Origin of the sequence: Reinekea sp. G2M2-21, assembly GCF_015687175.1 — a bacterium.
Lineage (GTDB): Bacteria > Pseudomonadota > Gammaproteobacteria > Pseudomonadales > Natronospirillaceae > Reinekea.
Map to the genome: position 1 here is coordinate 57672 of NZ_JADPQG010000002.1, position 57671 is coordinate 115342.

General features: G+C 49.2%; 54 protein-coding genes (2 of these 54 cut by a window edge). 12 read left to right on the forward strand and 42 right to left on the reverse strand.

The window, feature by feature from the left end; genetic code table 11:
• The 11 genes from aroE to hemB form a co-directional block, all read right to left on the reverse strand.
• Nucleotides 1–249 carry the start of a shikimate dehydrogenase gene (gene aroE / locus IYN85_RS09085; RefSeq protein WP_196158585.1) on the reverse strand. 564 nt of this gene lie to the left of the window's left edge, so 249 of the gene's 813 nt are visible here — the first part of the coding sequence; its start codon is at nucleotides 247–249; its stop codon lies beyond the left edge, outside the window.
• Between the two features lie 303 nt (nucleotides 250–552).
• Nucleotides 553–2211 (reverse strand): bifunctional diguanylate cyclase/phosphodiesterase, encoded by a 1659-nt coding sequence (locus IYN85_RS09090; RefSeq protein WP_196158586.1) that lies wholly within the window; start codon nucleotides 2209–2211, stop codon nucleotides 553–555.
• A gap of 264 nt (nucleotides 2212–2475) precedes the next feature.
• Entirely contained in the window at nucleotides 2476–3246 is a 771-nt protein-coding gene (tatC, locus tag IYN85_RS09095; RefSeq protein ID WP_230390654.1) for a twin-arginine translocase subunit TatC, read from the reverse strand.
• Nucleotides 3227–3592: a Sec-independent protein translocase protein TatB gene (gene tatB / locus IYN85_RS09100; RefSeq protein WP_196158587.1), complete on the reverse strand. Its 366-nt coding sequence runs from the start codon at nucleotides 3590–3592 to the stop codon at nucleotides 3227–3229. Before tatB ends, tatC begins: the two co-directional genes overlap by 20 nt.
• 42 nt (nucleotides 3593–3634) lie before the next feature.
• Nucleotides 3635–3865 (reverse strand): Sec-independent protein translocase subunit TatA, encoded by a 231-nt coding sequence (gene tatA, locus IYN85_RS09105; protein WP_196158588.1) that lies wholly within the window; start codon nucleotides 3863–3865, stop codon nucleotides 3635–3637.
• Between the two features lie 18 nt (nucleotides 3866–3883).
• Nucleotides 3884–4240 (reverse strand): histidine triad nucleotide-binding protein, encoded by a 357-nt coding sequence (locus IYN85_RS09110; protein WP_196158589.1) that lies wholly within the window; start codon nucleotides 4238–4240, stop codon nucleotides 3884–3886.
• A gap of 8 nt (nucleotides 4241–4248) precedes the next feature.
• Nucleotides 4249–4584, reverse strand: a complete 336-nt coding sequence (locus IYN85_RS09115) for a phosphoribosyl-ATP diphosphatase (protein ID WP_196158590.1) — start codon at nucleotides 4582–4584, stop codon at nucleotides 4249–4251.
• A gap of 32 nt (nucleotides 4585–4616) precedes the next feature.
• Nucleotides 4617–6242, reverse strand: a complete 1626-nt coding sequence (gene ubiB / locus IYN85_RS09120; RefSeq protein ID WP_196158591.1) for a ubiquinone biosynthesis regulatory protein kinase UbiB — start codon at nucleotides 6240–6242, stop codon at nucleotides 4617–4619.
• Nucleotides 6242–6868 (reverse strand): SCP2 domain-containing protein, encoded by a 627-nt coding sequence (locus IYN85_RS09125; protein WP_196158592.1) that lies wholly within the window; start codon nucleotides 6866–6868, stop codon nucleotides 6242–6244. The genes ubiB and IYN85_RS09125 overlap by 1 nt, the downstream gene beginning before the upstream one ends.
• Nucleotides 6865–7635 (reverse strand): bifunctional demethylmenaquinone methyltransferase/2-methoxy-6-polyprenyl-1,4-benzoquinol methylase UbiE, encoded by a 771-nt coding sequence (ubiE, locus tag IYN85_RS09130; protein ID WP_196158593.1) that lies wholly within the window; start codon nucleotides 7633–7635, stop codon nucleotides 6865–6867. Before ubiE ends, IYN85_RS09125 begins: the two co-directional genes overlap by 4 nt.
• Before the next feature lie 128 nt (nucleotides 7636–7763).
• A complete protein-coding gene (hemB, locus tag IYN85_RS09135) occupies nucleotides 7764–8750 on the reverse strand; it encodes a porphobilinogen synthase (RefSeq protein WP_196158594.1) in 987 nt (328 codons plus the stop codon).
• Between the two features lie 242 nt (nucleotides 8751–8992).
• On the opposite strand from hemB, the gene trxA reads away from it, so the two are divergent.
• From trxA to IYN85_RS09165, 6 genes are all read left to right on the forward strand, one after another.
• Nucleotides 8993–9319, forward strand: coding sequence for a thioredoxin TrxA (gene trxA / locus IYN85_RS09140; RefSeq protein ID WP_196158595.1), 327 nt, complete (start codon nucleotides 8993–8995; stop codon nucleotides 9317–9319).
• A 163-nt stretch (nucleotides 9320–9482) separates the two neighbouring features.
• The gene (rho, locus tag IYN85_RS09145; RefSeq protein ID WP_196158596.1) at nucleotides 9483–10739 is read left to right on the forward strand and encodes a transcription termination factor Rho; all 1257 of its coding nucleotides are present in this window, start codon (nucleotides 9483–9485) and stop codon (nucleotides 10737–10739) included.
• Nucleotides 10740–11029: 290 nt separating this feature from the next.
• The gene (locus IYN85_RS09150; protein ID WP_196158597.1) at nucleotides 11030–11833 is read left to right on the forward strand and encodes an ABC transporter substrate-binding protein; all 804 of its coding nucleotides are present in this window, start codon (nucleotides 11030–11032) and stop codon (nucleotides 11831–11833) included.
• Nucleotides 11834–12002: 169 nt separating this feature from the next.
• A complete protein-coding gene (locus IYN85_RS09155) occupies nucleotides 12003–13643 on the forward strand; it encodes an NAD(P)-binding protein (RefSeq protein WP_196158598.1) in 1641 nt (546 codons plus the stop codon).
• Nucleotides 13640–17221 carry a pyruvate:ferredoxin (flavodoxin) oxidoreductase gene (nifJ, locus tag IYN85_RS09160; RefSeq protein WP_230390655.1) on the forward strand — a complete coding sequence of 1194 codons (3582 nt, stop codon included), beginning with the start codon at nucleotides 13640–13642 and terminating at the stop codon, nucleotides 17219–17221. Before IYN85_RS09155 ends, nifJ begins: the two co-directional genes overlap by 4 nt.
• A gap of 437 nt (nucleotides 17222–17658) precedes the next feature.
• Nucleotides 17659–21438, forward strand: coding sequence for a S8 family serine peptidase (locus IYN85_RS09165; RefSeq protein WP_196158599.1), 3780 nt, complete (start codon nucleotides 17659–17661; stop codon nucleotides 21436–21438).
• 37 nt (nucleotides 21439–21475) lie between these two features.
• Here IYN85_RS09165 and IYN85_RS09170 read toward each other — a convergent pair whose 3' ends face one another.
• Nucleotides 21476–22126 (reverse strand): NADPH-dependent F420 reductase, encoded by a 651-nt coding sequence (locus tag IYN85_RS09170; protein WP_196158600.1) that lies wholly within the window; start codon nucleotides 22124–22126, stop codon nucleotides 21476–21478.
• Between the two features lie 138 nt (nucleotides 22127–22264).
• Between IYN85_RS09170 and IYN85_RS09175 the strand changes: the two genes are divergently transcribed.
• Entirely contained in the window at nucleotides 22265–23170 is a 906-nt protein-coding gene (locus IYN85_RS09175) for a LysR family transcriptional regulator (RefSeq protein WP_196158601.1), read from the forward strand.
• Nucleotides 23171–23176: 6 nt separating this feature from the next.
• On the opposite strand, the gene IYN85_RS09180 is transcribed toward IYN85_RS09175, so the two are convergent.
• Entirely contained in the window at nucleotides 23177–24415 is a 1239-nt protein-coding gene (locus IYN85_RS09180; protein WP_196158602.1) for an MFS transporter, read from the reverse strand.
• 176 nt (nucleotides 24416–24591) lie between these two features.
• Here IYN85_RS09180 and IYN85_RS09185 point away from each other — a divergent pair, with 176 nt between their 5' ends.
• Both IYN85_RS09185 and IYN85_RS09190 read left to right on the forward strand, forming a co-directional pair.
• Nucleotides 24592–25248, forward strand: coding sequence for a metalloregulator ArsR/SmtB family transcription factor (locus tag IYN85_RS09185; RefSeq protein ID WP_196158603.1), 657 nt, complete (start codon nucleotides 24592–24594; stop codon nucleotides 25246–25248).
• Nucleotides 25249–25661: 413 nt separating this feature from the next.
• Complete coding sequence (locus tag IYN85_RS09190; RefSeq protein WP_230390656.1) at nucleotides 25662–27764, forward strand: di-heme-cytochrome C peroxidase; 2103 nt, start codon at nucleotides 25662–25664, stop codon at nucleotides 27762–27764.
• A gap of 87 nt (nucleotides 27765–27851) precedes the next feature.
• Here IYN85_RS09190 and IYN85_RS09195 read toward each other — a convergent pair whose 3' ends face one another.
• The 3 genes from IYN85_RS09195 to IYN85_RS09205 form a co-directional block, all read right to left on the reverse strand.
• Complete coding sequence (locus IYN85_RS09195) at nucleotides 27852–28604, reverse strand: hypothetical protein (protein WP_196158604.1); 753 nt, start codon at nucleotides 28602–28604, stop codon at nucleotides 27852–27854.
• 381 nt (nucleotides 28605–28985) lie between these two features.
• Nucleotides 28986–29975 carry an aldo/keto reductase gene (locus tag IYN85_RS09200; RefSeq protein WP_196158605.1) on the reverse strand — a complete coding sequence of 330 codons (990 nt, stop codon included), beginning with the start codon at nucleotides 29973–29975 and terminating at the stop codon, nucleotides 28986–28988.
• Between the two features lie 20 nt (nucleotides 29976–29995).
• Nucleotides 29996–30985, reverse strand: a complete 990-nt coding sequence (locus tag IYN85_RS09205; RefSeq protein WP_196158606.1) for an aldo/keto reductase — start codon at nucleotides 30983–30985, stop codon at nucleotides 29996–29998.
• 117 nt (nucleotides 30986–31102) lie between these two features.
• Between IYN85_RS09205 and IYN85_RS09210 the strand changes: the two genes are divergently transcribed.
• Both IYN85_RS09210 and IYN85_RS09215 read left to right on the forward strand, forming a co-directional pair.
• The gene (locus IYN85_RS09210; RefSeq protein ID WP_196158607.1) at nucleotides 31103–31990 is read left to right on the forward strand and encodes a LysR family transcriptional regulator; all 888 of its coding nucleotides are present in this window, start codon (nucleotides 31103–31105) and stop codon (nucleotides 31988–31990) included.
• A gap of 142 nt (nucleotides 31991–32132) precedes the next feature.
• Nucleotides 32133–33239 carry a GGDEF domain-containing protein gene (locus IYN85_RS09215; RefSeq protein WP_196158608.1) on the forward strand — a complete coding sequence of 369 codons (1107 nt, stop codon included), beginning with the start codon at nucleotides 32133–32135 and terminating at the stop codon, nucleotides 33237–33239.
• Nucleotides 33240–33253: 14 nt separating this feature from the next.
• On the opposite strand, the gene IYN85_RS09220 is transcribed toward IYN85_RS09215, so the two are convergent.
• The 26 genes from IYN85_RS09220 to IYN85_RS09345 form a co-directional block, all read right to left on the reverse strand.
• Nucleotides 33254–33724, reverse strand: a complete 471-nt coding sequence (locus IYN85_RS09220; protein WP_196158609.1) for a group 1 truncated hemoglobin — start codon at nucleotides 33722–33724, stop codon at nucleotides 33254–33256.
• 10 nt (nucleotides 33725–33734) lie between these two features.
• A complete protein-coding gene (locus tag IYN85_RS09225) occupies nucleotides 33735–34592 on the reverse strand; it encodes a DUF3034 family protein (protein WP_196158610.1) in 858 nt (285 codons plus the stop codon).
• A complete protein-coding gene (locus IYN85_RS09230; protein WP_196158611.1) occupies nucleotides 34585–36924 on the reverse strand; it encodes an EAL domain-containing protein in 2340 nt (779 codons plus the stop codon). Before IYN85_RS09230 ends, IYN85_RS09225 begins: the two co-directional genes overlap by 8 nt.
• Complete coding sequence (locus IYN85_RS09235; protein ID WP_196158612.1) at nucleotides 36914–37600, reverse strand: methylamine utilization protein; 687 nt, start codon at nucleotides 37598–37600, stop codon at nucleotides 36914–36916. Before IYN85_RS09235 ends, IYN85_RS09230 begins: the two co-directional genes overlap by 11 nt.
• A 304-nt stretch (nucleotides 37601–37904) precedes the next feature.
• Nucleotides 37905–38801, reverse strand: a complete 897-nt coding sequence (locus IYN85_RS09240) for a hypothetical protein (RefSeq protein WP_196158613.1) — start codon at nucleotides 38799–38801, stop codon at nucleotides 37905–37907.
• 66 nt (nucleotides 38802–38867) lie between these two features.
• Nucleotides 38868–39725, reverse strand: a complete 858-nt coding sequence (locus IYN85_RS09245; RefSeq protein WP_196158614.1) for a hypothetical protein — start codon at nucleotides 39723–39725, stop codon at nucleotides 38868–38870.
• 106 nt (nucleotides 39726–39831) lie between these two features.
• Nucleotides 39832–40236 carry a hypothetical protein gene (locus IYN85_RS09250; RefSeq protein ID WP_196158615.1) on the reverse strand — a complete coding sequence of 135 codons (405 nt, stop codon included), beginning with the start codon at nucleotides 40234–40236 and terminating at the stop codon, nucleotides 39832–39834.
• A 54-nt stretch (nucleotides 40237–40290) separates the two neighbouring features.
• Nucleotides 40291–40668 carry a hypothetical protein gene (locus IYN85_RS09255; protein ID WP_196158616.1) on the reverse strand — a complete coding sequence of 126 codons (378 nt, stop codon included), beginning with the start codon at nucleotides 40666–40668 and terminating at the stop codon, nucleotides 40291–40293.
• Between the two features lie 2005 nt (nucleotides 40669–42673).
• A complete protein-coding gene (locus IYN85_RS09260) occupies nucleotides 42674–42979 on the reverse strand; it encodes a hypothetical protein (protein ID WP_196158617.1) in 306 nt (101 codons plus the stop codon).
• A gap of 106 nt (nucleotides 42980–43085) precedes the next feature.
• Nucleotides 43086–43541: a hypothetical protein gene (locus tag IYN85_RS09265; protein ID WP_196158618.1), complete on the reverse strand. Its 456-nt coding sequence runs from the start codon at nucleotides 43539–43541 to the stop codon at nucleotides 43086–43088.
• Nucleotides 43542–43627: 86 nt separating this feature from the next.
• Nucleotides 43628–44083, reverse strand: a complete 456-nt coding sequence (locus tag IYN85_RS09270; RefSeq protein WP_196158619.1) for a hypothetical protein — start codon at nucleotides 44081–44083, stop codon at nucleotides 43628–43630.
• Nucleotides 44084–44589: 506 nt separating this feature from the next.
• On the reverse strand, nucleotides 44590–45351 hold the full coding sequence (locus tag IYN85_RS09275) for a hypothetical protein (protein WP_196158620.1): 762 nt from the start codon (nucleotides 45349–45351) through the stop codon (nucleotides 44590–44592).
• 503 nt (nucleotides 45352–45854) lie between these two features.
• Complete coding sequence (locus IYN85_RS09280) at nucleotides 45855–46238, reverse strand: ankyrin repeat domain-containing protein (RefSeq protein ID WP_196158621.1); 384 nt, start codon at nucleotides 46236–46238, stop codon at nucleotides 45855–45857.
• 58 nt (nucleotides 46239–46296) lie between these two features.
• Entirely contained in the window at nucleotides 46297–46662 is a 366-nt protein-coding gene (locus IYN85_RS09285; protein ID WP_196158622.1) for a hypothetical protein, read from the reverse strand.
• 101 nt (nucleotides 46663–46763) lie between these two features.
• Nucleotides 46764–46937, reverse strand: coding sequence for a hypothetical protein (locus tag IYN85_RS09290; protein WP_196158623.1), 174 nt, complete (start codon nucleotides 46935–46937; stop codon nucleotides 46764–46766).
• 396 nt (nucleotides 46938–47333) lie between these two features.
• Nucleotides 47334–47825: a hypothetical protein gene (locus IYN85_RS09295; protein ID WP_196158624.1), complete on the reverse strand. Its 492-nt coding sequence runs from the start codon at nucleotides 47823–47825 to the stop codon at nucleotides 47334–47336.
• Nucleotides 47826–47954: 129 nt separating this feature from the next.
• Nucleotides 47955–48359 (reverse strand): hypothetical protein, encoded by a 405-nt coding sequence (locus IYN85_RS09300; protein WP_196158625.1) that lies wholly within the window; start codon nucleotides 48357–48359, stop codon nucleotides 47955–47957.
• 139 nt (nucleotides 48360–48498) lie between these two features.
• Complete coding sequence (locus tag IYN85_RS09305) at nucleotides 48499–48852, reverse strand: DUF6228 family protein (protein ID WP_196158626.1); 354 nt, start codon at nucleotides 48850–48852, stop codon at nucleotides 48499–48501.
• A 98-nt stretch (nucleotides 48853–48950) separates the two neighbouring features.
• Nucleotides 48951–49259 (reverse strand): hypothetical protein, encoded by a 309-nt coding sequence (locus tag IYN85_RS09310; RefSeq protein WP_196158627.1) that lies wholly within the window; start codon nucleotides 49257–49259, stop codon nucleotides 48951–48953.
• A 558-nt stretch (nucleotides 49260–49817) separates the two neighbouring features.
• Nucleotides 49818–50294, reverse strand: a complete 477-nt coding sequence (locus tag IYN85_RS09315) for a JAB domain-containing protein (protein WP_196158628.1) — start codon at nucleotides 50292–50294, stop codon at nucleotides 49818–49820.
• 116 nt (nucleotides 50295–50410) lie between these two features.
• A complete protein-coding gene (locus IYN85_RS09320; RefSeq protein WP_196158629.1) occupies nucleotides 50411–50761 on the reverse strand; it encodes a hypothetical protein in 351 nt (116 codons plus the stop codon).
• Nucleotides 50762–50987: 226 nt separating this feature from the next.
• Nucleotides 50988–53087: a bifunctional diguanylate cyclase/phosphodiesterase gene (locus IYN85_RS09325; RefSeq protein ID WP_196158630.1), complete on the reverse strand. Its 2100-nt coding sequence runs from the start codon at nucleotides 53085–53087 to the stop codon at nucleotides 50988–50990.
• 258 nt (nucleotides 53088–53345) lie between these two features.
• The gene (locus tag IYN85_RS09330) at nucleotides 53346–53783 is read right to left on the reverse strand and encodes a helix-turn-helix domain-containing protein (RefSeq protein ID WP_196159179.1); all 438 of its coding nucleotides are present in this window, start codon (nucleotides 53781–53783) and stop codon (nucleotides 53346–53348) included.
• 154 nt (nucleotides 53784–53937) lie between these two features.
• On the reverse strand, nucleotides 53938–55290 hold the full coding sequence (locus IYN85_RS09335; RefSeq protein WP_196158631.1) for a Do family serine endopeptidase: 1353 nt from the start codon (nucleotides 55288–55290) through the stop codon (nucleotides 53938–53940).
• A gap of 62 nt (nucleotides 55291–55352) precedes the next feature.
• Nucleotides 55353–55952, reverse strand: a complete 600-nt coding sequence (locus IYN85_RS09340) for an Hsp20/alpha crystallin family protein (protein ID WP_196158632.1) — start codon at nucleotides 55950–55952, stop codon at nucleotides 55353–55355.
• A gap of 72 nt (nucleotides 55953–56024) precedes the next feature.
• Nucleotides 56025–56504 (reverse strand): Hsp20 family protein, encoded by a 480-nt coding sequence (locus tag IYN85_RS09345; RefSeq protein ID WP_370592181.1) that lies wholly within the window; start codon nucleotides 56502–56504, stop codon nucleotides 56025–56027.
• A gap of 396 nt (nucleotides 56505–56900) precedes the next feature.
• Here IYN85_RS09345 and IYN85_RS09350 point away from each other — a divergent pair, with 396 nt between their 5' ends.
• On the forward strand, nucleotides 56901–57671 hold the 5' portion of the coding sequence (locus IYN85_RS09350) for an OmpA family protein (RefSeq protein ID WP_196158633.1). Its footprint extends 744 nt past the window's final position; 771 of the gene's 1515 nt are visible here — the first part of the coding sequence; it begins with the start codon at nucleotides 56901–56903; its stop codon lies off the right edge, out of view.

A 57671-nucleotide genomic window follows, 5' to 3' on the forward strand; every position in this document is an offset into this window, starting at 1 on the left:
TCTCGCCCGCTTCGCACGCTCGGTCATTTCATCGACAAAATCAAATGCATCGCCCTTAAACGGCACAGTAACATTGAAACCACGAAAGCCCTCTTTGAACAGTTGCCAGACCCGTGTCTCGAAACTGGTAATAGGCAGCTCTATCCCTTCATATTGCAACGACTGTTTGGTTTGCGCGGCAAACAGAGTGTGAATCTGAGGTGACAGACTGTGAGTAATCGGGTGACCAATAACAGCGTAACGATCCATTAAACAACCTTTTCAATAGCGGATAGTGAAAACGATAAAGAGCTTCGTGACATTTGTCTATGCCCTTTCGAATTTCGACAGATTAATCTGGACACTATTCAGCGCCTTTTTTAGGTACATTGAAAAGTATAGACACTCTCAGCAATAATATTTGATCAATTCTCAAATCCGATGACAATCACTTGTCAAAACGAGCAATACCCGAGGCCCTAGCGATAGTTAGAAAAATGATTTTGTACTGGCCGGAACGAAGACAAAAAGGAACGGGAAAGGCAAACAGCGAAGACGCTACAGGTCAGCACCTTACTCTGACAAAGAGCGAACTATTTTAATACGATTTGACTTAGACGCATAATCAACAAACGCAGGCAGGGGCAAGGCTTTGGCAAAATAGTACCCCTGCCCTTGTTCACAGCCCATTTCACGAAGCTGTTCAAGTTGTTCGAGCTGCTCAATACCTTCACCCACCACTTCCAGTTTTAACCGGTGCGCAAAGCTGACAATGGACTCAACAATGGTTTTAGCTGAGCGGTCCAAGTTCATCCGTTGCACAAAGCTTTTATCAATTTTAACAATGGAGATAGGAAATTCCTGCACATGAACTAAGGCGGAATAACCGGTCCCGAAATCATCGAGTGATATTTTCACCCCCAGATTGTTAATTTCGGTGAGCGTTTTCTTAACCAGTTCTGGGTTGCTGAGCACCGCCGTTTCAGTCAGTTCAAATTCCAGTTGCGAGCGTGAGCTTTTCCAGGCACGAATTCGCTTGGGTAAATTCTCACAGAACGTCGGATCCTGCAGCTGTTTAAAACTGAGATTAATCGCAATGTTAAGCCCGGTTAACCCCATCCGTTCCATCAACAGGATGTCTCGTTCAGCCTGCGATAAAATCCAATTACCCAAGGGTAAAATCATGCCGCTGTTTTCTGCGACATAAATAAAATCGGACGGCGGAATAGACCCATAGCGTGGATGATCCCAGCGAATTAATGCTTCCATCCCAACAACCTTGTTGGTTATCAGGTCAACGCGGGGCTGATAGTGCAGTTGGAACTCATTTTCGCGCAGTGCCCTGCGTATTTCTGCGGACATATCCATTTGAAACCACGGTGTTGCCGTACGGTCATACAGAAAGACCTGTTGCTTATATCGTTTCCCGGTTTTCATCGCTTCGTGTGCCTGGGCAATTAATTCTTCGGCGCTGCCAATCGTTTCCGGATACAAAACTGCGCCAATAAACGCGACGACGTCAATTCGCTTACCAAACAATTCAAACCGATGTGTAAAGGATGACCTGACCATATCCAGAGCTTGGCTGAGCTCCTCTTTATCCGACAGAGATTCGACCAATAATAAAAATTCGTCGCCGCCAAGCCGACCAACGCAAAAGCGACCACCCATAATCAGAGCCAAGCGCTGTGCCACCATGCACAACACCTGGTTGGCAAATCCATAGCCATGAATTTCATTCACTTTCTGGAAATCAGCCAGATCCACAGAGCAAACACCAAAGGGACGGCCCGTCGATGACATGTCTTTGATGGCCTGCTCAACCCGAGCGGTAAATCCTTCCGCGTTGTAACACCCCGTCAGTGAGTCATGTGTTGACATACGTTGTATGACTTCGCGGCGGTGAAAAGCGCGCAACAAAACCTGACTGACAGCTTTATAGCTCAACTCGTCCAGCAACAGAACATCATGAATACCCAGTTCCAACAGTGCGCTGAAACGGGGCTCAAGAAACTGAGGTTCTAACGCGACCCAGACCGCTTCATTTTGATTTAGAAGAAAAGAATCTAAGTGAGATTCATCAGCATAAAACATGACAACATCAATATTGTCTGTGTCATTGAAATAGTTGATTTTGGATACACGATGGCCTTGCGATTCCAGCAAGGTTGGTAAATCCGCTACAAAGTCAGATTCTGACAGGAACAGACCAATATGAAGTTTCTCCTGCATATCGACTACTCTGATGATCTCAATGATTATTTATAGTCGGCGAAGAGAAGTTGGATGTAATAATTTGTAAGAAGGATGTGATCAAGTTGGCAAAAAGCGTGAGACACTGACTGAAAGAAAAAGAAATTCAGGAAGATGTCGAACTTCCTATAATTATTCGTTATAAATATTGCCCAGCACATTCGCAGAGCAGATAGGTTTCAGGCTATTGGAGAGGCGCAGAAAATACCCCTTATGAGGTATTTGATTTATTGACCAACGCGGTCAGTCGACCTTCTCCCCGTTGCTTTCCTCTGCAACCGCTTTTGGTAAAAACCGGCTCATCAACAGGCCCAATTCGAACAAAGCATACATAGGCACCGCAAGAATTGATTGTGATATGACATCAGGGGGTGTCAGGAGCATGCCAATAACAAAGCAGCTGACAAAAATGTACGGTCGCTTTTCGGCCAGCGACTGCGCTGAAACCATCCCTGCACGCACCAACAAAAAGGTAGCGATTGGTATTTCAAACGCAAGACCAAAGGAAAAAAACATCTTCAGGCAGAAATCCAACACATTGGAAATGTCGGGCATGATATTGATGCCTTCAGGTCCTGCACCGGTAAAAAAGCCAAACACCAAAGGCAATACCACAAAGTACACAAAGGCGACGCCGGAATAAAAGAGGATAACACTGGTGATAAACAACGGAACCGCTAACTTCCGCTCATGCTTATACAAAGCCGGGGCAATAAAGCCCCAGACCTGATGCAGGATATAGGGCATGGCCAACAACGCCGACATTACAAACGCCAGTTTCAATGGCACCAGAAACGGCGAGGCCACGCCGGTTGCGATAAGCGCGCCGTTTTCTTTATCAGGCAACAACGCATTCAGTGGTTCCACCAGGATCATGTACATTTCGCCGGAAAAAAAATACAGGCCGATAAAGATGATCAGCACGGCAACAACGCTGCGTAGCAAACGATCCCGTAATTCGCGCAGGTGCTCGACCAATGGCATCGAAAATTGATTAGGATCGGTCGGTGTCATTCGTTTTCTCTACTGTGTTATCACTTGCTTGAGTTGCAGCCGGAGGCTCCGGTAAATCATTGGAGGTTGGCGCAATAGAGGGCACCTCCGCATCTTCGTTTTGATGAGAGTGCGGTTGGTTTTTGGCAGTGAAATCCATGTCCTTAGTTTCGGCCATGATTTTCTTATTCAGCTCATCCAGCTTAATTTCCTGTTCAATCTGATTTTGCAATCCGGTCATAAAGCGACGCGCTTGGCCCATGGTTTTACCCACAGTACGCACCACACCCGGCAACCGTTCCGGTCCGACGACGACCATTGCGATCACCGCCAGCACGACGAGTTCTGAGAATCCTATATCAAACATGTATTGCCTCAACCAACGCTATTATCAGACGAATACCACCTATTACTTGGTTTTTTCTTCGTCTTTCACTTCAGAAAAATTCGCATCAGCGGCATCTTTTTTCTCCAATGATTCAGGTTCTTTTTTGTCATCTTCATTCATGGCGTTTTTAAAGCTTTTTATTGCACCACCAACATCGCCACCGAGGTTTTTCAGTCGCTTGGTTCCGAAGATTAAAATGACGATGGCCAATACGATTAATAATTGCCAAATTGAAATACCACCAAAACCCATTGAACTACCCTCTTTTAATTAATCGATGACCGGAAAACCGGTCCAGGTTGATTTGCGGACGTCGCCCAGAATATGAAAATGTACGTGGTCGACTTCCTGACCACCACCGGCACCGGTATTTACCACCAAGCGGAAGCCTTCTTCAAGACCCATGTCTCGGGCGATAGCCGGTGCTTTACCTATCATCGCCTGAATCACGGCCTGATTACTATCATCCATATGATTTAGACTGGCTACATGCAGCTTCGGAATCAACAACACATGGACCGGGGCTTTGGGCGCAATATCCCAAAATGCCAAGTATTGATCGTCTTCGTAAACTTTTTTCGACGGTATGTCACCGGCGATTATTTTGCAAAACAAACAGTCTGTCATGATGCACCCTATTTTTTGCTGCGATTGGCTTTTTCTTCCAACCCGGACAAGCCTTCGCGACGCGCCAGCTCCGCCAGTATGGCTTCGGGCCGGATATTTAACTTGGCTAACATGACCAACGTGTGAAACCACAGATCGGCTGTTTCATAAACGACCTTATCCTGTTGATCTACGTTGATCTCTGCGTTTTTGGCGGCCAGAACCGTCTCAAATGCCTCTTCTCCGACCTTTTCCAGGATTTTGTCGAGTCCTTTGCTGTACAGGGAGGCCACATAGGAGCTGTCTGCTGCCGCATCTTTGCGACTTTCAAGAGTGTCAGCCAGTTTCGTCAGGATATCAATCATATCGTTTCCCGTTTACAAAGCATTGTATTTAATCAAGGCCAAAGGATAAAACCCAGGGCTACAAGACCCGCCAGCCACTGCCCCGCGCTTAAATTTGCCAGGGTATCTTGCAATGGCGCTTGCCACATCAGGGCGATCAGCACTCCAACAGCAAAGATCCTGCGCAGCACACGGCGATTTGCCCGATGCTCCTGTTGTTTCAGCAGTAATAACTCGCTTCGCAAGCGCTCATCAGCGGTCCCCAGTTTGCGCATTTGCAACAGAGTTTCGTGAATAAGATCCGGCATCTGCGGCGCTTTCGCCAACCAGCTGGGACCGTGTTGCACCAGCGCCTGCACAAAACGTTTCGGACCCACCTGCTCTTTTACCCAATTTTCCAAAAATGGTTTCGCCGTTTTCCATAGGTCCAATTGAGGGTAAAGCTGACGGCCCAAACCTTCAATATTCAGCAGTGTTTTCTGCAGCAAAACCAGCTGTGGCTGTACGCTCATATCGAAGCGACGCGCTGTCTGAAACAGGCGGATTAACAATAAACCAAAGGAGATTTCACTGATCGGTTTTTCAAAGATGGGTTCACACACACTGCGAATGGCAGCTTCGAATTCATTGACGCGGGTATTGGCCGGCACCCAACCGGACTCAACATGAAGTTCGGCCACACGGTAGTAATCCCGATTAAAGAACGCCAACAGGTTCTGTGCCAGATAACTCTGGTCTTCCCGTGACAGCGAACCGACAATGCCACAGTCGATTCCAATGTATTTAGGGATATCCGGATTGCTGATATCGACGAAAACATTACCTGGGTGCATGTCTGCGTGGAAAAAAGAATCGCGGAACACCTGTGAAAAGAATATCTCCACTCCGCGTTCGGCGAGCACCTTAAAATTGGTGTTGCTGGCCTTCAGTGTCTCAATATCGCTGACCGGCACGCCATAAATGCGTTCCAATACCAACACCTGTTTCCGGGTGTACTCCCAATAAACGACAGGCACATAGAGTTTGCCATCATCAATGGTATTGCGCCGTAACGTGGCGGCGTTCGCCCCTTCGCGCAGCAAATCAAGTTCATCCAGAATGGTTCGCTCAAATTCTTCCACGACTTCCAGTGGGCGCAGACGCTTGCCATCGGGAATCAGGTTCATCAGACCGGCCATCATTTTCATCAACCGAACGTCTTTGCGTATCACCTTCTCGATGCCCGGGCGAATGACTTTTACAACCACCTTGTCGCCATTGGATAAAGTCGCCGTGTGCACCTGTGCAATAGACGCAGAAGCCAGCGGCTGCAGATCGAACTCGGCAAACAATTCAGCAATGGGTTTGCCCAGTTGCTGCTCCACTATCCGTTGCGCCACTTCTCCGGCGAAAGGCGCCACCCGATCCTGCAGATAGGCCAGTTCATCCGCCATTTCCTCAGGCAGCAGGTCTCGTCGGGTAGACAGTATTTGACCGAATTTGATAAAGACAGGACCCAAACGCTCCAGCGCCAAGCGCAGGCGACGCCCCTCATTGTCTTTGGCGCGGAACACCCAGCGCAGCGGAAACAGCCAGAACAAAAAGGAAATAAACCAGGGCAGGGCTTGATGTTGCAGCAGGGTATCAAGCCGGTATCGACCAACTACCCAAATAATCCTGAGCGCGCGAAGAAAGTTCATTATTCGCGCTCCGACTGTTTAGCCTGCCATTGTTGTTCGAGGCGCCGTATTTTAGCGGCAATACGGTCGACATCTTGTCGCGCGGTCTGCACGGCTTGGGTGTGAGTCCGCCAAACACTGCTCTGAACAAACCAGCCGCTTTCCTCGCGCAGAAAGTTGCGACTGGTGCGCGAAAAGGAGGCCAGGTGATTTTTTGCAATCGAACCGAAAAAACGCAGACCGTCGGCAACAACATGAGCCGCTAGATCCCCGATTTTATCAGCCAGGGCCATTTCCCAATCGATATCCAATTGAGCGAGCACATCCTGAATGGAAAAAAAGGTTCGGGTATCACCCTGAATATGAATTTCATGCGCCATCATAGCGGCGGTCCGATCCTGGGCACGCATGACCGCAAACAGGTCTTTAGCTTTACCGGATACTCGCGCATCAAAAGCGTCAATGGTGCCTGATTGAAGAAACACAAAACCATTGGCTTCAATGGTCATACTCATGCTCAGCGCCGGTTCAGATACATCAAGCACGAGGGTTTTTCCAGCCATCGCCGCGAGCTTCTGTTCGGCAGCGAGGTCATACCGCAACGCATCATTGATCAGCGTCTGCAGTGGCATCAGCCATTCGCTCATGCCTTCACGCCCCGGTGCAACGCAACAATACCTCCGGTGAGGTTGTGGTATGTCGCGCGGGCAAAACCCGCTTCCAGCATCATATCCTTCAGGGTTTCCTGATCAGGATGTTTGCGGATCGATTCCGCCAGGTACTGATAACTTTCGGCGTCTTGTGTCACCAACTTGCCCATTATGGGCAATGCTTTAAAAGAATAAGCGTCGTAGGCCTTACTCAACATTTCATTATTGGGTTTGGAGAATTCCAGCACCAACAGCCGACCACCCGGTTTCAGAACCCGGTGCATTTCTTTCAAAGCGACCTCTTTATGCGTCACATTGCGCAAACCAAAAGCAATGGTCACGACATCAAATTCATTGTCTTCGAACGGCAGAAATTCAGCATTGGCTTGAACCACTTCCAAATTACCGGCGATACCGCGGTCCGCCAACCGATCGCGACCAACTTTCAGCATAGAGGCATTGATGTCAGCCAGAACAACTTTGCCCTGCGCGCCGACCCGCTTGGAAAACGCGTAGGTCAGGTCACCGGTACCACCAGCAATATCCAACACCTTGTTGCCCTGACGCACGCCAGACATTTCGATGGTGTAGCGCTTCCACAACCGGTGCACACCGAAAGACATCAGGTCATTCATCAGATCGTATTTACCGGCGACAGAGTGAAAAACGTTAGCGACCAGCTTTTCCTTGTCTTCTTCCCGGACTGTTTTAAAACCAAAATGGGTTGTTTTCTGTTCCGTCTGCGGGTTGTTTTGCTCGTTCATGGTGGGCTCGAATAGGTTAACTGAGGGCATTGTAACGGGTTCAGGAGTTCAGCAACAGGTTGGCTACGACACCAACCTGTTTTGGGCTCCGCTGAATACTGGCTGACTCCTTCACCGATTGCAGAATTTTACAGCCAATCGGCCAACTGCTCTGCATAATAAGTGATGATCAGATCCACACCAGCCCGCTTAAAGGCCGTCATGGTTTCCAGAACAATCGCCTTTTCATCAATAACACCAGCAGAGGCCGCGGCTTTGATCATCGCGTATTCACCGCTGACGTGATACACAGCAAGTGGCCGCTCACTGTGTCGGCGAATATCGGCAATCACATCCAGGTACGCGGTACCGGGCTTAACCATCAGGATATCGGCCCCTTCATCTTCATCAGCCAAAGATTCCGCCAGTGCTTCCCGACCATTGGCCGGATCCATCTGATAGGTCTCACGCGTGCCTTTAAAGGTACTGTCTACCGCATCACGGAACGGTCCGTAAAAAGCCGACGCAAATTTTGTGGAATAGCTCATCACCGGAATATGACTGAAGCCCGCTTCATCCAAACCTGATCGAATGGCGCTGATCATCCCATCCATCATGCCGGAAGGCGCAATCATGTCGGCTCCGGCACGGGCTGCAACCACCGCCTGACGTGCCAGATTAACCAAGGTAGCGTCGTTATCCACATCGTCATCGGCAATTACGCCACAATGACCGTGTTCGGTGTATTCACAGAAGCAATTGTCGGAAATCACCGTAATCTCGGGTGCCGCCCGCTTAGCGACACGGCACATCCGGGCCAGCAACCCATCTTCATTCCAGGTATCGGACCCGCACTCATCTTTGTGGTGCGACACGCCGAACAGGATCACCGCTTTTATACCTTTGCCTGAAGCTCGCTTAACGATATCCGCCAGCTGGCTTTCGGGGTATCGGTAAACACCGGGCATGGAGGCAATCGCGACCGGCTCGGTGATTCCTTCCTCGATAAAGATCGGCAATATCAGATCATCAACCGTCACCTGGGTTTCACGCACCATTGCCCGTAACGCCGCAGTACGGCGCAGCCGGCGAAAACGGAACTGCGGCAAAGGGGTATAAGAAGCATCATTCGCCATTTCAAGGCTCCAACAAATTGTGAGTTGGCGGGCATTTTGCGACCCGCTCCACCAGACTTCAAGCCAAATACCCGGATTTTCCACAACTTCGACATTTGCCCAACGGCGGCCTGCAAGCGCCTACCCAGGGCCATTATCTCAAATATGGAACAATCGGTTGCTCACTTTTTGCCGCGAAAGAATGGACACCGACAAATCTGTCGGTAAACTCAGCCTCTCAATTCTTAACGAATCTAAGAGCAATGAGCGAAAATATTCTTAATGTAACTGACGACAGCTTTGAAAGTGATGTCTTGCGCAACGAACACCCTGTCCTGGTTGATTATTGGGCAGAATGGTGTGGTCCATGCAAAATGATTGCCCCAGTTCTGGAAGAAGTTGCAGATGAATACGCCGGTAAAATGGTGGTAGCGAAACTGAATATCGACGATAACCCGAACACACCGCCTAAATACGGTATTCGTGGTATCCCAACTTTGATGATTTTCAAAGGTGGCGAAGTCGCCGCGACCAAAGTGGGCGCGCTGTCAAAGTCACAATTGCTGGAATTTATACAAAGCAATAGCTAAAACCCGCAATCTGCCTTAAATTGAGCGCCAATGGCGCTCATTGTCCAATTTTTTCTGGACAGTGACGTTTTACACGCCTATATTGTTTGCAAATCGAACAATAACTCTATATCAAACCAACCCTTGAGCCTTAGCGCTCGTCCCACTTCAAGCCAAAAAATCTATGAATCTTAGTGACTTAAAAACCAAAGCCGTGTCCGAACTTTTGGAAATTGCCAAAGAGATGGGCCTCGAAAATGTTAACCGTACTCGTAAACAAGACCTTATTTTCACCATACTAAAGCGTCACGCAAAAAGTGGTGAAGACATTTACGGCGACGGTGTACTTGAAATCCTGCAAGATGGTTTCGGCTTCCTGCGTTCAGCGTCTGCCTCTTACCTGGCTGGTCCGGATGACATCTATGTATCGCCAAGCCAGATCCGTCGTTTCAATCTGCGAACCGGTGACACCATCGCCGGAAAAATTCGCCCACCAAAAGACGGTGAACGATATTTTGCATTGTTGAAGGTTGATACCATCAACTTTGCGCCGCTGGAAAACGCAAAAAACAAAATTTTGTTCGAAAACCTGACACCGTTGTTTCCGGATGAACGTCTCGTTCTTGAAGCCGGTAACGGATCTACCGAAGACATGGCCGGTCGTATTCTTGATCTCGCCTCGCCTATTGGTAAAGGCCAGCGTGGCTTGATCGTTTCGCCGCCAAAAGCCGGCAAAACCATCATGTTGCAGAATGTCGCTCAAGCGATTACCCGCGATGCACCCGATGCGCATCTGATGGTATTGCTGATCGACGAACGTCCAGAAGAAGTAACCGAAATGCAGCGTTCCGTGCGCGGCGAAGTGATCGCGTCGACCTTCGACGAACCACCCGCTCGCCACGTTCAGGTTGCTGAAATGGTTATCGAAAAAGCCAAGCGACTGGTTGAACACAAAAAAGATGTCATCATCTTACTCGACTCCATTACTCGTTTGGCTCGTGCTTACAACACCATTGTACCGAGCTCTGGTAAGGTACTGACCGGTGGTGTTGACGCCAACGCACTGGAGCGACCTAAACGTTTCTTTGGTGCCGCACGTAACATCGAAGAAGGCGGTTCTTTAACGATCATCGCAACCGCATTGGTCGACACCGGCTCGAAGATGGATGAAGTCATTTACGAAGAGTTCAAAGGCACAGGTAACATGGAAGTGCATTTGGATCGTAAGATTGCTGAAAAACGCATATTCCCTGCGATTAACATTCGTCGATCCGGTACTCGCCGTGAAGACCGTTTGACCAGCGAAGCCGAACTGCAACGTATGTGGATTCTGCGTAAGTTGCTGGCGGAAATGGAAGATGTTGCCGCGATTGAATTCTTAATCGGCAAACTCAAGCTGACCAAATCCAACGACGAATTCTTCAAAAGCATGAAAGGCTAAAATGCTTTTGAGCTTCGCTCAAAAAAAGGCTCCTTAACGGAGCCTTTTTCGCATTTTAGGACCGCACACTAACAAGTAATCTAAAATGATTTGATCCATCTTTATCATCGTTTACTTCAGTAAAGTATCACCAGCCCAAACAAAGCATTTCAAATAGAAAACGTCATGACATGATATCTTAAACCTGCTTGATACAGTGGGGGTATCACTTGAATAATTCTGAATGCAGGCTAATTTTGTTGGTCTGGAATGCTTTTTTTAGTGTGATGTTGAATTGAGGCAAACGAATCATGAGTAGTCTTTTGAACAAGCTTGTCCGATATTGGCGTCAATTTGCCCACATTACGATTTCCGCATTTTTTGCTTCCTTATTGGCAAATGCCAATGCCGCTTCACTCTCCATTTTGACGGAGATTGATCCGCCCGCACAGTTTTTTAACAAAGACGGAGAGTTAACTGGATTTACTATAGAGCTTGTACAAGCGATTCAGAAGATAGTAGGCAACCAGGACCCCATAACGCCCGTTCCTTGGGCCCGTGCTTATCGGATGATTGAAACTCAGCCGAATGTAGTTTTGTTCTTAATGGTACGAGACAAAAATCGCGCCCCACTTTTTCAGTGGATTGGACCGGTTCTGGAGTTCACCACTGGTCTGTACGGCTTGTCGGATTCAGAACTGGTTCTATCCTCGCTCACCGACGCGAAAAAATTACCCGCGATTGGAGTCTATAAAAATGATATTCGAGATCAAACATTAACAAACCTAGGTTTTGGGAATCTAGAACGTGTGACGAATAAAACCCAAAACATCAGAATGCTGATGGCTGGTCGTATCGATGCTTATGCCGCTTCTTCCATCTCCTTTGGCGCGGATGCGATTGAAGCAGGCTTTAGGCCTGACGATCTGAAATTGATCTTTCCGATAAATAATGTGCAAGCGTTCATTGCGATGTCAAAGCAAACCCCGATAGAAATTGTTGATGAATGGCGCAATGCTCTAGCTAAGCTCATTGATGACGGTACTCTGTCAATTCTGCTCAATAAATACTATCCCGGTGCACCTATGCCCAGCAGAGTCTCGGAGACATTTTGACTGGTTAAAACGCGCTACTGCCATTTTTTACTGTTTTCTTTATAGCCGTCATTCTTATTCCTAATAAATCTGTCAACTTTGCAGCAAGTTGATACAACGCAACTGTGCAGCCTTACATTTAGTTAAGAAAGTCCTAATATGGTTAGACAATAACCAGAAGAGGTCCGCCATGAAACACTCCGATCTCACACTACCACCCGAGCAACAGCATGTTCAGGGTACCGGCCCGATTTCCCGCTTTCGCCCGCGCTATCAAAACCTATTGCCGCCATGCAACCACGCCTGCCCTGCGGGAGAAAATATCCAGAGTTGGCTGTCGTTAGTGCAGAACAATGAACTGGAGCAGGCCTGGCGTGCCCTAACCGATGTCAACCCGATGCCGGCTATTCATGGTCGGGTTTGTTATCACCCCTGTGAAAGCGGCTGCAATCGGGCAGAAGTGGATTCGCCGGTAAAAATTCACGCAACTGAGCGTTTCCTTGGCGATCTGGCGATTGAGAACAATTGGCAGTTTGAGGTTAAGCGCGGACCAACCGGCAAACGCATCCTGATAGTCGGTTCAGGTCCGGCGGGGTTGTCAGCCGCCTATCACCTGGCCCGCCAGGGCCACAGCGTTGAGATTTTCGAAGCGAGCGACAAACCCGGCGGTATGATGCGTTTTGGCATTCCCGCCTATCGCTTGCCAAGGGCGATCCTGGATGCCGAAATCGGCCGTATCGAGCAGCTGGGCGTGAAAATACATCTGAACCGGAAAGTGCAGAATGTTCAGGAAGAAAAACGTCGTGGTTTTTTTGATGCGGTATTCATCGCCGTGGGTGCCAACATTGCGACACAGGTTGATATTCCTGCCCGCGACGCCTCCAAAGTATTAGATGCCGTGACCTATCTGAAAGGCGTCGAATCCGGCAACGTGCCGGTGTTGGGGCGACGGGTCGCCGTCTATGGTGGTGGCAATACCGCAATGGATGCAGCACGCACGGCCAAGCGGCTCGGCGCCAGCGAAACCATGATTATTTACCGTCGTGATCGGGCGCACATGCCCGCCCACGATTTCGAAGCCCAGGAAGCGATTGAAGAAGGCATTACGATCAATTGGTTAAGCACGGTGAAGGAAGTCGACAGCGACAGCATCCAGATTGAAAAAATGACGTTGGACGATCAGGGCCGACCACAACCCACCGGCGAATTTGAAACACTGGGCGCCGACTCGCTGATTCTGGCGCTGGGTCAACAGGTTGAGGCCGACCTGTTCAGTGATATCGAATGTGTCCAGATTGAAGACGGCGTGTTAGTGGTCGATGAACACTTCATGACCGGTTGTGCAGGCATATTTGCCGGCGGTGACATGACACCAGGCACTCGCTCGGTTACCTTCGCAACCGGCCACGGTCGCAAGGCTGCCGCGCACATCAATGCTTGGCTCGTCGACCAACAATGGACCAAACCACCGAGCCCGGAAGTCGTGGATTACCAGAAACTTCACCTGTGGTACCACACCGAAGCCGAAAGCGGAGAGCAGGCTGAACTGCCGGTCGCACAACGATTGTCCGGTTTTGATGAAATCCTCCAAGGGTTTACGGAACAGCAAGCACGCTATGAAGCCAGTCGCTGCTATTCCTGCGGCAACTGCTTTGAATGCGACGGTTGTTACGGCGCGTGTCCGGAAAACGCCATAGAGCGGCTCGGCAAAGGACGTGGTTACCGCATCGATTACAGCAAGTGCACCGGCTGCGGCGCTTGTGTTCTGCAATGTCCCACCTACGCGATTTCGTTAATACCCGTTGCGCAAGTTTCGGAGGCACAGTCATGAATAATCACACACAGAACATGCCCATCATGAAAGTGATGGATGGCAATGAGGCGGCGGCCGATGTTGCCTTTCGACTGTCCGAAGTGTGCGCCATTTATCCGATCACGCCATCGTCAACAATGGCCGAACTGGCAGACCAATGGAAAAACGAAGGTCGCAAAAACCTCTGGGGTGATTCCCCCTGCATCATGGAAATGCAAAGTGAAGGCGGAGCGGCGGGGGCACTGCATGGTGCTCTGCAGTCCGGGTCGTTATCGACCACCTTTACCGCATCGCAGGGCTTAATGCTGATGATTCCAAACATGCACAAAATAGCCGGGGAGCTCACGCCTACGGTGTTTCATGTCGCGGCCCGATCGCTGGCGGCGCAGGCACTGTCTATTTTCGGCGACCATCAGGATGTCATGGCGGTGCGCAACACCGGCTTTGCGCTTCTGGCGGCCAATTCTGTGCAGCAGGCACATGACATGTCGTTGATCGCCCACGTTTCAACGTTGCAGAGCCGAGTCCCCTTTGTGCACTTCTTTGACGGCTTCCGCACCTCGCATGAAGTGAATAAAATTTCTTGGATAAGCGACGACGTTATTCGCGAACTCATCGACGACCAATGGGTGCGTGATCATCGTGCTCGGTCACTGAATCCGGAAAATCCGGTGATCCGCGGTACAGCACAAAACCCGGATGTGTACTTTCAAGGGCGGGAAACATCGAATCGCTTTTACGAGGCAACACCCGCCCTTGTACAGGGCACGATGGATCGTTTTGCTCAACTGACCGGACGTCAATATCAGTTGGTCGATTATATCGGCGCAGCCGATGCCGAACGCATTCTTGTGTTAATGGGTTCCGCCGCGCAAACGGCCGAGCAAGTGGTGCAAGCGTTGGACACGCAGGGCGAAAAGGTCGGCGTCGCTATTGTGCAACTGTATCGCCCCTTCCCGACCGACGCTTTCCTGGCGGCCATACCGGACACGGTCACACACATCGCCGTACTTGACCGCACCAAAGAGCCGGGCAGTTTCGGAGAGCCGTTGTATCTCGATGTTGTCTCTGTTCTGAGTGACGCCTATCAGACGGATCGTCTCAGTACGATGCCAAAAATCGTTGGCGGCCGTTACGGTTTGTCGAGCAAGGAATTTGATCCCACCATGGTGAAAACCGTTTTCGATGCACTGCAACAGACGCCGCTGAAAAACCATTTCACCGTTGGCATTATTGACGATGTGACGCACACAAACTTACCGCTCAGTAGGACATTTATCCTACCCGATACCGACACCAAAGAAGCGCTTTTTTACGGTCTGGGTGCAGACGGAACGGTCGGTGCCAACAAAAACAGTATTAAGATTATCAATCAGGAAGATGAGCTGTTTGCTCAAGGTTACTTTGTCTATGACTCCAAAAAATCCGGTTCGCAAACGGTGTCGCACGTCCGTTATGGACCCAAACCGATTGATCGACCTTACCTGATTACGCAAGCCCGCTTTGTCGCCATTCACCAATTCAATTTTGTCGAGCAAAAACATATTCTGCAGTTCGCCGCGAAAGGTGCCACGGTCTTGCTCAACGCGCCCTATCCGGCAGCGGAAGTGTGGCAGCATCTGCCGCGCACATTCCAGCAACAGTTAGTGGATAAAAATATCACGCTCTACGCGGTCGACGCCTACGATGTTGCCCGGCAGGCGGATATGGGTCAACGCATTAACACCATCATGCAAACGTGCTTTTTCTACCTGGCCGATATCCTGCCGCAGGATGAGGCCATTGCACTGATCAAGAAAGCCATTGAAAAAAGCTACCGCAAAAAAGGACAGGCGCTGATTGACAAAAACTTTGCCGCGGTTGATCAGGCGCTGTCTGGACTGGCAAAAATAGAACTGCACTCGCCGGACGCGCACGCACCTCAAGAGCCGGATACAAGCGAGTATCCTGAGTTTGTCCGAGATGTCACCATGGCCATGATTCATGGCCAGGGCGATTTGATTCCGGTCAGTCAGCTGCCGGTGGATGGTACTTACCCGAGTGGCACCAGCCAATTTGAAAAACGTCGTATTGCTCTGGATGTACCTCATTGGGACCCCGACGTTTGTATTCAATGTGGGAACTGCGTAGTGGTGTGTCCACACGCGGCCATCCGCGCGAAGTTTTATCATGAAGACTTGCTGGCCGACGCACCTGCCAGCTTTTTATCGGCACCGACGACTGCACGCGGCTTCCCGGAAACGCGCTACAGTTTGCAGGTCTATGCGGAAGACTGCACCGGATGCGAACTGTGTGTGCAGGCTTGTCCGGCAGTCAACGAACAGGCACCCACACGCAAGGCCATCAACATGACGCCTCTGCAAGATGTGGTCGACGCTGATGTCATCAACCTGGAATTTTTTACTCAACTGCCGTATCCAAACCGGTCTGAAGTGGACTTTGCCACGGTGCGTGGCGTGCAGTATTTGCAGCCACTGTTTGAGTTTTCCGGTGCCTGCGCCGGTTGCGGGGAAACACCTTATCTGAAAATGATCTCACAGTTATTCGGCGACCGTATGTTAATCGCCAATGCGACCGGGTGTTCATCCATTTACGGCGGTAACCTGCCCACCACACCGTGGACCAAAAACGAAGAAGGCAGGGGACCGGCCTGGGCCAATTCGCTGTTTGAAGACAACGCGGAGTTCGGTTTAGGGTTCCGGCTCACGGCCGATCACCACCAGCAACAGGCCGTTGATCTGCTGCAAAAACTGGCACCGCAATTGGACGTAGAGTTGGTCGAGCAATTACTCAACGCGCCGCAACAAAGCGAAAGCCAGTTACGCGCGCAACGCGCTCGGGTGCATGAACTGGAACAGCAGTTACGCCGGATCGAACACAACGATGCAACGCAATTACTGTCAATCGTCGACCACTTGGTGCGACGCAGTGTGTGGATCGTCGGCGGCGATGGCTGGGCGTACGACATTGGCTATGGCGGACTCGACCATGTGCTGGCCAGCGGTCGTGACGTCAACATTCTGGTGATGGATACGGAAGTGTATTCCAACACCGGCGGACAGATGTCGAAAGCAACACCGCTCGGTGCTTCAGCTAAATTCTCGGTGGGCGGTAAGCCGGTCGGCAAGAAAGACCTGGCTATGCAAGCCATGGCTTACGGTAACGTCTATGTCGCCCGTATCGCACTCGGTGCCAATCCACAACAGGCCCTGCAGGCGTTCCGGGAAGCCGAGAATTACCCGGGACCGTCGATCATTTTGGCTTACAGCCATTGCATTGCTCACGGTATTAATATGGATGATGGATTACGACAACAAAAACTGGCGGTCGCCAGCGGTCACTGGCCATTGTTGCGTTACAATCCACTGCTGCGGAAATCGGGTATGAATCCGTTTGAACTCGATTCACTGCGACCGAGTGTGACACTGAAATACTACCGGCAAAATGAAGGCCGGTATCAGCAACTGATGCAACAAAACCCGGAAGAAGCCGATCGACTGTTAGGACTGGCGAATCAAGCGCTGGATTTACGCTGGCAAACCTATGAAGAGATGGCGACCCGCGAAGCCAGCGATTTCCATCCGATGTACGAATAGCGTCCATTTTTCCGGCAACCACCCGGTTGCCGGCCCCCCCCTCCCCCCGGGGGAAAAACAGCGCACTCACCCCTCGGTTTCGGGCACTATCGGGTCGTCCTCCATTCGAATGCCGTGTCCAGGTTTCCTCGAAGACCGCTCACACCACGCGAATACCAACAGACAAGGACAACCCACGGAACACAAAAACCCGCCAGCGACAGTTTGGACCTGTTGCGCCACCCACCTCGTTTTATAATAGATCGCGAACACGCCCTCAAAATAAAAACCAGTTCCCCGACAATCTGACGCCTATACGCAAGACAGCACAAAAAGCCAATGCGGCTTACCCGTGCACATTCGTCAAGCACGGAAAAAAACCGCTGGTTTAACTGCGTTAACTATTGAAGAGATTTTCGCGTTTGCTGCGCAAGCGTGAAATCGGCAAGGAGAGTACGTTGAGGAAATTTAGTTTACCCCTGTTAATGCCCATCGCTTTTGCGGCGTCGATTTGTATGGCCGATGGGCGTTTTGTTTCAGCAACCGGAGAAGAGTTTTCGTCACCGCTTGCGGCTGACCAAGCCGATGCGCTGTTTAACGAACAACAATTGATTGTTCAATTTCAACCTGGCTTTTCTCTGTACGCCAACACCAAAGGGTTAACCACCGCCGCCACCGCGTCAGGTCAATCCCGAGTGCAGCAACTGTTGGCGCGCAGCAACGCACGTGTACTGTCGGAAACACGCTTAACGCCGGTTGCAATCCATTCTGTGCAAGGCAACAGTCGCGCGCGCACCCTGCGCAACGTCACCGCTATTCAATACTTACTGCATGTTGATGATGTGGATGTCACAGCTCTGGTGAATGAACTGCAACAAGAACCGGGTATTGATTTTGCCGAACCCAATTACCGCTACTCCGTCAACAGCGTCCCGAACGATCCCTACTACCGTAATCAAAAGTTATGGGGACTCTACACGCTGAATATGAGTTCTGCCTGGGATCTCAGTCAGGGCGCCGGTGCCGTGGTGGCGGTCATCGACACCGGCGTGGATCAGTCACACGTCGACTTGGCGGCTAACATCTGGCACAACAGCCAGGAAGTGGCCGGTAACGGAATCGACGACGATGGCAATGGTTTTATCGATGACGTCAGCGGCTGGGACTTTGCCTATCAGGACAATATACCCAACGATGTCCACAGTCACGGGACACACGTCGCTGGCACCATCGCCGCACTCGGTGACAACAACATCGGCATCATTGGCGTTGCGCCGCAGGCTCACATCATGGCGTTAAAAGCGCTGGGGGATACGGGAAGCGGCTCGGCGTTTAACATTGCCAAAGCCATCCGCTACGCGGCCGATATGGGCGCGGACGTCATCAACATGAGTTTAGGAGGACAAGGCAACTCCTATACGCTGGCCAACGCCATTCAATACGCGCTGGAACGCAATGTTGTGGTGGTCGTGGCTGCTGGCAACGACAACATCAATTCGCAATATCAATACCCGGCCAATGTGAACGGGGTGATCAGTGTCGGCGCTCTGCAGAATTATTCCGGTCTCGCCAAGTCGACCTTTTCCAACTACGGTGTCAGCGTTGATGTGTTTGCGCCGGGCAGTAACATCTATTCACTGGCACCGAACAATCAGTACGCTACAAAAAGCGGTACATCGATGGCCGCACCACATGTGGCCGGTGTCGTTGCGTTGATGCGCAGTCAAAACCCACAACTGAACCCAGCGCAGATACAGGGCAGATTGACGTACAGTGCGATCGATCTGACATTAAATAACGCCGCAACCGGCTGGGATGAAACCTTTGCTTACGGCATGGTCTCGCCCTCGGCGGCGTTAACCAGTGAGTGGCTCGCCGCGACTGGGTATCCGGAGATCACGGCACCAGCCATCAACCTGCCGGGCGATGCCAATGTGCTGGTCAACGGCGTCGTGAGTGTTCAGGGTTCCACGCACACCGACTCATTGGCTTACTACGAGGTGGCCATCGCTAACGATGTCGATAGCCCAAGACAATTTGTAACACTGCACACCGGCTACCAGCCGGTGACCGACGCCGAACTGATGTCATGGGACACCAGCGGTTATGCCAGTGGTCGTTACTTTATCCGGCTGCGCAGTGTCGATACGCAAGGCAAACAGACCGAGAGTTTCCAACAGGTTGATGTGGATCCGGATCTGAAAAACGGTTGGCCGATCTTTAACAGCTATTGGCTCGGGCACCCGGCAGGACACAGCGACGGCAAATTGGTCGCCCGTGCACCGGCGCTGATCGATCTGGATAACGACGGCGACCTGGAAATTCTCGCTGTCGATAACAATGAACGCAACCACCGCACAATTCGCGCCTGGCAACACAACGGCACCCGGTACGGCAACAACGCGTTCATCTACCCCACCGTTGAAGAAATCGCCACGCCAATGACCATTGCGGATGTGGATGGCGATGGTGAAGAGGACATCCTGTTTGCGGCCCGCGTCGTATCCACCACGGCGCGTCAATCGATCTTTGCCTACGACAAACAGGGAACATTGCTGCCGGGCTTTCCCACGGGCTGGTTTGGTGACACGTACCACAACGAGGCCATCGTGAATTCAACCGACGACCGGATCGTCGCGGTTGACTTAAAAGGCGATGGCAACAACGAACTGGTGCTGCAAAAACTCAGTTGGAATAACACCCGCAATGACGATTATCTTTGGCAGTTGGTCGCGGTTGATGGCCACGGCAATAAGCTCCCTGGCTTTCCGATTCAACAGCGTTTTCCATCCTTGTCAGACCTGTATGCCCATTCCGATTTCATGCAGCCTGTGACTGTGGCCGACTGGTTTGACGATGGTCATACCGATCTTGTGGTGATCTGGCCGGACGACCAAAACGGCGTGATGCTCAAGGTATTCAATGCCCAAGGGCAGGAACTGATGTCGCTGCCAGTGAACGCCAGTGCGTTCCACCAGGTTAAGAACCCATTGGTGGCCGATATCGACAATGACGGTGCCGAAGAACTGGTGGTACAGGTGGGCGATACGTTGGTGGCCTATACCATGAACGGGCAAATGAAGCCCGGCTGGCCAAAAAACCTGCCGACGGACACCTCGCGTTACAGCAGCGAGCCAGGGCGATTTCTGGACAGCCTGATTGTCAGCGATGTGGATCATGATCAGCGGCTCGACCTGGTGTTGAACGGCGCCAGCGAAGCACTGGTGCTGAACACGCAAGGCGAACCGTTGAAGCCGCATTTTGATTTGGATCGATTCTCGTCACGCGGTTATCCGGTGCGGACAGTCTCCGTGCCAAACCTCAACGAACAGGTGCTCATGTACAGCTCTCTGAACAGCAGCAATCAACTGGAAGCCCGACGTTTTAACGGGCAACCCCTGCCCGGTTGGCCAAAACGCGTCGCACCGGTCTCCGGGGGTGTGGCGCTTGGCGATGTCGATGGCGACGGCAAATTGGACGCCGTTGCCCACACGCTGGAAGGTTTTCTCTATGCCTGGACATTGGCCGCCAACACGAATGCTGATACTGCAGATTGGCGTTTCGACCACGGCAACGCGCAGCAAACGCGCGCCCAAATATCAACGCTGCCCACTCAACCCTGCCTTGTGGTTTCAGACACCATGCATGTACGAGGTTCGTTTAACAGCTGGGCAAACACGGCCATGATATTTTCCGAACAAACGTGCCAATGGCAGACATCGCTCAGCTTCAGTGACGCATGGCAGGGCCGATTTAAATTTGATGCCTACGGTGACTGGCAACGGAATTTCGGCGATAACAATCAGGACGGAATCGCCGAACAAAATGGCGCTGACATAAGCGTTAATTTACCGGCGGGCGACTATCTCGTTTCATTCAATGAGAACACGCTGCACTATTCCGTGGAGTGGGTTGAGCCTGCTCCGGTGCTGACGAACGTCAGCTTCACCTGCCATAACGGCTACACCAATGTCGGAGACAGTGTTTATGTTGTCGGCAATACAGACGCATTAGGTCAATGGAAGGTCCAGTCACAAGCGCAACGGTTACGGCCAGACGGTTACCCGACCTGGCGCGCGACCCTCACGGATTTACCGACCCATATCGACCTTGAATGGAAGTGTGTCATCGCCGATGAAAACAGCCTGACCATTAAGCAGTGGCAAGCCGGCGACAATAATCGGGTCAATACCGGCGATGGGCAGACCGATCTCAGCGTTGCGGCCTATTTGCAATAATATAAAGAGCCAGCCTATGGCTGGCTCTTTTTTCAGGTTAGGCACCGATCTGCCATTGCAGGTTAAAGTTCGGTGTTTGAAACTTGCCATACATCCGCACCCACAACGCCAGATACATTTCGGTACCCCGGGCATAACCAATGTCGCCCAGATCGAGAATCTGCTCTGCTTGCCAGCCCATCGACTGCAGCAATTCACTCACCACGGATTTCGCATCGGCATCATTACCTGCAATAGGCAGGTGATGCGTTCCCGGCACCACGCCTGGCGCAACCATCACCGAATTTGCCACGGTGTTGAGCGCCTTCACGACCTTGGTGTCTGGCAATGCGCGCTGAATCTGCTCGGCCAGTGAGTCGTCATTGCAAATACTCAACGTCGGTGGAAAACCCTGACTGAAATCGAGCGGGTTAGCGACATCAATCAAAATTTTACCCGCCAACGTTGCAGCCCCTATCGTCGCTATCGCCGCCAAACTGTGCATCCCTGCCGTACAATTCAGGTAGATATCCGCCGTATCCGGAATATCGGCAAAGGCCAACACTGCGCCACCACTGTTGGTCGCCCATTGTTGCGCTTCCGCTTTGCTCGCCTCACGCGCGCTGATCGCAACCTGATGACCAAGCTGGATAAACGCGCTGCCCAGTGTCTGCGCGACGGTACCACTGCCTAAAATAATGATGTTCATGTGAATATCCTCTTTAAATCTGTTATTGACGGTGTTTTTGACTCAGTGGCACCAGTCTAGGCGCAATTCACATTAACCAGTAGACGCCCTGGGTTTGCACATGCTTAACTTATGGTTAACCTTAGAATGGAAAACCGTATGTCCTTGCCCTCGTTACAGGATATTCACTACTTTGCCATAGTCGCGAAAACCGGGTCGCTAGCTGCTGCTACGGAGCAACTCGATGTGTCGACGGCCGCGCTCAGCAAAGCTATGCGACGATTGGAAAGTGCCTGCAACAGCCGTTTATTTAAACGGACTGCCCGCTCTATACACCTCAGTGAAGCCGGTCAAGCCTTTGCCCGCCACGCGACCCATTTACTGGATCGCTGGGACGGCGCTGTCGACGATTTGGCAGAGCTGGCCGACACAACCACCGGTACGGTCATTCTCAGTGCATCGTCGGCCTTTGCCCGGCTTTCTATTTTGCCGTTGCTGCCGGAGTTCAGCCGACAATTTCCGGGCATCGTGCTCGACCTGCGCCTGGAAGATCAATACGTGGATTTGAAAAACGGCGACACTGACCTGTTGATTCGCGTCGGGCTGTTGCAGGACGAAGACATCATCGCGCGACCATTGATGCCCCTGGACATGGTGTACGGAGCGACGCCCGCGTACCTGGCGACACATGGCGAACCGGAAAACCCGCACGCCCTCAAACAACACCAAACCATTGGATTTCGCTTGCCCGCCAGCAAGCAGTTGATGCCGTGGCAATTTCAACAGGCTAACCATGTGTTCAGCATCGATCCGAGTCACCGGTTTATTGTGAATTCACCGGACGCCATTCAGGATCTGATTCTGCAAGATCAGGGGATCGGCTTACTGAACCGACACCTGGCGCAACCGCTGATCAATAACGGGCACCTGCGACCGGTGTTGACCGATTGGATGCCACCGCACGAACGCGGTATTTATCTGTGTTACCTCGACCGCCAATGGATGCCCCGGAAGCTGTCCAGCGTTATTGAATTTTTGATGTCGCAATTGAGCACTGCTGCGTAGCTATCTTTATCGCTTCGGCAACCACAGCTGAAGCCAAACTGCCGACAGCAACATGGCAAGCCCGACAAACAAAAACGGCAGCATCATGTTTTGTGTCCACTGAGCCAACAGCCCCATCAACAATGCCCCCACCGCGTAGCCGGAATCCCGCCAGAAACGATAGATTCCGATTAATGATGCTCGGTAGGAGACCGGTGCAACATCACCGACGGCGGCGCCCAGATTGGGGTACACCATGGCCATGCCGATGCCGATAACCGCCGCTTCAACGCTCCATAACCACACCGAGTGACTGAACGGAATGGCGAGTACACCCAGCCCGCAGATCGACATGCCCCAGAACAGCAAACCCTTTCGCCCCCAGGTGTCAGACAAAGGACCGGTAACCAGTTGCAACGCTCCCCACGTCACCCCATAGATGGCAATGACCGAGCCCGCTTGCACCAAGCTCATGCCTTGCTGAAGAAAAAATACCGGTAAAAAAATCCACACCAGTGCGTCGGTGAATTTTTCCACTAACCCCGCCTGGTTCAGGGCGATCAAAGGTTTGTTGCGCAAGCTGGCGAAGGCAAATAACTGCATGAGGGTTTGAGGCTCAGCGCTGGCTTCTTCCACGTTAGCCTGTGAGTGATGCAAGGCTGCCCAGGGTAAGGTTTCAACAACGGTAAACAGCGCCAGCAGTAAGCCCAAGCCAATAACCACTGCGCTGAACACCGCCAACCCCAAACGCGCTCCCAGGGCATCAACCACAACCGCCGTGACCACACCGGCCAGGGCCACCGCCGCGTACCCGGAAAACTCATTCAAGCCATTGATCAGACCTTTCTGATTGCTTTGCGCAAGATCCAGCTTGCTGTTTAACGCCATCGACCAACTCAAGCCCTGGTTTAAGCCGAGCAACACGGTGGCCGCGATAATCCAGTTCCAGCTTGGTGCCCACCACAGTAGAAACGGAATTGGTAGGGCCACCAGCCAACCGGCTACTAACACAGTTTTGCGACCGAATCGCTCGCTCCATTGACCGGCAAACAGGTTCATCACGGCTTTCACCGCGCCAAAGACAACCACAAAGGAGGTCAGCAGAAAAAACGACTGCGCAGCCAAGCCAAAATCGGATTCCGCCAATGCCGGGATGACTACTCGGGTCATGCCGATCGTCAGGCCCACGAGAAAAATCTGAATCAGCTGCAACCCGATTTGCACCCGGTTTGGCCGAATGCCCAATTGGCGTATGGTGGTGTGCATTGGTTATCCTCAGCTGGAAAGCATCAACCCTGTGTCGGAAACGCGGCGCCAAACACAAAACCGTGTACCCATACATAGCCCGATTGATCAATAATTAAACATTCAATATAATTATTGAATGTTTGCAGTAACGCTGTCAAGCTAAGGCTAAAATCAACACCACTCAGGAGGCACCCGTGGGGTCACAACAAGCTGTTTGGGACGCGCTGGCACAAGTCGGCAAAGCGTTGGGCAACGGACATCGCCTGGTCATTCTCGACCGGCTAGCACAAAGCGATTTGTCCGTCGATGCTATCGCTCAGTCGGTCAATTTGCCGGTCGCTAACGTTTCACAGCATCTCCAATTGCTGCGTCGGGCAGGCTTGGTGAACGCATCGCGCCACGGCAAACAGGTCGTTTACCGGTTAACCGATAACCGAACCGTCAGCGTTATTGAATTACTGCGCCAGGTCGCCGAAACGCATGTTGCAGACGTCGCAAAACTCGCCTCGGGTCTGTTTACGGACGAACACGCCAAAACCGATTTTGATGTGGTCAGCCGTGCAGAATTACTGGCCGGGCTACAACAGCAAAGCATTCTGCTGCTCGATGTACGCCCTGCGCACGAGTTCGACCATGGCCACCTTCCCAATGCCGTGAATGCGCCTATGGCGTCCTTAGCGACCATGCTCGACCAGTTGCCGACCGACATCGACATTGTCGCTTACTGTCGTGGCCCCTATTGTGTTTTTTCTCATCAGGCCGTGCTCTTGCTGACCGAGAAAGGCTTTCGTGTGCGTCGCTATGAGGAAGGGTTTCCGCAATGGAAAGCCGCTGGTTTACCCATCGAATAACGTACTGATCCATGTTGCGATCCGATATCGAGATTGCGAAAGTCTGGTTCCGTCGACCTGATCTAAAAACTCAACAATCAGTGCTCGTTTCACTGGATTAACCCACTCTGGTAAGGCAGAGTAGCGAAGACTTGCCTGATTTGGTCACGCCATATTCAGCCCGAGTTTCGCGACCCGCCGTACCTGTACCCGCCCTCAGGTGTTCGCCCTCACGCTTTAAGACCCGCCACCAAGTCGCCTTAAGTAGTCTGCAGATACGTTGAATATCCTTTTCATCGGCGTTCCTTAAGTCATGGAACGGTACCCACCGCAAACGGAACCACGGAAACGACCAAGGTAACCGCACCGCGACGAAAATGAACTCTCAACGATCCGTCAGATATACGCACACAATTAAAATGATGGAGAGAGACATGTCGCGCAAAAAAATAATCAAGCGATGGAGTAAGCGCCTGGCACTGGTATTGATCGGTGTGATCGGCGTCATGGCAATCAGCCTGGCCATCGGCAAAGCCTATCAGCGTTGGGATGATGACCCGGATCGCGGTGGCATGGCGATATCGGATGGTCAGTTTGGGGAAGATTACAGCGTTCCCGTGTACCTGGACCAAGGTTGGGATGAGGCTGACTCACTGTGGTTTTACAACATCACACAGGGGTCTGCCTTGTTGCCGTACGATTTCTACCTCAGCCTGGAAATGGAAAATTCCGAACAGCTGATCCGGTCACCGGACGTGATCGACGCCTTCCGCTACCTACCGCAAAAACCCACCTTCTTTAACCCAGACGGGTTAGCCGTTGGCTTTGTCAAAGACAACTACAAAAACAAAGACTATATGGGTTTTACCTGTGCCGCTTGCCACACCGGTCAGGTCAATTATCAGGGCACAGCGATCCGGGTAGATGGGGCACCGGCGATGGCCGACATGGTGGGTTATCTGACGGCCATGGAAAAAGCCATGAAACAAACCTTGCAAGAGACCAACAAACAAAAACGCTTTGTTGATCGAGTCATCGCACAGAAAAACGATTATAAGAAGGAGGCCGATGTTCTGGCCGATTTAAGAACCTGGACCAACACGCTCGAACTGTATAACACGGTCAATCACAGTCATATCGAATATGGTTATGCGCGACTGGATGCATTTGGGCGGATCTACAACCGGGTACTGCAGTACATTCCTAACCGAGATAACGTGTTTGACACCCTAACCTCGGTGCTGGGTGCGGATGGCAATTACCTGCTCACCGTTGACCAGGCCCATAAAGTGCTGGAAGGCATCAACGAAACCATTATCGGTAATGACCAGTTTGTGTTGATCATCCAACGGCTGCAATCGTCCGAAGCGGGATACCCCGCGCTCAATCAACGCAACATGTTGCGAGTGCGTAACGCGCTTTTCAATGAACCGAATGCGCCGGTCAGTTATCCCTTTTTGTGGGATATCGCGCAATCCGATTACGTGCAATGGAATGGCATCGCAGGCAACGCAGGGATTGGTCCGATAGGACGTAACACCGGTGAAGTAATTGGTGTGTTTGGCATACTCGATTGGCAAGCCAAAGATCCAGGATTCAGCATTTCCGCGTATCTGACCAAACAGGAAAAGAAGCGTAAGCGGGTCGACTTCGAATCGTCGGTTGACCTGGTGAACCTGAAACGAATCGAAAACCATTTACGTTCGTTAAAATCACCCCAGTGGCCAGAAGCCATTCTTGGCAACATCGACAAAGATCGCGCCGCGAAAGGGAAACTGTTGTACTCCGAATATTGCCAGGGCTGCCACGAAATTGTCGACCGCAATAACGCCGACCGTATCATCATCGGAAAATTTTCGGCCATTGAAAAAGTAGGCACTGACCCGGCCATGGCTACCAACAGCGTGAGCTACACCGGGTGGTCCGGAAACCTGAAGCACACCTACCAAAGCACCGATGTCGGCGATATCGTGATTGCCGAGCGCGCGCCGGTGGCACAGTTGCTGACGTCCGTCACAAAGGGCGTGGTTGGCACCCCCGATCCAGATAAAAATTTCATCCGCCGTTGGTTGGACTGGTTGTACAACCTGGTTTCGTCATTCTTCGATAACCCGATTAAGTCGAGCATTAAAGCCGGAAACTACAACCCCGATACCACGGCTGATCCCTACGCTTCGCTGAAGTCCTATAAAGCCCGCTCGTTAAACGGCATCTGGGCGACCGCGCCTTACCTGCATAATGGATCGGTGCCTACGCTCTATGATTTACTGCTTCCGGTAAAGCGTGACGGTGACCCTGACGACGGCGAATATCGGCCTGACACATTCTCGGTTGGCAGTCGTGAGTTCGACCCTGTCAAAGTTGGCTTCCGGACTGAAGGCTATGATGGTTTCGAATTTAAAGCGCTTCGCACCGGTGATTTAAACAGCGGCCATGAATACGCAGCCGGGAAAACAGAACAGCTCAATGGTGAAATTCTGCCCGCACTGACCAAAGAAGAACGCTTGGATTTACTGGAATTTCTAAAAACGTTGTAAGTTAAACCGTACCGCACGCGGGCACAAAAAAGCCGTGAATATTCACGGCTTTTTTATGAGGCTTTAGGCAATTCTCAACACGGTCGGTTAGCGCTTTGGCCCACTCATCACCAACAGCTGTTTGTTGTTTTTTAACACATAGTACTTACTGCCATTCGCCAGACGTAACACACCTAATATCAAATAAGTGTCTTTGTTGCTGTCGACCTGAATCGCCATGTTCGCAAACGGTGTATCCGTTTGGATTAAGCGAGCGGACTCACCATTGACAACGAAGCGATCACCGTCGGCTTCAATGAGCAGATCATTCACAGCATCCTTATTTTTCAGCGCCAATTTACCATCGTTCGCAATTCTTTGCGGATAGTAATAATCGAAATAATCGACTTTCCAGCTCGCTTCATTTTCATCTTTCATGGCAAAAGGATAGGCAGACGATGTCGCTAAAAACCCTTTGCTCTGGCTGCCATCGGCCAGCAGTGAATAACACTTCGGATGGGTTTGACTGATCGACCACTGGCCTTTGTTAAACGACGATTCGGTCACCGTTAGCTCACTATCGGTCAGGAAGTTCCCGGTCCCCATAATGAATTCACCTTCTCCTTCGACGGCCGACATATCGCGGTTTGTCTTGTCGGCAAACATCACCCATTCATCGGCGCTGTAATACACACGCTCGGTGTACACATAGTTTTCGCGGATTGTCTTGGTTGCCGCATTAATTTGCATGGCGGATGGAGTTTTTTCCACTGGAGCCGCACAACGGGCTTCGTAGGTTAAGCTGGCACAGCCTGAGGTAACGACGGCTACAAGGCCAAGGGATACGAATGTCTTATTCATTTTACTTTCCTTAATAAATGCGCGAGTAACGTAAGGTCCTTTTTCCTAAAAAACAAGCACTTAGTCACCAAAGGATGACTTACAACATGACTGTCAGCACTCATACAATAGGTCCGAACTGCGTCAGAATGTCACTGTCATTGAAAATGATGGTAGGGGGTGCGATGTGAGATGGTGGTCACACTCGCGTCGATGTAAATAACCTGCCGCACTGCGTTGGCTGACAAGTACTGCGAGAGGTAAGGGGATCTCCCCTTGGAAAGTAAAAACATCTGAGAATATCTTTCGTTGAAGACCTAGCCACTATCGCCGAACTATTGCAGGTCCATAACGAAAAAACACCACCGGAGCCTCACAAATGAGGCCCCAATGGGCAGGCGTTTACCAGCGTTGCGGTGCCGCTGGTTTGTTGCCCATGATGTCATCGAGTTGCTGCATCACTTCCGGTGTGAGTGCTGCCGCCGATTCGCGTGCTTTCAGGTTGTCTTCCAACTGGCTCATTTTGCTGACACCGAGAATGACGGTACTGACATTCGGATTGGCCAGACACCAGTTCAGGGCGAGATGGTGCATGGGTACGTCGATGCGGTTGGCCAGTTCTGCCAGCTGCTGAATTTTATTCAGTTCGCCCTGGTTGCCCTCACCCATTTTAATGTCTCGCAGCCACGCGTATTCCGGCAAACTTAACCGGCTGCCTTCCGGAATGCCGTTGAGGTATTTGCCGGTTAACAGTCCGGACGATAGCGGTGACCAGGTCGTCAGGCCTAGCCCCACCAAGTCATACAACGGTGCGTAATCCCCTTCGACCTTGGCACGGTTAATCAGATTGTATTCTGGCTGTTCAACCACCGGCGCGACCATGTTTTCGGCTTTGGCAAATGCCCAGGCTTCGGTGATTTGCTGTGCATTCCACTCGCTGGTGCCCCAATACATCACCTTGCCCTGGCGGACCAGATCGGTCATGGCGGCAACAGTTTCTGAAATGGGGGTGTCGATATCCGGGCGGTGGCAAAAGTACAAATCCAGGTAGTCGACCCGTAACCGGTTCAACGCGGCGTGGCAAGCATCAAAAACATGTTTGCGCGATAACCCTTTTTGGTTGGGTTTTTCACCGCCCCAAAACACTTTCGAGGACACCACAAAGCTGTCCCGTGACCAACCCAGATCGGCCAGCGCTTTGCCCATCAGACGTTCAGATTCGCCAGCCTCATAACCTTCGGCGTTATCGAAAAAGTTGATCCCGGCATCGTAGGCGGCGGCCATAAGATTTTTTGCATCGTTCTGATCAACTTGCTTACCGAAGGTGACCCACGAGCCGAAACTGAATTCGCTCAACTGCAGGCCGGTTTTTCCCATGCGACGATAATTCATAAATATCCCCCGTTATGTTTTTAGAGTGTGCCACGAATGTGTTGACGCACGTTCTGTCGGTAGAACGCACTCAATTCTTCGTGCAACGTTTTACTGAGTGGCGGCAACGCAGATACTTCGGCGTTGCGTTGAATTTGTTCGGCTTTGCTGGCGCCGGTAATGATAGACGACACCGCCGTGTGGTCCAGCAACCAACGCAGCGACAAATCCGCAAGGCTCATCTGCGTGGCGTATTGCTGCTTCAGTTGATCGGCGAGGTCAACGCCCAATTCAAACGGCAAACCGGAAAAGGTTTCACCGACATGGAATGCGGCTCCATCTTTGTTGTAATGACGGTGGTCTTGCGCAGTAAAGGTTTGACCTTTGGTCATTCGACCAGACAACAGACCACTGGCCAGACCCAAACGAACGATAATACCCACCCCTTTCGATTCCGCCGCTGGTAGCACCGCATCAGCCATATCTTGTCGCAACACGTTAAAAATAATCTGCAACGACGCGACATGGGTGTGATCCAGGCAGTAGAGCGCTTCTTCAACGGTTTCAACACTGGCGCCATAATGGGCAATGAGGCCGTCGCTTTTCATCTCTTCAAGCCAGTCAAAGACCTCGCCACGCTTCATTTCTTCAAACGGAATGCAATGCAGTTGCAGCAGATCAAGCGTGTCAACCTGCAACCGGTCGCGGGACTGTTCGGCGGATGTGCGCAGAGCTTCCCGGCTGTATTGTTCCGGATACAGCTGCGCAGAGCGTCCGGCCTTGGTGGCGACAACTCGCTGCGGTTGTGGGTGAGCGGTCATGAACTCACCGATGAATGTCTCGCTCTGACCACCGCCATAAACATCGGCGGTGTCCCAGAAGGTCACCCCAGAACGGTCTGCGGCGTGCAATATGGCGTCCGCCTCGTGTTGCGAAATAGGCCCCCAGTCACCGCCCAGTTGCCAGCAACCCAGACCGATTTCAGAAACCTGCAGGCCACTTTGGCCTAATGGACGTTGTTTAACTGTCATGGTGCACTCCTTAACACGGATAGATAAAGTCGGAATTTTGAGTGTGGCTAGTTTAATTGGTCTGCAATAGAAGATAATCTACTATTTATTAACACTATTGGTCAGCACAGCTAAACAATGAGCCGATTTACCGAGATGGAAGCTTTTTTAAGTGTCTGCGAACTCAACAGCTTCACGCTGGCGGCAGAAAAACTCATGCTGTCGCGCAGCCGGGTCAGTCAGTTGGTGGCGGGTCTGGAACAACGGGTGGGTGTGCGCTTACTGTTGCGCACCACCCGTTCGCTGAGTCTGACGCCGGAAGGTGAGCAGTTTTTTAATCATTGCCGCGACGGCATGCGGCAATTGGCCAGCGCCGAGGCTAACCTGAAGCTGATGTCGACCCGCTTAACCGGTCCAGTTCGCATCAACGCGATTGGTGGACTGTTCGGGGAAAAGTATCTTGCCGAGGCGTTGTGTGACGTGGTGAAAGAACACCCGGAGTTGCAGTTAACTATCGACTACACCAGCACCATGATCGACTTGCAAAAAAGCCCGGTGGATCTGATTTTGCGCATCGGCTCGGCGCCGGGCGACGACGTCAATGCGCTCTGTTTAGGCGAAATTGACCACACTCTGTGCGCCAGTCCCGCGTTTCTCAGTCAATACCCGTTTCCCGAATCGCCGGATGATCTGGCCGCGCTTCCCTTGGTGTGTGGCACGCCTAAAACCTGGCAACTGGAGCACCGAAAAAGCGGGCAACTGCGCACGATTACGCCCAATGCTAACTGGCGTTCGGGCAGCACGGCAGCACAGAGCGTGGCGATTGAACATGGTCTGGGCGTCGGCCGCTTGTTAACTAAATTTGCCGAACCGGCGCTCACGTCTGGTCGTCTGGTGCCGGTCATGCCTCAGTGGCGCATTGTACCGACCTACCTTTGGTTGATATGGGCAAAGCAGGATGAACTGCCAGTGCGTATTCAGGTAGTTCGCGACCATATTGCGCATTGGTTTGAAGGCCAGCTTTAAACACTCAGCGTCCACACGCGAAGGACTGCTTTAAAATTTTAACTATGTTCAAACGATATGGAGCACCGCCAAGGTCGTCTTTTTGGTTTAAACTTTGCAAACCAGTGCGTAATTCAGATCACTCAGGGAACGCTGCTAGCTCATGTTTCGAATCAAAGACGTATCGCAACGCATCATCTCCAACTACCTGAACTCAGGCATCACCAGCGACACGTCTGTGGAAACCGCCCGCAAAATCACTGTATTGAACTTGTTTGCTTTTGTTGGTTTCAGCATCACCTTCGTACTGGGTATACGCGCCAGTTTCCATGAAGGGCTTACGCTGGCCAGCGCGCTATTCGGTGCTTTTTTCCTGTTCTTGTCTTCTCATCTGTACTTGCGTTTTTCATCGTCACACCGAGCGTATAAAACCGGCAGTTTACTGCTGCAATCGGTATTGATCGTTTTGTGTTTGTATTTGGTGTACAGCGGCGGCACAAACCAGACTGGTCCTCTGTGGATTTATCTGGTGCCCCCGGTGGTCATGTTTTTTTCCGGCTTCCGTCGCGGCTTAATCACCATCGCGTTGTTCGTCACCGCGTACGCCATCATCGTGTTTGCGCCATTCGATTTTCTGCACCCGGTGACCTATTCCTACGAATTCAAAACGCGTCTGCTTTATTCGTTTTTAACCTTGACGTTTCTCGCTTCGTTTTACGAATACTCGCGGCAGTCGTCGTTCCAGCGTCTCAACGAGTTGACCATTGAACTGGAACAGCAAGCTCGACTGGACCCGCTGACCCATCTGCTTAACCGGCGGGGTATGCGCGAACGGATTGAGCAGGAGTTCATCCGCCAGCAACGCAATAAAACCGGGTTGTCGTTTCTGTTGATCGACGTCGATCACTTTAAGCGGGTCAACGATAGCTACGGCCACGAAACCGGCGACACGGTGTTGATGGCCTTGAGCCTGTTTCTAACTGCGTCAATTCGCAAGCAGGATGCCGTCGCTCGTTGGGGCGGAGAAGAGTTTCTTTTATTGCTGCCCGACACGTCACTGACACAGGCCGCCTCCCTGGCGGAAAAAATCAGAGCTCAGCTTGAGGACTATCCGATCCGACATGACCAACATTCGTTGCACATTACCCTGAGTATCGGCGTAGCTGAAATGGAGGAGAATGATCGACCGGACGACGCCATCAACCGCGCGGACAAACGCCTTTACCTTGCCAAGCAACAAGGCCGCAACCGGGTCGTCGCAACCGCGTAGACGTTGCCAGGACACTAGTATTGATCCGCATCGCTCAGGTATTTTTGCGGGTGCATCACTTCGTCGTACATGGGCACTAAACGCGCCAACAAATCATTCTGGGCAGCGACCGGCGTGTCGTTTGCGTCCATTGCGGCAATCAGGTCATTGACCAGCGAATCGAAATGGCTTCGGTTCAGCGTCATGTTCGAGTGCGCTTTGGCCATTGAATCGCCACTGTAACGGCAAGGACCATCGCTGACTTCACATAACTGTTCGATCAGTTTCGTGCGGAACCGGTTGATGTCCGTTTCTTCAAAAAAGCCGATCAGTTTTTCGTTCCCGGCGAGTTCATACAGCAGGTTGTCGACGATGGCTGTCACGCCTTCATTACCACCGAGCCGATCATAAAGTGTCGCCTGCTGCGAGGGCTTCAAAGCACAACCCGCCAGAAAAAGGACCAGACCGCAACCAGCAACGCGATTAATCAAAACTCTGTTTCTCATGGTCTTCACCCTAATTCGTGATTTGAATAGATACATAACCGCCGCGCTGTTCATCCCACAACGCAACCGTTCCTAAGTCGACATAAGCCGCCACAACCGCAATGCGCTTGCTGGGAAACCAGGCCACAAATGCATCCCACCAGGGGCTTTCGTCGACCGAGGCTAATCGGTCTGGCTGTTGTCGATACTCGCCACCAATGGCCCAGTGGTGGTTCAAGAACACCCCGGCACTGGCTTCAGCAACCCAGCGGTAATCGCTACCGTCGCCATTGCCGAACCCCAATAAGCCGTTTTGATTGGCGTTGGTGTAACGTGCGGTGACATTCAGCAACAAGTTGCGTTCAGCCAATGCGTGCAGCCACAATTTACTGGCGCTGACATAGATGTCGGTACCGCGATCGCTGTCGGCCCCGAGAACGTCGATCGGTATATTCGGATTCAAGTTAAGTTTCTGCTGCACACCGACGCTGATTTGCGGCCACGGCTCATATATCAGGTGGCCAAAAGCGCGTACCTTGGCTCCGTAAATATGCTGTTGAATGACGGCATCAAACGGCCCGCTGGATAATTCATTCACCTGCAGAGTCTGCTGCATAAAGCTGACTTCCACACGGTTGTTCCAACCGATCAGCACGCCGCCGGCGTCCAGTACCAAATCACTGACCTGCACGCCCCCCGCGCTGGCCGCACCACCCCATTCGCCTTCACTGCCGTAGCCACCAATGGTGGCCCACGGCACAATGCCACCGCCGCCCGCGCCTTCGATCTGCTGCAGTGCCGACGTACCTAGAATTTTACTGGCCTCTTGGGCAATTCCGACAGAGGCGGCACAGCTTAACGCCAGCAAGATAAAAACGGCTTTAAACATGGGAAGACTCCAATTGATGATATTGAAATTGCGCAAGCCAGGTCAGCATGTCGGTGGAGGACATGGGCTTACTGAGAAAATAACCTTGAATCGCATCGCATTGCATCTGCTTCAACAACGCCATTGAGGCGCCGTTTTCCACGCCTTCAGCGATCACGGTCAGCCTTAAATGATGTGCCATTTCTATAGTGGAGCGGACGATTTTCTGGTCGTCCTGATCTTGGTCGAGACGCAAGACAAACGACTTATCAATTTTCAGTTCGTGAACCGGCATCACTTTCAATTGCGCCAACGAAGAAAAGCCGGTGCCAAAATCATCCATCGCCAAATGCGCGCCTGCGTCATAGAGCCGACCCAAGTTGTGCAGTGCCCGGTCCATGTCTTCGACAAAGGCGCTTTCGGTGACTTCCAGCATGAGTTGTTTTGGGTCGATATCACGCGTTTGAATCAGCTTGATAACCCGATCAATAAAGTCATCTTTCAGAATATCTTTTGCCGACAGGTTGATGCTGACCCCCATATCAAAACCCGCCTGATGCCAACGCTCCAACTGGCTTAACGCTTCGCTGAACACCCAGTCGGTTATCAGGGTGATGTCTCCGGAGTTTTCCGCCAGCGGAATAAACTCATCCGGATAGACCGGACCCAGTTCTTGATCGTGCCAACGGATTAAGGCTTCCGCAGAATGAATGCGGCGGCCATGCAGATCGAGCTGAGGCTGGAACAATAAGGTGAAGCTTTGCTCACTGATGGCCTGTTGCAGGCGCTGAGTTACTTTCAACTTGCGCAGATACTGCTCTTCCAACCCTGGCGAATAAACACACTGCCGGTTATTGGCGAGCCGGGCTTCGCTCAGGGCAATATGCGAGCGGCGCAACATGTCTTCGTAATTGTCGGCCTGCTCCGGGCAACGCACCACACCCAATCGGATATTCAGGGTAAATTCAATGTCATTACAATGCAGCGGCTGTGCAAAGGTGCTGGTTAACAGGTCGAGGCGGCTTTCCAGTGGAGCTTGCGGACGAATGTCACTCAGCACCAGAAACTCGTCACTGGCAATCAAGCCCACCGTGTCTTCGGCCAACAAGGCGGACTTCAATCGCTGAGCGGCCAGTTTCAGCACCCGGTCCATAATGGCCGTACCGTATACATCGCTCAGCGATTCGGCGTTGGTAATTTTGATCAACACCGCTGCAAACGGCGTTACCCGCGACGCAATTAACCGGTTCTGCATCAGCGTTGCCATGTAATGCCGGTTTGGTAACCCGGTCAGCATGTCGTGTTGTGCCTGAAAGGTGATGCGCTGCTCACGGTCCTGAATGTCTCGTTGCATCTGGTTGAGGGTATCGCCCAGTTCATTGAATTCTGTTTTTCCGGGAATCGACAACCGTTTTTCATAATCGCCTTTGGCGATACGTCGCGCAGCCTGCACCAACACACCGATCGGTTTGGTGACGGTTCTGGCAATAAACACAGACGCGATAACCGCCAACAGCAGTACCACGGCGGCAATACTTAACATCTGTGTTTGCAGGTTCTGATAGGCCGCGACGGCCTCCCGCAGACTAACGGACATGACCAGAGAAATCTGTTGCGGCTCACGATCCAACAACGTGGTGTTGTGACTCAGCCATTCGCTGTCGGCCAGACCTGCCGTGAACTGTTGCACGGTGGTATCAAACGAAACCGGTGCCGTGGTAAAGCGCGTGAATTCCTCATTCAGCGTGCTGACAGTTTCGGTGGCGCGGTTCAGATCATCCTGAAACAACAGGCTGACGTCGGCTTTGGTCAGGTCCCGAAAGCTCGTCACCAAGTCGGAGTCGATCGCAAAACCCACGCCGACCCAGGCGATCAATTCAGGCGCATTCACTGGCACCATCACCAGCTGAAATGGTTTGTGCTCCGTTACCGCCAGGTCATTAAAGGGTTGCGACTGTCCTTTAATTTTCTGCTGCAAGGCCGCCTGCGTGACGCCGAGATCGTGCGTGCTGATGAGTACCTCACCTAGCGGGCTCATTAACAGCATTAAGTCGGCGGATATGCGTTCACCATGGTTCACCAACGCGCTGATGATGGTCTCTTCTTCATTGGTGGCAATGGCCTGACGGAAACCAAAATCTTCCGCGAGCAAGGCGGTGCGGTCGGTCAACTGCCGGCTGTTTTCATCCAGCAATGTATCGAACACGCGCTCAGCCACCAGTAACTCACGTTCGGCATTGGCACGAGCGGTGTTGTCCACCGCGCGTAAAACCGCCCAGGTGGTGGTAAACAACGCCAAACCGAGTAACAGAATAAACGAGGCCAGCAGGCGGTTGCGGAAACTAATTGCCATTGCTTTTAAAACTCTTCAGGCGATCGCGCAGACTGGAACCAGCCTTGTCGTCGCTTTCAATCGGCACAGTCATTGGCAAGTCCACGGTCAGCACACCGCCACTGAGCGCAGACCACTGCTCAGGCGTTAAAACGACCGGCGCGTTCAGTAACGGATGCCAAATTCGAAGATCGCCTTCGGAGCCGCTTTGATACCGGGGAAACGTGACCTGCCCCTGACCATCACTGACCTGCGCTATCGGCGCGTCGGTGACATAAATGTGTGCACTCATTTTGTCGTGAATATTGCAGCCAATGGCGACCACACCTTGGGTGTCAAACAGGACAGGGGGCGCCTGATTACCCGCATAGAGTTGCAATTCAAAGGGCTTGGGTGCGGAGAATGAATACACATGATGGCGGGATTCGTCACTGTTCGGAAACTGCACCGAGGCACCGGGCGGAACGATGAGCACCCGTGGCGTGAACTGGTAATCTTTCTGATCCATCCGGTATTCACCATCGACCGGGTACATCGAATCTACCGTCTGCGCGTCGAACTCCACAACCGCATTCGCCACCGGTTTGCCTTCAGAATCGTGCAATTGCACCTGTGTCAGTTCTGCCGCAACACCTTGCAGTGCCAGCCACCCTGCGGCCCCCAACAGCATTTGCCTGCCCACCCTGGTTACCTTCATACAACTGCCCGGCCTTTATGATTTGTGTGATGGATGTCTATTATTCGCAGCCGGGTGCAAATCAGATGAACCCCCGCGGTTATAAAGACAAAAATGCCTGCGATCACCGTTTGACGGCGCCCTAAGCGTGAGTATAGACGAACACTCTTCGAGTGCCGGGTTTGTTATTTGGAAGGAAGTTTTGAGGAAAAATGGGATGAAGTGTTTATCACGAAGCACTTAATGGCGAGAGACCGCACGGCCACCACTACCGGTGGCCGCGTATTCTTGGCCCGGAGGACAAACCGATTGTGGCAATGCCCAGCTACCAAGTATAGGTGCGTTGCCAAAGATCATCTGGCGAGAACTTGTTGTGATAATCGACACCGCCGTACACTCCGGCCACGTTGACTTCCTTAACATCAAACAACTTGCAACGATACTTAACAAACACACTTTTAACCCCTCGCAACATACCCAACGGTACGGAGGTGTCACTCAGCTTCGCTTCCCAATCGTCTATACCCTGCAAGCTTGCCATAGCGGTGACATCGAAAGCGACGTAGAGAAATTCACCAATAACCTTGACGGACACAACAACATCCACAACATTGTTGAACCCCTCGTAAACCCTTTCTGTGTCGCCATCTACCCGGACCCATTCGCACCAGCGAACGGTTTGCCCATTCCATTTTCTGAATTTCTTTTGGGTCGACTCCACAAACAGTGCACGAGATTCCTCAGGGGTTAAGCCATGCATGTTGTTAAACAAGGAAAACAGAAACTCCCTGTCTTTCTCTTTGGGTAAGTGAAACCGACATAAGGCATAGTTTCCCGACCCTTTTCTGGGAAGATCAAACAACTTAACGCCTTCTGTGTTTTGCTGACTCTGCTTTACTTCCGCTTGCAAAACATCGAGCGCGCTAAAGGATTTTAGCTGCCCGTTGAGATAACACAGGAACGCCTCTTCATGGGCTTGCTCGAAATAAAACCGAAACACGATGTTCTTTGCGCCAAAAGCTTCTAATGCGGTATTAAGTGTCAGGAAATAGTCCTCAACATACTCGACAAACGCCAGTTCTACCGAGTACTCGCTACCCTTTTTGGTCACCCGAACATCTTTCGCTTGAATGCTCTCGTTACACTGCTCTATGACAGCCGTGACTTTCTCGGTGCTCTTCCGGCTCAGCTGGAAGGTAGCGGTTAAAACGTTTTCGCTCATTGAAATTACGCCTTATTGGATTCGTGGTGAGGTTCCGGCCTGGCTGTTAACAACTATCAGAATTTATTAGCTTTCTCGAATATCAGAAATCAAGTCATGCCCTAAAATCTTAGTACGCGCTGATTCTACAAATGCATCCCGATTATGAGCGTCGAAATCAGGACTATAATTTTCTATTTCCGAACATAATTCTTTAATTCCATTTATAGCCAATTCGTTGATTGAATCGCTTTTACTACCGTTTGCATTGCGAATTAGGTATTCTAAATTACCTAAAAAGTACTCAATGGAAACTTCTACATAACTTCGTTCATTTCCACTCCAGTGCTGGTTATTTCGACTTTTAAGATCATGAATATTGTCCAGCTTTGAAATTTTCAGAAACTGAGTAGCTTCCCAGGCAAACTTAATTATGAAATCTCTAGGCCTCGTAACAACAAAATCTAGTCGTTTGTCGTATCCCATCTCTTCCTTCATAGCTAAAAACTCGGAACAATATAGCGCTTCTGAAATAAGTTCTACGCGATGAAACTCATTTGGAACTGCGCGATACATGCGTGATGCATAAGTCAACAACTGTTCATGCAAGTTACGCCTCTGAGACACATGTTCATTGAAGAATATTTCACGGATATCTTCGACCCCCTCAAATGGTGACAGAGTTATTCTTTGATACACATAGAGTTCACGATCAGTTTTTCTTGGCTTTGCGCGCAAGTAAAACCTCTCTTTTTGACCGATTTCGGACTTAGGGGTTTTTGGATATTCTTTCAGCTCTCTTTCTTTAATAGCTTCCCAAGTCTCATTTCTATTTTTAACCCATTTCGCATCATCAAGCTTCCATAACCCCGTATATTTATCGAATTTGCTTAGATACTTTCTGTATTCGCTTTCTTCTATCTTCTTTTGGATTTCGCTTTTCATTCTAATCCTTCAATGTCATCAATAATTATGTCGGCGCTACTTAGTAGCGAAATTGAGCGCCTGTGAGTTTTCAATCCTTGCCTGTTACAGGCGAATACTTACTTTGCTAGCTAGCTTTAAGAACGTTCCTTCGCTCTAAATAGATCAAATGTGCGGTAACGAACAATGGCGGTCCAAAAATAACGAATGAATAAGATAAATTAAACTTCACATATTCGATGAATATTGCGAACGCTGATAAACCCAGACAAAGATAAAATCGAATTACTTTAATATCTGCAATATTAAAAGCAGGATCGAATATCTTCATCACCAATTGCATGACCCCCCACAACGCAAACCCACCAAAGATTACTGCAAATACCAGGGGCAGAGCGCTAAATCCGACCCCTAAAAACATTGTGAATAAAACAAGCGGCAAAGCGATAACGCCAAGAATCCACATATAGAAAACAACGCCATATCCTATGACCAGCTCAATAACAACTAACAGTCTAATCCACATACTCAATGATAGTTATCCTTTCTAGCAATGGCGTCGCCGGCTTGCATAACCAACTTACATTCAATATACGTACGTAGTGATGCTCTCTTTTTCAGTTTTAGGGTCATATACCAAGCTCACTTCCAAACCACCGGAGAACCTGATACAAAGGCAATTGTTACCAATCACCTCGTATGATTTCAGTTTACCAATTGCTTGATCATCACTATGTCCATATTCCACATACCTATAACTGAAATCATCATCCCCATCAAGTGATGAGAAATTAGGGTTTTGCCTAACCCCCGTTACTTCCCAAATACAACTTTCATCATTGTATGAAGCTTTTAAACAGTCGCCATTCGTAAAGAGGACATAGAAAGCGCAGCAACTGGAAACCAAATCGTTTCCTTGCCAATGTTCCAGTGAATAGAGTTTCTTACATTGAACTTCGTTCATAGACCCCCTTAAGCACTTTACTTGTGGCTAGGTCGAGCAACGAGGTCACTACCCGCATATTATTCATTTAAAGCCCAAACTATATTTGTAGTTGATGTAGAGAGCATATCTGCTTTCGCTTCAGACAATGGTTTTTACACCCGTGAAATAAGCAAAGCCTTTCTAACTCAATACCATGTTCATCCTCTAGCAGCGCACAACCAATTTCAGTTAAATTGAGACCGGCAAATCTCTCTACATAACAGACATGGTCGAACGAAAGAGATAGGCCAGAAGAATACTCTGTCAGGTCGTCGCCAATAACTTCACTCAAAAACAATTCTCTTTCTGAGATGCCGAAAGACCCTATTCGCAGATGGTTCGAAATATAAACTATCCGACCATCGCATTCATCTGAGGCAACCCAATTTCCGCCTGCACCAAACCACCAGTTCATAAAACAACTCTATTCTTAACGACTTAAGTATCAGCAAAGACACGCGTCAGAGCGCTTAAGCCCAAGTCGAATGTGCTTAGCGAATATTTATTAGGCTACGTGGCCATTCGTTTTAGCCAGGGACTATCAACCATGATAGGACAAGGACTCCATACAAGATTGATACTAAACTCATACTGAAACCAAAACCAATGAGCGCATTGTACCCGTACTTATTCTTAGTTCTAAAACTGCAAAACAGACTGACAGTACACAACAGAAAGGTGACGACTAACACAAAGATGATCCCGTTTTTATCGCTCAACCAAAACCCGGGAACAAGATATTGAACTCCCTGAACCGGATACTCAACTTCGTATTTTAGAAATGGGATGATCGAATTCACGTAGTCGGCTATATCCCAGAAAAATTCCCTAAAAGAGTATTCGCAAAGAAGAATCAAGACGACTGAGACCCCTCCGAAGAACGCTGAAATGTAACTCCCTTTATTTAGTCCCATGCATTACCTAACGTATTTACACCGATAAACTGCTTGCTGCATTACTCCGCCAAAACCCACTGCACGGAGCGTAGTTGATTGGGCTATGATTCATAGACCTGTCAAATGTTGGGCTACCCTTCAAGCCAAGGAATCAATCTTTTTCTGCAACTCTTAGCGTGCTCGACCATTCAAAACCCTGACTTCTATGATGCTCGACCAGAATAAGTTCCCGTAGCCCTTGTTAAACGTTATTTGCTTCGGAAAGCCCACAATTCTTGCACTTCATTTTTGTGAATACTATTGAAGTGTTTTCAAAAGCTAATTTATGACAGCTTGGACATTCTAGCTTTCTGAACTGGCGTGCCGACCACATCCAAAGTGAATACCAACTTAGCATGACTATGAGCCCCATAAAGACACCTGGTTGAAGGCCAGCAACATATACTAAAATTGATATTGTAAAAAGCGCAAACGGAATCCAGCTAAGCCAAATGAGAATGTATATTCGCTTCCGTTTTCTTGCTTCTATCCAAAATGTCTTGTTCATATTCAATATCATCAATTAAACAATGTAAGGTAATCCTGATTTCGCGAGAAGTAACGAATTGATCTGCCACCTTCGACAATGCGTTTGTTAATAGGTGCTTGCACCCAGCACTCAATTATAGTCGGACGTTGCATTATCATTAAATCTCGATACCGAAATGTACTTTTGCTATCAGAGCTGTTATTAACACTACTGCTAATGGCAAAACGAAACCCGCAATCGACTGAAAGAACTTTTTCCGATGGTACTTTCCGGTTTCATTAAAGAGATTGGGAAATAGTAATACTGCATCGCTAATCCAAGGGCTATCGTTACCTTCCTTGAAATTACTTCGTGCTTTTTTTTATGATAAAAAGCCTTAATAAAAAACAGACCTGAACACAGCGCCATACAAGAAGTATTGACTGTTATTAGTGTATCAACCATTAAGTGCCTATTAACTCTACGACCATAAGACCACTGCAGAAGTGAATTTTTTGTGCTCGATTTTTTAACGCAAAACGAGGAAGTTCAGGCGCGAAATTGTTGCCCTTGTTAGTAACTATGTCCAAAGCGCCCACCTGATGTGAATTAAACGAATCAGCATCTGGTTTTCTTCTTGATGCTTTTCGTCGCTGCTAGGAATATCCTCTTCCTCATGAGATTGCCACCAAGCATATAATTCTTCCAGTTCCTTCTTGGCTGCTCGGTGCTTATTATCAGCATCCCAATCTGTATGACCGCTTAGCAACCCTTCCTTCTCAATGCAATCAGACAGCAGCTGGAAGCAAGCATGGAGCATGACTGAATCTTTATCCCGCCACCCTCCATTAAGAGTATCGATTTTCAAGATGTTTCCAGGTTTCATGAACTTCCTTTTGACTACATACGACCGCCACAGCAAAAAATGAACGCCGGTGAATTTCTAGTCCACCGCCCAGAACGGGCCGGTTGCTGGCGTTTGTTATGAGAACCTAAGGCTGGCATACAATTTCAATAGAAGTAACTTTTGCAATCATTACTCCCATCCTATACCAGCAAGTTAAATCAATATTTGGATAAAACTCGTATAAGTCTTCTGATTTTTCATGATACTGCCCGTAGATACCAACAGCCTTATCTATTGATGAACCGGGGCATACACCTTCAAAAGTACATATATTAGGTGAGGTAGTAAATGCACCTACTATAAATTGACCGCTAAAATAGATGTCCAGTTCATCATACTTAAAGATAAGATTTATGAAATCCGATATTTCCTCACGAGAATTTGGTTCGCCAAGGATAGAAATTACAGCACCTTCATCAAGATCAGGATCAAGATCAAGAGTGATACCACCTAGCGAAAGATGACTCTCGCTGCCAAGACAAACTGGTGTCAAAGCGATGAGGAAAAATACTCTAAGAGGAGTAACCATTTTTATTCTCATAACGCCCCTAAACCGCGGCTTCGTGAAACGCAGCGATATTGAGTCGAAAGCCCGCCCCTGCAACGCGAGGATTTTATGCCAAGCTGCTACAGGTTGATAGATTTCGACTTCGGTAGGATTTGCCTTTCAACCTCAGTTGCAGCATTAATATCGTCTAAAGTGACGTAGTACCAACTACTTTGGTTTAAGTTGATCGAAAGATAATCACTGCCAATACTAATATAAGCACTGTAATTCAGTACCTTTTGAAATTTTGAATAAGACACCACAACAGTTTTACCGTTTAGCCTGTATTCACACAAACCTGTTCTATAGTCTTGGTTATCGCCTCTATTAGCACTTTCTAAGATTAAATAGTCAATTCCGAATACACCCAAATCACTAATCAAACTCTCAGCAGAGTCATAATTCAAAGTGAGATAAAGTTCATACCCATCATTGTAGTGCCCACCTTTTGGGTAGCTTATTTTAAACCACCTTAATTTTTTCATTTTAGTTATTAGCTCATCATTTTCTTCTAAGCCCGATCCAAAACCAATCATGTCTCATCCACAAATCTAATGCCGTTGAACACCGGAAAAATTGAACACCAGTGAAATTTGGTCGAAAGTGAGGAATGCGCGAGTGCTTGGTCCTGTTTTTCAACTTTGGTATGCCCCACCATTAGGATCGCAACCATCGATGTCGTGAAGTTTACCTTCGGCGACGACCTTGTCATTAGCACATACTTTATTAAAGCTCTAAATATCGTAAGCATCCCCGGGAACTGCATTGTCTTTTAATAGTTCTTCGAAATCCTCGAAGTCATCAAAGCCAAATACTCTCGGGCAGCTAGCGCCACGGTAAAACAATTGCTGAACTAAGATGGGACCCTGCTTATGTGCCCCTCGGATCTTAGAAATACTTTCATCCGGAAGGATTTTCTCACCTTTCGTTGTTCGATCATCAGGTTCGTAACGTGCAGACATTCTCTTCATGGTGTTTTGTACATAACACTTACGCCAGTGGTTAAAATGCGCAGAAAATTTTAGTCCACTGCGCGTTCTTTCTATCTTAAATACGACTCAAATATCTGATCCCTAAAGAAGCTCAACCTATTCGGTATTTTTGTCTCTAACCAAATTTTAACATTTTTGGGCAATTGATCAGGGTACCTAAAATAGGCGTATGCAAATAGCGAAGTTTCTGCAAGGTCTTCGCCCATAGGATGGGACTTCGCATAGTCAGTTACGAAACAACAGTCTAGTCTTTGTGCATTTAACCATTGTTCATTATCGCTAAACAAATAATCCAGTGTCGCATGTACAGACTCATGAAAAACTGTTTCTTCAAGATCATGATTGCCAATACGAATGTCCATGTTTTCAGAATAAACCACAAAAAAGTGACCTAAATGATCTGAAAATGCGGTTTCGTTACCTTTGTGAATGACAACGTGTGATAACCGGTCACGCATGTATACAGGTAGCTTACCAAGGGGGCCTAATAGCTTTATAACGTATTTTTCAGCTTTTTTTCGTGAACCAAAGCTCGAATGTGAAAACACATTTATAGATGTTTCGTCTTTGAATGATATTTTGAAGTGAAAAGAGTCTGCATCAAAAAGGTCGTCACTCCTTTTGTCTGGCATTTCAGCACGCACTCTCCCTAAAAAGTGCAATGAGTGTCCAATGGTCGTTGAATCTTCAGTTATGAAATCAATTTCATTCGATACAACTGAATTCTCAAACAGTGATACGGTGTCAGCGACCGAATAGCTCCCTAAAATTAGGATAAGTCCGATAAAGAAAATATTCTTAAATTTACTCATTTAGTAGATCCATCTGTTGTGTGCAAGTTGTCGCCCAAAACAAGGGCGACGCATCCTTTCAGCCATGCAGTGGCGATACTGCGTTATCTAGTTAAGTGCTACTTGATACATGGCACTGATTTTTCATTTATATCACAGGTCGTTGACCCACTCACTTTAGTAATTAAATCTCCAACCTTAAGCTGGTTTGAATCAAGAATGATTCGAGAACTGCTGAATTTTATCTTTGTGCCATTCTTCCTGCTGATCTCGATCAATGGCATATTGTGATTGTGCGATTCCCACTCGATGAAAGATACGCGACCAGAGAATGCCATTCTCTCGACCTCGTCATGGTCTCGAATGCTCATAAACACACCAACACCCAATACTGGTATTGCTAGGGCTAAGAACTTTAAGAAACTAGGCATACTCTCCCTGATATTTAACGCCTTGCATCGACAAATATCGAACGCCAGTGAATTATTTGTCCAACGCCCGATACGGCCGATTACTGCTATTTGTTAGGTGTACCTTTTAAATAGCGAGTTAAACTGTTTTGATGATTGAAGTGCTTGTTCTTTGGCACTTGTACCGAATTCGGAGACAATACTTGGGTCCGCCCCGGCTTCCAGCAAAATAGTGATAACTTCTATATTCCCAGAGCTGACTGCTGCATGCAATGGAGTAAGTCCCATATCCCCTTGAACATTCAGTCGAGCGCCTTCATCGACAAGAGTTCGTACACCATAAGCATCACCTCTACTTGCCAAGATATGTAAGGGTGTATCACCCATGCAATCTTGCGAATTCAGTTTAACTTTTTTATCTGGAGGCCAAGTTGGAAAAAGGAACTCTTTCGTGGATTCCAGTATTTCCTCAACTGACCTTCGTTGTTTAGGCTTCATAGACACCTAACGTTTATGGAAATTGGGCGTTTCTTTCAGCGTCCATTGCCTGTGATGTTTATTGATTATAAGTTGCGTGGAGTACCGGACTGCAAATATCATATCCATATTTGGCCCATATCTCTAGGCCTATGCTTTTGTCATAGTGATAAATCGTCGACATGGCTACCTTTCCAGTTTCAATATATTTTAGAGGAAACCGAAAATACCTTTCTGCTCCTTTTGTGCCCTTCTTAGATGTTTGTGCAGTAATAATTGTAAGCATATCTTGATCCAGAAACAGCGGAACCGAAATTTGAACCTCGTATCCTTCCTTAGCCACAATAGAAACTATCTCATCTTCACTTGCTTTATATTCTTTGCACTGTAATGCAAATGAATTAGCAGATATTCCGATAAATATTGTTAACAGAAAACATTTCATGATCGATAACGCCCATATTATTTGGCCATTTCACAAGAGCAAGACCTGCCGCGAAAATAGTATTTGTACAGGTTTGAACAACAATCCATCACAATGCGAGTTTAGTCAAAGAAATTTTCGCTAAAAACACCCAGATCGTGACATGACGGAAGGTTTGCAGCCCAGTCTAAGTATGCTTCTTCACCAGATTCAACATTATCAAAGTAATCACATGCTTTATTGTTCTTATCACCACCGATAATCCATCCCCAACCTTCGAAATCGTAAAGGACCATCCAATGATTCTTAACATCATCTAAACCAACAAGAAATAACCCTAGTTTTTCAGCATCGAATTCATCGTTAATACTTACTTCAAGTTTAACGAACTTTCGCTAACGGTCTTCAATGCAATCCATTAACTTGAAACCATGTTTAGTTGCAAGAGGAGAGCTAGAACCGATGATGGAATAGAATGTGTCCAAGTTAATCCATTCTCCTTTTGGCTGTTTCATTAAATCCAGATACCGCTCATCATTAGCTAGTTCGATCATCAATTCGCAGTTATTTTCCACTTCTACTCCAATGTATCTCTATTGGTTGTAATGCTGTAGTTTAATCAGCTTGTGTATATCGTTTGCGGTTGGTTGGTGCGAAGCAGAAGCCAATCAGCAACACGGATTTGTTAGAAATTATCGGTCCCAGTACCAATTCAATACTTCTGATACTTCCTCAATACCCACTTCAAGTATCAACTCAGCATAAGAATGCAATTCTGATGATGCAGCAATTGCTGCCAGCGCTGCCCGCGATACACCAGAATCAGTGTACTTATTAAGCGCTGCCAAAGATCCAAGTTGTTTAATTGCCTCGTGATATGATGATTTGAGCTCTTCCGGGACCACTACTCCGGATTTAAATCGAGCAACTTCAATTGCTGCAGGCAATGAAAAAAAGCTAGCAGTTGCTTTAGCGGGATTACCACTTAGGATACTGACAATTTCTGGAACAGCAGCGATAGAAGCGGTGAAGATATCGCCTTGATGATAGAGATTACTCCACAGAGTGAACCAAGGCTCTTTTTCAAAAGAGGATTCTTCAGGGAAGAACTCCAGTTGCTCTAATAGTCCTGGAATATCTTCGGCGATGCCGTATGCGTGTTTTAGGTTTCCCCAACTTGTCATGCATAAACTTCCATACGATTTCTAACGTTTCTATAACCGGTGAATTTTAGCGCCAGCGAAAATGAGTCCAAGACCAGCTTGCAAAGCAAGGATTCCTGGCCTGAGGTTCACTGGATTTTTTGTAGTACTTTACTGACAAACCTTCCTATATTCGTTCAATACGGCCTCGACCAAAGAAATAAGTTTATCTCTCTTAGTCCAAGGTTTTAGCTTAGATGGTAAGCGACTTAGCCAATGTCTATTTGGACCACAGTCATCCGACCTTATTCGAGATAGCTCATTAGTTGAAGGCATTTTTTTTTGCCCAATTACTCCTAGAAAATGCTCCGCTTCAAATACAGAGGCAAATTCCAGTAAATACCCCTTGTTTTCAACTACCAACAATGGGAAACCCTTCATGGGGATGGGTTTATGGAACGGTGGGTCGTAGCTACTTGCATCATGCCAAGTATCGCCATCTACATTCGCATGCACCCAAAAGCTAATTGGAGTAGTAGTTAACTCCTTATTAAAAACTATGTGCCATTTACTCATGAGGTTGCACTACTAACGCCGCCAGCAGGGGCCGAAAAACCAAAGCGAAGCAGCGGTTTTTTGTTCCCTCTGGCTGGCCTTGTTATAAGTTTGCATTGATTCGGAAGAATTTGTGGATGTTACATGACAACTGGTTTAGCTACCCCGACTCAATACATATATTTGCAATAGCAAGCCACTGATAGTCATATAGGTTAAATCGAAAGCATAAATTGATGTGACCTGTTTTAGACATTGTGGCCTCTAGCCTGAACTCATCCTCCAGTGCCCGCCAAGATTTCTGTCCATCCCAGCCAGACCAATTGTCATCAAGCTCCTTAAAGAAATCCCAAACTGAAACTGCATACGCCGAATTTTCTACCTTGATAGTCGCATTCATTGCATCCGATCTTAGATGCAGGTCATAGTACTCAACCCATCCCTCATCGTTGAATCGTGGGTTATCTAGTACTACGCAAAAATCTGATTCGTTTCCTATCTGAATGCGATCCATCGTTTTCCTTATAACGCCAATGCTTTGTGGCGAGCGAATGCACGCCCGGAACTGCGTGTTAACTTAAGCGGGCCTGATGCAACAGCGCATTGTTACTTTTACTGCGTATGAAAGCCGGTTACTAAACACTTATCTGAAGAGTCTTTGGTATAGTCCACTCTTATCACTGCATGTCCGGCAGTTTTAGCGGTTAATACTAAAGAAAATATAGCTTTGCCGCCTTCAGTAGACAGGTCAATGTACATCAATCCCCACTTACACTCAGGAAGCGATTCAACGGGATAGAATCCTGCTGTACTTGCCCCTTCAGAAAAAACCCGATTTACGTGGATTGTTCTTCCCAAATTTTCTGCCAAAACTAGAGCAGAAGTGCACACTAATAGAATGGTAATTGTCAGTTTTTTCATGATTGTCCTTTATTGAAATTAACAGTTTCATATGCCGCTACTGCGGTTTTTTCCGGCGCCGCATCGTCAGACTTGGTTTCTGGTCGTATTCGGCTCAATGCCAATCATATTCTGCGGTGCTGGTACTATTGTCAATCTGATCACTCTAAAAAACGGCACGTGCGGTTATTATCGAGAAACTCGTACCTCTGAAACGCTCTATTCATGGGGGCTAGTCTAATAAGCGGGAAATAGAAATTTCGTTATTGCCTTGGTCTTGCTGCGCCGGCTTAAATATTCAGACATTTCCCGGGAAATTCGGCGCACAGGCTTTTTTGCGCGTAAGTGGCCTTCTTTGCAAGTGACGAGGCAAAGTTTATCCGTAATTGGGGAGACGGCACGAACCGTGTGGGGTGGTTAAAGTGGTGGCTATGTATTTAGAGTTAAATTGTTGGCCTAAAGATCAACCTACTTGAGCGGTACGTCTCCAGATTGATGTTAAAGCCTCGACTGCTTCGCGCTCAGGCGGAACGGTATGGAAAGGCGATGTCGGGCTAAAGCCCGACCTACAAGTGAAAATTACACCAAACCGAGTCTGGCGAGTGAGGTGGTGTTCATTCGGTTGGAATTCGAGTCAGCCTTGGTAATAAGAAAAAAATCATCCAGCCATATTGAGTATTCCAGCAGGCGGTCTTTTATTCGCGTGGCTTCCAGCAAGTGTTTGTCTTTGATCGACAAATTTCCTTTGGGGTTGTGGTGGATGAGGATAAGCCGCGTGGCGTTGGCTTGAATGATGTGGCTGATGAGTAGGTTGGTGGTGAGTTCTTTGAGGGAGAATTTCCCGGTTAGGATGGGTCTACTTTCCAATAACACGCTACGCGTGCTGAGCATGAGTGCGTGAATGGCTTCGTGTTTTAAATGGACGAAGGTGTTGGCAATGTACAGCTCGGCACGGGCGATGCTATCGAGTATCACTGGGTTGGGTTTTTCCAGTTCACGTTGATGGGCGTGGGTAAACAGCAGTTCGTCGTCTATGTTGGTGATTTTTTTGTACATGGTTTGTCTCGCTTTTTAAATTCGTTTTCTGTTTTTAAAGCATCAGAAACCTTGCCTGCGTGCGCAGGCAAGATGTGCGGCTAAGCAATGTGTTCTGTGTTTTCTACTGCGTTTGTTCAGCGGCTGTTGTTACTTCGGTACTGCTTTAACAGTTGCTGATAACTCACGTATTTCACGGAACACGGCTTTAGCCGCATCGAATTTGGAAAAGCTCCGGTGTACAACGCCAGGGCGATACGAAAACGCCACCAGTGTAGGGCGCGTAAGTACGCGGGGTCGGTTTCTATCTGTGGGTTTCGGTGCCGGTTGGCGTGTGTGGAGTTTGCTGTTGTGTTAACAGCGGTTTCACAAGGGGTTTTCGCTTCAACAGGGTGTTGAAGGTCGCTGTTTGTTGCGCTTAGTTTCCCTTGCGGGGAGATTTTTTCTTGGAACGAGCGGTGCTCTAGCTTACCATTGAACTTAGCCATAATTGATACCTACTATATCGGTTGTGGTTAGCTGCCCTTGAGTGTTACAGCACTCTTGGGTAGCGCTTAGTTTTACGATACTTTCTTTGCGTTATTTACCTCCTGAATTTTCTGAAAAACCAACCTGTATAAAACACTGGGTGAGGATTGAACACAATTTATTTTTTGAGTGATGTGAAAATATTGTGATGCGCGTCTAAAAAACACTCACTCGCCGGATTTCCAATTACGACGAGCGTAAAAGAGCCGGCGGTAATTGCGTTGCCTGCCATTGTGTAAATTCTTCCACAGGCATCGGCCGCGCGATACCGTAGCCTTGCAATATATGGCACCCAATCGCAGTTAGCAGGGTTGCTTGCTCGGGTTTTTCCACACCTTCGGCAATGGTCTGCCTGCCATAGATTTTTGACATTTCGCAAATTGTTTTGACCAAGCTTAAATTCTTTTCATCGATCAACATATCCCGTACGAACGATTTGTCTATCTTAACCGTTTCAACATCTAACTGATTAAAAATACTCAATGAACTGTAACCTGTTCCAAAATCGTCGAGGCTGAAGGTCACGCCATAAGGTCGTAACGATTCTATGAAGGTTTGCATGAGGTTAAGATTATTGACGGCGTCGTGCTCTAGTATTTCAATTTCTATTAGTCGGCAGATTGCCGGGTCTGTTTTACTGAGAGTGGCGTTCAGAAACTGGTGAAAGTTTGGGTCCTGCATACTGTAAGTTGTTATGTTAATGCCGACTTTCAAGCCCTGCTCCACCGCACTTCGCAATTCATTTTGCATAAGATTGATAACTTTGTTGACCACCCACTGGTCCACTGCAAAGAGTAAATCTGGCGCTTTCTGGCTATTTAAGAAGCTGTCCGGGTAGATCAATGTATTGGCATCTTGTTGCCAACGAATTAAACATTCAAGACCATATAGGCGTTCGTTTGTTGCATCGTACTGGGGTTGCACGTACAGACGCATTTCCTGATTTTCGATCGCGTTCAATACGGCTGTTCGAGACTCGTTCGCCAGCAGTTTTTGTTTTTCATAAAGCGAGGAATAGAACTTTACTTGCGACAACCCCTCCGTTTTTGCCAAACTCATGGCCAGCATGGCATGTCGAATAAGTTGCTCTGCCGTTCCAATGTCCTCTGGGTAGTATGCGATCCCCACTGAAGCGGTTACGGACAAGTTGTGAGCATCTATGGTCAGTGGCTGACTGATGATGTTCGACAATCTTTTGCAGAAATCTTCAATGTTGAATAATTGAGGTAAGTCCCTTAGAACCAGTATGAATTCGTCGCCACCCACACGGGAAAGGATGTCCTCATCACGAATGTGATCGTGAATGCGCACAGCAAGACGCTTTAGGATGCGGTCACCTTGGTTAACACTGTATTTTTGGTTAATCCGCTCGAACTGGTCAATGTCGATATAAATGACCGCCAGTTTAAGGTGGTGGCTTTTTGCGTACGCAATCGCTTCACCAAGGTTTGCAATAAGCGCTTTCCGTTTTGGCAGCCCAGTCAGAATATCCACCTGGTTTGTAGGCAATGAGACATGTGGGCTTTCTTCGGTTTTTTTCGTCAGTTCGCTGAATATTGCTACATAGTTGGTGATGTTGCCTTTTACATCTTTCAGGGCTTTAACGGTCAGCTGCTCGGAATATACTTCGCCACTTTTCTTGCGATTGACCATGTTGCCAACCCATCTTCCATGCGTTTTCAAATCATGCCAAAAGGCTTTGTAGAAATCAGCGCCCTGATGGCCGGAAGACAAAATAGCCGGGTTGTAGCCAATCACTTCGTCAGCTTGGTACCCGGTTATTGCACTGAAAGAAGGGTTTACAAACAGAATGTTTGCAGAAGAATCGGTCACCAGAATGGCTTCATTGCTTTCTTCAAACACTAGCTTGAATAGCGAGGACTCCCACAATAAGTTGTTACATATGATCAGGTCTGAAAAAGCGATACACGTATAGCCCTCGTTATGACGCTGCAAGTTCAAAACATCGATTCGCATCCTGAAGATATTTTCCAGGCGATCTTCCAAATGCAGAATCTCGGACCAATGAGGTTCCGCCAAGGTACTGTTGAGTACAGGAATATCAGACAATGGGCGTAAATGCTCATCTTTGTCTAAAAAGAACAAGGGCAATGAAGACAGAGGTTGATGGATTAGGTCTTGGTGCCGGCTATGACAAAGGCGGAGTAGGTTATCACTAACAAACTGAATGTTGTTTGAACTATCCAAAACCAAATGGAGCAGGATGTTTTCCTGCTCCAAAAGTTTAGGTGCGAGTAAAGATAAATCCTCTTGTTGTCGAGCCATGTTCAACACCAAAGTAAAACGTCAGTTTCACTTTAGTCGCCGCCCTTTTTTTGGTCAAATTGACATGGTTCACCCATATAGAGCTGAATCATTCGCGCGCAGACAAGTATAGGCGGCACGGGAAATCGGTTGCATGGCTTCAACCTTTGGCTGGTTGTCTCGCCTCTCTAATTCAAATGTTCCAGGGCATAACGTGCCGGTTAAAAAGAACGTGAGCGGCGTTTGCCCGCCCACAGTTGAAAGGTTATCCACGCTAGGCTATTGCGCGAGTCCCCAGGCTTTGTGACGATCTCCGTAATGAATGCAACTGGTCTGTACCCAAAGCAAGTACATAAGAATCAGCGCAATGCCTGTGTACTGAGCATCCCAAAACCCCGCGACCGTGAAAACAACCGCCAACGCCAGCAGACTATATTTCAGCGTAACCTGCATTTGTCGCGAGTCTACACCCCATGCCCAGGTTCTGAACCACCATGGCTGTGTTTTCCAATGTTCCGATTTTTTGTCTATCACCCGTATATCCTCCGTTAGCGTCGTGATATCGACTTCGAATACAGAGGCGAGTGATTTCAGCGTTTCCAGACTTGCGCCCTGGCCACTTTCTACACGTTGAATGGTGCGCACACTCAGTCCGCTGAACCGTGCAACCTGTTCTTGTGACCAATTTCGTTCCGCTCGTAACTTTTTCACTATCATCATGGGTCCTCGCATCTCTGTGCTGCCACATTGTCATTTTTTTTATGTTGGCGGTGACGAAAACGACCCGACAGTAGCCCGACAGCCACCGCGTAAACTCCGTCAGGCGGCCTTAAAGCACCGTTCGACAGGTGAAGATGTTCAACGCAGCTATTTATCGCAACACGGCGTAAAACGCTCGATTATTGCGGGCAATTTTAATCAGTAATTCACCCTTGGCCTGTGCCAACACCCGCTGTAGTTGCTCCAGGTCTTTCACACTCACCTGATTCACCGCCAGAACAATATCACCCGGGCGCAGTCCAGCATAGGCAGCACGGGAATTCGGTTGCATGGCATCTATTTGTAGCCGGTTGTCGCGATTCATGGCGAAGGTGACGCCCTTTAGTAATGGATGCAGTTGGTCGTCCAACCGCAACAATTGGTTCGGGTCTTCAACCAAAATTTTTACCGCACGTTCGTTGCCATTGCGGACCACGGTTAAGGTCATGCCCTTGCCAATTTCATACGTGGCAAACAGGCTCCGTAATTGATTGGCGGATATTACCGGCTGACCGTCGATCTTCAGAATAATGTCTCCGGCTTGCAACCCCACCTGTTCGGCATTGGAACCCTGAATAACATCGGCAATCAACACCCCAATTTGCCCGGGCGGCAATGCAAACGCTTCACGTAACATGGGAGTCAAGTCCTGCACGCTGATACCAATTTGGCCGCGTTTCACTTCACCGTAACGTAAAATCTGGTTCAACGAGGCTTTGGCCATGTTGATGGGGATCGCGAAACCAATGCCGACGTTACCACCGGACGGTGCCAAAATCGCGGTGTTAATACCCACAAGTTCACCGTTTAAATTGACCAATGCGCCACCGGAGTTACCGGGGTTGATCGACGCATCGGTCTGAATGAAGTTTTCAAACCCTTCGATACCCAAACCGCTGCGACCGAGCGCGCTGACAATACCGGTGGTTACCGTTTGCCCTAATCCAAATGGGTTCCCGATCGCCACCACAAAATCGCCCACCTGCACATCATTGGAGTCAGCTAACGGAACCGCCTGCAAGGGCCGGGCCTGAATCTGCAGTACGGCAATATCCAGGTCTGGATCGGCGCCGAGTACCGTGGCCTGAGCACTGCGCCCGTCAATCAAACTAACCTGCACTTCATCGGCGCCATTGATGACGTGAAAGTTCGTCAGCACGATGCCCTGTTGGGCGTCCACAATAACGCCAGAACCGGCACTGCGCTGCTGCTTTTGCGGCGAGCGTGATGAGGCATCGGGCAGGTCAAAAAAGTATCGGAAAAACGGATCGTTCAACAGCGGGTTATTGGCGTACTGGGTCGTTGAATAGGTGGCAATGTTAACCACGGCCGGGTTCACGTCGCGCAACATCGGCGCCAGTGATGGCAATGGTTTGCCCTGGCTGTCGGTCATGGGTAAGGCAGCTGTTACACCACCAGATAGCACCAGTAACAGAAAACCGGTTATGAATCGTCGGTGCAACATGGTTATTGTCCTTTCAATTTTATGTTGTAGAAAGGCTGGCCCGAACGGGCCAGCCTGAGTGGTTAATGCGCGTTAATCTCAATTCGTTTTGCGTCGGATGCCGGTAACGCAACCCGGGGGATCGTCAACCGCAATACACCGTCTTTCAGTTCGGCGCTGATGTCATCGGCTGCCGCATCGTCCGGCAAGTTGAGTGTGCGCTGGAATGAACCATAACGCCGTTCACTGCGATAGTAGTGCTGCTCTTGTTGCGTTTGCTGCTCTTCTTTTTCACCGCGAATGGTCAATGCACCATGGCTGACTTCAATGTGCAGATCCTGTTCCTGCAAACCCGGTACATCCAGCGTGACGTGGTACTGCTTATCGTCGCCACTCACATCCAACGGCGCGTTTAAGCCCGCCATGTTACTGCCTTCGGCATACGGTCCACTGCTGAAGCCGGTACGCAAACCGGGCATACCAAATGACCGGAACGCGTCGTCAAACAGAGCGTCCATTGCGCGGTGCAGTTGCGTGAACGGGTCGCGTCCACCATCAAACCAAGGCGCGACACTCTGCGCACGGGTCACAGGAATTTGCGCGCCCTGTTCGTTGCTTTGTTCATGCTTGAACCAGTTCCAGGGGTTCAGTTTTTTCGGTAAAGATTGCGTTGTCAGTTTCATCGTTTTTTTACCTCCCAACCGCGGCCGGTGAACCTGAATATCAGCGTTCACCGGCCGCACTTTTCCCGTTGATTAAGCCGCCGCAGAATCTTCGGCGGAATCGGCTTTACCGTGTTCCAACACCTTGGCGCCAGAGCCAATGGTGATTTTCTTCGGCTTCATCGCCTCGGGAATTTCTTTCACCAAACCAATGGTTAATAAACCGTTGTGCATTTCTGCGCCGGTGACTTCGACAAAATCGGCGAGATTGAACTTGCGTTCAAACGCGCGATTGGCGATACCGTGATGCAGATATTTTCGGTCTTCACCGTCGGTCTTTTTACCGCTGATGGTGAGCACACCTTTCTCAACCCGAATGTCCAGTTCGGACTCTTCAAAGCCGGCAACCGCAAGCGTTATGGCGTAACGGTTATCGTCGAGCGACTCAATGTTATAAGGTGGGTAGGTGTGCGCACTGGTATCAACGGCAAATGCGTTGTCCAGCATCGCTGCCAGGCGATCAAAGCCAATGGTGTTTCGGTATAAGGGAGTCAGATCAATTGTGTTCATCATACATTCTCCTGTTGAAGCAACATAAAATAAAACAACTGTGGCCGGGAAAATGTGCGCATTGCACCAGCACTCTATAAAGGGGTCAGACGTACCGCCTCGGCAGGAAAATATTTAGGGCTGTGTAGGAGGCTTTTCAAGCGTGTTTTTTGTAAAATTTTTTTATAAAAAACACATGCACAATGTCAATAACTGGCATAAGAGCCCGCACAGGCGACACAGGGTAGCCAAAAAGCGCGGCTGAAACGGCTCGCTTGGTACGCTCGCGCACAGACACCACCTGCAAACCTCGCCAGACTAGGGCTGTTTAGCTGAACTGTGTTTGCTTTCTAATGTCCTATTCCCACGTTGTTCTGATTGTTAGCCAGCAATATTAAATCTATTGAAAGGACAACCATTATGAATCTTCAACCCATCGCTGCCGGGTTAATTACGCTTTTCGCGATTACCGGCTGTGCGCAAAAAGCGACACTGAGTGATCAGGCCGCACTGCAAACCTACCCAACCGTTGCCAACCTTAAAACGGAATTACTGGCGGCGGATTTGACGAATGTTGAAATGTTATCGCCTAAACACTACGACATGGCTAATACACGCTATGAAAAATCGTTAACGTTGGCTAAGACGAATGACATTGCCAGCGATCAGATAGCCAGAGAAGGCATGAAGGATATTAAGCAGGCTAATGTAAACGCCAACACAGCCAGAGATGTGTTCGAAGACGTTCTGGAAGCCAGAGATAACGCAATCGAGGCAGGTGCGAAGCACTATTCCAGCGAAAAATTCACCTCGGCAGAAAAAGCGTTACTGACATTAACCACCTTGCTGGAAAACGGTGAAACCGATAAAGCCAAGGCCGGTCGGTCTCGGGTTGTAGCTCTGTACTCGGCGCTGGAACTGTCGGCCTTGAAAGGCGATTCGCTGGACAAAGCCAAGGCGGCAATTCTGTCGGCACAAAAAAATGATGTTGGCGACTACGCTCCCAAAACCATGCTCTTGGCTCAAGAAGAACTGGCTATTGCGTCCAACACGTTAGATGCCGATCGAAACAGCACCGAAAAAGCCGATCAACACGCGAAGGTCGCGTTATATCATGTGCAACGGGCAACTGAAATTACTGAAGTGATTAAACGTTTTGATACTTCTGATTTCACGTCGGAAGACATCGTT

Coding starts and splice junctions, on each gene's coding strand:
- IYN85_RS09090 (WP_196158586.1), bottom strand. CDS start 2,211: ATGCAGGAGAAACTTCATATTGGTCTGTTCCTGTCAGAATCTGACTTT.
- tatC (WP_230390654.1), bottom strand. CDS start 3,246: ATGACACCGACCGATCCTAATCAATTTTCGATGCCATTGGTCGAGCAC.
- tatB (WP_196158587.1), bottom strand. CDS start 3,592: ATGTTTGATATAGGATTCTCAGAACTCGTCGTGCTGGCGGTGATCGCA.
- tatA (WP_196158588.1), bottom strand. CDS start 3,865: ATGGGTTTTGGTGGTATTTCAATTTGGCAATTATTAATCGTATTGGCC.
- IYN85_RS09110 (WP_196158589.1), bottom strand. CDS start 4,240: ATGACAGACTGTTTGTTTTGCAAAATAATCGCCGGTGACATACCGTCG.
- IYN85_RS09115 (WP_196158590.1), bottom strand. CDS start 4,584: ATGATTGATATCCTGACGAAACTGGCTGACACTCTTGAAAGTCGCAAA.
- ubiB (WP_196158591.1), bottom strand. CDS start 6,242: ATGAACTTTCTTCGCGCGCTCAGGATTATTTGGGTAGTTGGTCGATAC.
- IYN85_RS09125 (WP_196158592.1), bottom strand. CDS start 6,868: ATGAGCGAATGGCTGATGCCACTGCAGACGCTGATCAATGATGCGTTG.
- ubiE (WP_196158593.1), bottom strand. CDS start 7,635: ATGAACGAGCAAAACAACCCGCAGACGGAACAGAAAACAACCCATTTT.
- hemB (WP_196158594.1), bottom strand. CDS start 8,750: ATGGCGAATGATGCTTCTTATACCCCTTTGCCGCAGTTCCGTTTTCGC.
- trxA (WP_196158595.1), top strand. CDS start 8,993: ATGAGCGAAAATATTCTTAATGTAACTGACGACAGCTTTGAAAGTGAT.
- rho (WP_196158596.1), top strand. CDS start 9,483: ATGAATCTTAGTGACTTAAAAACCAAAGCCGTGTCCGAACTTTTGGAA.
- IYN85_RS09150 (WP_196158597.1), top strand. CDS start 11,030: ATGAGTAGTCTTTTGAACAAGCTTGTCCGATATTGGCGTCAATTTGCC.
- IYN85_RS09155 (WP_196158598.1), top strand. CDS start 12,003: ATGAAACACTCCGATCTCACACTACCACCCGAGCAACAGCATGTTCAG.
- nifJ (WP_230390655.1), top strand. CDS start 13,640: ATGAATAATCACACACAGAACATGCCCATCATGAAAGTGATGGATGGC.
- IYN85_RS09170 (WP_196158600.1), bottom strand. CDS start 22,126: ATGAACATCATTATTTTAGGCAGTGGTACCGTCGCGCAGACACTGGGC.
- IYN85_RS09175 (WP_196158601.1), top strand. CDS start 22,265: ATGTCCTTGCCCTCGTTACAGGATATTCACTACTTTGCCATAGTCGCG.
- IYN85_RS09180 (WP_196158602.1), bottom strand. CDS start 24,415: ATGCACACCACCATACGCCAATTGGGCATTCGGCCAAACCGGGTGCAA.
- IYN85_RS09190 (WP_230390656.1), top strand. CDS start 25,662: ATGTCGCGCAAAAAAATAATCAAGCGATGGAGTAAGCGCCTGGCACTG.
- IYN85_RS09195 (WP_196158604.1), bottom strand. CDS start 28,604: ATGAATAAGACATTCGTATCCCTTGGCCTTGTAGCCGTCGTTACCTCA.
- IYN85_RS09200 (WP_196158605.1), bottom strand. CDS start 29,975: ATGAATTATCGTCGCATGGGAAAAACCGGCCTGCAGTTGAGCGAATTC.
- IYN85_RS09205 (WP_196158606.1), bottom strand. CDS start 30,985: ATGACAGTTAAACAACGTCCATTAGGCCAAAGTGGCCTGCAGGTTTCT.
- IYN85_RS09210 (WP_196158607.1), top strand. CDS start 31,103: ATGAGCCGATTTACCGAGATGGAAGCTTTTTTAAGTGTCTGCGAACTC.
- IYN85_RS09215 (WP_196158608.1), top strand. CDS start 32,133: ATGTTTCGAATCAAAGACGTATCGCAACGCATCATCTCCAACTACCTG.
- IYN85_RS09220 (WP_196158609.1), bottom strand. CDS start 33,724: ATGAGAAACAGAGTTTTGATTAATCGCGTTGCTGGTTGCGGTCTGGTC.
- IYN85_RS09225 (WP_196158610.1), bottom strand. CDS start 34,592: ATGTTTAAAGCCGTTTTTATCTTGCTGGCGTTAAGCTGTGCCGCCTCT.
- IYN85_RS09230 (WP_196158611.1), bottom strand. CDS start 36,924: ATGGCAATTAGTTTCCGCAACCGCCTGCTGGCCTCGTTTATTCTGTTA.
- IYN85_RS09235 (WP_196158612.1), bottom strand. CDS start 37,600: ATGAAGGTAACCAGGGTGGGCAGGCAAATGCTGTTGGGGGCCGCAGGG.
- IYN85_RS09240 (WP_196158613.1), bottom strand. CDS start 38,801: ATGAGCGAAAACGTTTTAACCGCTACCTTCCAGCTGAGCCGGAAGAGC.
- IYN85_RS09245 (WP_196158614.1), bottom strand. CDS start 39,725: ATGAAAAGCGAAATCCAAAAGAAGATAGAAGAAAGCGAATACAGAAAG.
- IYN85_RS09255 (WP_196158616.1), bottom strand. CDS start 40,668: ATGAACGAAGTTCAATGTAAGAAACTCTATTCACTGGAACATTGGCAA.
- IYN85_RS09260 (WP_196158617.1), bottom strand. CDS start 42,979: ATGAAACCTGGAAACATCTTGAAAATCGATACTCTTAATGGAGGGTGG.
- IYN85_RS09265 (WP_196158618.1), bottom strand. CDS start 43,541: ATGAGAATAAAAATGGTTACTCCTCTTAGAGTATTTTTCCTCATCGCT.
- IYN85_RS09270 (WP_196158619.1), bottom strand. CDS start 44,083: ATGATTGGTTTTGGATCGGGCTTAGAAGAAAATGATGAGCTAATAACT.
- IYN85_RS09275 (WP_196158620.1), bottom strand. CDS start 45,351: ATGAGTAAATTTAAGAATATTTTCTTTATCGGACTTATCCTAATTTTA.
- IYN85_RS09280 (WP_196158621.1), bottom strand. CDS start 46,238: ATGAAGCCTAAACAACGAAGGTCAGTTGAGGAAATACTGGAATCCACG.
- IYN85_RS09285 (WP_196158622.1), bottom strand. CDS start 46,662: ATGAAATGTTTTCTGTTAACAATATTTATCGGAATATCTGCTAATTCA.
- IYN85_RS09290 (WP_196158623.1), bottom strand. CDS start 46,937: ATGGTCCTTTACGATTTCGAAGGTTGGGGATGGATTATCGGTGGTGAT.
- IYN85_RS09295 (WP_196158624.1), bottom strand. CDS start 47,825: ATGACAAGTTGGGGAAACCTAAAACACGCATACGGCATCGCCGAAGAT.
- IYN85_RS09300 (WP_196158625.1), bottom strand. CDS start 48,359: ATGAGTAAATGGCACATAGTTTTTAATAAGGAGTTAACTACTACTCCA.
- IYN85_RS09305 (WP_196158626.1), bottom strand. CDS start 48,852: ATGGATCGCATTCAGATAGGAAACGAATCAGATTTTTGCGTAGTACTA.
- IYN85_RS09310 (WP_196158627.1), bottom strand. CDS start 49,259: ATGAAAAAACTGACAATTACCATTCTATTAGTGTGCACTTCTGCTCTA.
- IYN85_RS09315 (WP_196158628.1), bottom strand. CDS start 50,294: ATGTACAAAAAAATCACCAACATAGACGACGAACTGCTGTTTACCCAC.
- IYN85_RS09320 (WP_196158629.1), bottom strand. CDS start 50,761: ATGGCTAAGTTCAATGGTAAGCTAGAGCACCGCTCGTTCCAAGAAAAA.
- IYN85_RS09325 (WP_196158630.1), bottom strand. CDS start 53,087: ATGGCTCGACAACAAGAGGATTTATCTTTACTCGCACCTAAACTTTTG.
- IYN85_RS09330 (WP_196159179.1), bottom strand. CDS start 53,783: ATGATAGTGAAAAAGTTACGAGCGGAACGAAATTGGTCACAAGAACAG.
- IYN85_RS09335 (WP_196158631.1), bottom strand. CDS start 55,290: ATGTTGCACCGACGATTCATAACCGGTTTTCTGTTACTGGTGCTATCT.
- IYN85_RS09340 (WP_196158632.1), bottom strand. CDS start 55,952: ATGAAACTGACAACGCAATCTTTACCGAAAAAACTGAACCCCTGGAAC.
- IYN85_RS09345 (WP_370592181.1), bottom strand. CDS start 56,504: ATGATGAACACAATTGATCTGACTCCCTTATACCGAAACACCATTGGC.